Consider the following 57,671-nt stretch of genomic DNA (forward strand, 5'->3'; position numbering starts at 1 on the left):
GGGAACGAAAGAAGAACAAGGACGCATGTTCGGCTTTTTAGAAGCCGGACGTGGCGTGGTGGATGTTATCGTTGCATCTGGCGCTCTGTTTGTTTTCGTCCAGTTTGGTGAAGGTAAAGCGGGGATGCAGGCGGGCCTGTTGTTCTATACGGTAATTACGCTTGTGGCAGGTATTGTGACGTACTTTATTGTCGATGATGACAAAGTGAAAGGCGGCGAGAAAACCAGTGCCAACATGGAAGTGTTAAAGGGTATCAAACATGTTTTGTCCTGCCCTAATGTTTGGCTGGCTTCTTTAGGTATTTTCTTCGTTTATGCCGCGTACTGTGGACTGACTTACTTTATCCCGTTCTTAAAAGATATCTATATGCTGCCGGTAGCTCTCGTCGGTGCGTACGGCATCATCAACCAGTATGCGTTAAAAATGGTAGGCGGGCCGATTGGTGGAATGTTGGCAGATAAAGTTGCTAAATCACCGACAGTGTATCTGAAGTGGACGTTCCTGATCTCTGCTGTGGCGATGCTTGTGTTCATGCAGTTACCGCATCAAACAATGAACGTGTATATCGGTATGGCGGCGACATTAGGGTTCGGAGCGATTATCTTCTCACAGCGCGCCATTTTCTTCGCGCCGATGGATGAGATCGGTACCCCACGTGAGTATGCGGGCTCGGCAATGGCATTTGGTTGCATCATCGGTTATATGCCAGCGATGTTTGCGTACACGTTGTACGGCTATTTGCTGGATACCAATAGCGGCATCACTGGCTACAACTATGTCTTTAGCGTGATGATTGCGTTCAGCTTAATGGGCTTTATCTGTTCGACAATTCTGGTGAAGCGGATTAAAAAGCAAAAGCTAGCGGCTGCGGCTGCGGCAGCATAACGTGAGTGCTTCCCCGGCAATAAATGACCGGGGAAGCCTGTTAAGCGCGTTTATACAGCGGTAACCAAATCACCAGCCGTAAACCACCCAGCGGGCTGTCTTCGGCCTTCACCCAGCCACGATGCTGCTGGATCGCGGTTTCCACAATCGCCAGACCCAGACCTGTTCCGCCAGACTCGCGATCGCGCGCCTCATCGGTACGATAGAACGGACGGAAAATCTGTTCTCTGTCTTCAGGGCTAACGCCAGGGCCATCGTCGTCCACGGTGATGGTAATCCCGTCGATATCCACCGCGAAGCCAACTTCAATCTTCGTATGTGAATAGCGCAGGGCATTGCGCACAATGTTTTCCAGCGCACTTTCCAACGCATTTGGGTTACCGTACAGCGGCCACGGACCCGGCGGGAAATTCACCGTGAGTGATTTACCCATCTGCTCAGCTTCAAAGGCGGCGTTATCCAACACTTCACCCCAAAGCTGATTAGCTTTCACTGTTTCGCTGACCAGCGCGTTTTTCTGCTGATTACGTGACATCACCAGCAGGTCGTTGATCATGCTGTCCAGTCGGTGAGCTTCTGTTTCAATGCGCTCCAGCTCTTTGCTCTCACCGCTACGACGGCGCAGCAGAGCGGTGCCCAGTTGCAGACGCGTTAGCGGTGTTCTCAGCTCGTGAGAGATGTCCGACAGCAGGCGTTGCTGTGTGGTCATCATCCGTTCCAATGCCGTCACCATCTGGTTAAAGCTTGCGCCTGCCGCCAGGAACTCCTGCGGACCGGCTTCCAGCTCTGGATGCTGACGCAGGTTACCCTGAGCTACTTCATCCGCCGCGTTTTTCAACTTACGCGCCGGTTTCGCCAGACTCCAGGCAAGCCAAAGCAATAGCGGTGAGCTGACTAACATGGTGACGATCAGCAACAACAGCGGTCGGTCGAACAGCAGGTTGATAAAGTCAGATTGTGAGCTGCTGGCAGGTCGTATGAGATACAGCTGGTAGTTATCTTCACCGTCTCTGACGGAGAAAGGCCCGACCATCTCAACGCGACCGTATTTTTTCTTTTGCGGATGGTCGGCGTTATCGGCCTGACCAATAAAGTTACGAATGATCTGCATTTCGTTGCGTTCTGCGCCGATCACGCGTCCTTCCGTCGTAACAAGTAATAGCCGCTGTCCTGGCGGCGCCCACTTGTCTATCGCCCGAAACAAGCGACGCCACCACATCAAATCGTTGGGTGGATCGTTCGCCAGTTCAGCTTCAACATGTTGCTCAATCATTAACCCCTGGCGCTGCTCGCTGTCCAGTAGCTCGGTCATCTGGCGTGAGTCGAGCTTGGGTAACATCAGTACCAACATCAACACCAGTGCCAGCGTCAACCAGAAGATGGCAAAGATGCGTGCGGTTAAGCTCCCTATCATGAAGCGGAGACCATCAGGTAGCCGCGACCACGCAGGGTTTTAAACCACGGGTGTCCGTCTTTACGCTCTGGCAGCTTACGACGCAGGTTCGAGATATGCATGTCGATCGCGCGATCGAAAGGCGTCAGGCGTTTGCCCAGCACTTCCTGGCTCAGGTGCTCACGCGAAACCACCTGACCGAGATGCTGAGCCAGCAAATAGAGCAGGGTGAATTCGGTGCCGGTTAACTCCAGAATTTGCCCGTCAAAGCTGGCTTCCTGGCGACCCGGATTAAGGCTTAACGCATCTACTTCCAGCGTCGGCGAGCCGTTATCGCTGTTCTGCTGCTGTTCGCTCCAGTGTGAGCGACGTAGAATAGCGCGGATGCGCGCGACCAGTTCACGGTCGTTAAACGGTTTAGGTAAATAGTCGTCCGCGCCCAGCTCAAGGCCAAGTACGCGATCCAATTCGCTGCCGCGAGCGGTCAGCATGATTACAGGTGTCTGGTGTGTCTGACGAAGTGCTTTCAGCGTATCAATGCCGTTTTTCTTCGGCATCATGACGTCGAGCAAAAGTAAATCGATGCTGTCATCCAGAAGCTCAAGCGCCTGTTCCCCATCATAGGCAACCAGCACATCGAAACCTTCCATTTCGAGCAACTCCTTTAACAGGGAAGTCAGCTCTCGGTCATCATCAACTAACAGGATTTTATTCATTGTTTACGTACCTCCGAGGCAGAAATTACGTCATCAGGCGTCGCTAATCTATGACTTTACGTTGTTTTACACCCCCTGACGCATGTTTGCAGCCCGAATCGTAAACTGTCTCTCGTTGAATCGCGACAGAAAAGATTTTGGGAGCAAGTGATGGGCAAAGTTACCGCTGCCGTCATGGCCTCAACGCTGGCACTCAGTACATTTAGCCATGCAGCTGAAGTCGTCACAGGCGATCACTGGCACCTGGGTGAAGGCTCATCGCAACGCAGCGTTCAGAGCCACATGTTTGACGGTATCAGTTTAACCAAACATCAACGTCAACAGATGCGAGATTTAATGCAGCAGGCAAGACACGAACAGCCTCCTGTTAATGTTAGCGAAATGGAGACAATGCATCGCCTTGTCACCGCAGAGAAATTTGATGAAAGCGCAGTGCGCGCTCAGGCAGAAAGAATGGCGCAAGAACAGGTTGCCCGCCAGGTTGAAATAGCCAGGATCCGCAATCAGATGTATCGCCTGTTAACGCCAGAGCAGCAAGCGGTTTTAAATGAGAAACATGAACAACGAATGGAGCAACTGCGCGATGTAGCGCACTGGAAAAAAAGCTCATCGTTGAATTTATTGAGTAGTAGCAACTCACGTTCCCAGTAGTAACCCTGTTTTCCTTGCCATAGACACCATCCCTGTCTTCCCCCACATGATGTGGGGGTTTTTTTTGCCCAAAATTTGTCCCTCGGTTATTGCCTGACTGTTTTACTTCATCCGTTATACTAGCGGCATATCCTGGCAGGAGTGTTTATGAATCAAACCTATGGGCGGCTAGTGAGCCGGGCGGCAATCGCGGCAACCGTGATGGCATCGCTGTTACTTTTGATCAAAATTTTTGCGTGGTGGTACACCGGATCGGTCAGTATTCTGGCTGCACTGGTGGATTCTCTGGTGGACATCGCGGCGTCGTTAACCAACCTGTTGGTGGTGCGCTATTCGCTGCAGCCCGCCGATGATGAGCATACGTTCGGACACGGAAAAGCGGAATCGCTGGCGGCGCTGGCGCAAAGCATGTTTATTTCTGGTTCGGCGCTGTTTTTATTCCTGACCGGGATTCAGCATCTCATCCAACCCACACCGATGAAAGATCCGGGCGTTGGGGTGGTTGTCACCATCATTGCGTTAGTGTGTACAATCATTCTGGTCTCGTTTCAGCGCTGGGTAGTGAAGCGTACGCAAAGTCAGGCCGTTCGGGCAGATATGCTTCATTATCAGTCTGATGTTATGATGAACGGTGCGATTCTCATTGCGCTCGGGCTGGCATGGTATGGCTGGCATCGTGCAGATGCCTTGTTTGCGCTCGGGATTGGCATCTATATTTTATATAGCGCATTACGCATGGGGTATGAGGCAGTGCAATCTTTGCTGGATCGCGCTTTACCCGATGAGGAACGTCAGGAAATTATTGATATAGTGACGTCATGGCCTGGAGTCAGTGGCGCTCACGATCTTCGCACGCGGCAGTCAGGGCCGACCCGCTTTATTCAGATTCATTTGGAAATGGAAGATAATCTGCCGCTCGTTCAGGCGCATTTAGTGGCTGAACAGGTTGAGCAGGCAATTTTACGGCGTTTCCCGGGATCGGATGTCATCATTCATCAGGATCCCTGTTCAGTCGTACCCAAGGAAGGCAAGATGTTTGAGCTTTCATAATTCGTTGTAAAAAAAGTGAACCGGGCCAGCATTTTGTGTATAAATTACCACCATTTGGCCTGACCTGAATCAATTCAGCAGGAAGTGATTGTTATACTATCTGCATATTCGTTGGATCGTTTCGATATGCGGAATCGACTTCCGGCAGCAGATTTCATTTTGCATTCCAAAGTTCAGAGGTAGTCATGATTAAGAAAATCGGTGTGTTGACAAGCGGCGGTGATGCGCCGGGCATGAACGCAGCAATCCGTGGTGTTGTACGTGCAGCGTTGACGGAAGGGCTGGAAGTCATGGGGATCCATGATGGCTACCTGGGTTTGTATGAAGACCGTATGGTCCAGCTTGACCGCTACAGCGTGTCCGACATGATCAACCGTGGCGGTACTTTCCTCGGTTCTGCTCGTTTCCCGGAATTCCGTGATGAAAACGTACGTGCGGTGGCGATCGAAAACCTGAAGAAGCGTGGCATCGACGCCCTGGTTGTTATCGGGGGTGACGGTTCTTACATGGGTGCAAAACGCCTGACTGAAATGGGCTTCCCATGCATCGGTCTGCCGGGCACTATCGACAACGATATCAAGGGCACCGACTACACCATCGGCTACTTCACCGCTCTGGGCACTGTCGTTGAAGCGATTGACCGCCTGCGTGATACCTCTTCTTCTCACCAGCGTATTTCCATCGTCGAAGTGATGGGCCGCTACTGTGGTGACCTGACCCTGGCGGCTGCAATTGCCGGTGGTTGTGAGTTCGTGGTGGTTCCGGAAGTGGAATTCAGCCGTGACGATTTGGTTACTGAAATCAAAGCGGGCATCGCGAAAGGTAAAAAACACGCAATCGTAGCGATCACTGAACACATGTGTGACGTTGACGAACTGGCGCATTACATTGAGAAAGAAACGGGTCGTGAAACGCGTGCAACCGTACTGGGTCACATTCAGCGTGGTGGTTCCCCGGTTCCTTACGACCGTATCCTGGCATCCCGTATGGGCGCCTATGCCATTGAACTTCTGCTGGAAGGTCACGGCGGTCGCTGCGTAGGTATTCAGAACGAGCAGCTGGTTCACCACGACATCATCGACGCTATCGAAAACATGAAGCGTCCGTTCAAAGGTGACTGGCTGGACTGCGCGAAAAAACTGTACTAATTGCAATTGCCGGATGGCGGCTTGCGCCTTATCCGGCCTACATGATGCAAATCGTAGGCCTGATAAGCGTAGCGCCATCAGGCAAAAACTCCACGCCATATATTCCCCCAAGTTATAGCAAATCTTTTTTTATTCTTTAATGTTTGGATGCCTTTCTGGCACGCTTTGCTCATCACAACACTACCTAAGAGAGCTGGGCGATGAACAAATGGGGCGTAGGGTTAACATTATTGCTGGCATCGACCAGCGTTCTGGCAAAGGATATTCAGTTACTTAACGTATCGTACGATCCAACGCGTGAACTGTACGAGCAGTACAATAAGGCCTTCAGCGCGCACTGGAAGCAGGAAACGGGCGACAACGTTGTGATCCGCCAGTCGCACGGCGGTTCGGGTAAACAGGCGACTTCCGTCATCAACGGCATTGAAGCCGATGTTGTGACGCTGGCACTGGCTTACGACGTGGATGCCATTGCTGAACGTGGCCGTATCGATAAAAACTGGATTAAACGCCTGCCTGATAACTCCGCGCCTTACACCTCCACCATCGTGTTCCTGGTCCGCAAAGGCAATCCCAAACAAATTCATGACTGGAATGATTTTATCAAACCGGGCGTGTCGGTCATTACGCCGAACCCGAAAAGCTCCGGCGGAGCTCGCTGGAACTATCTGGCGGCATGGGGCTATGCCCTGCACCACAACAACAACGATCAGGCCAAGGCACAAGACTTTGTAAAGGCCCTGTATAAAAACGTTGAGGTACTCGATTCTGGCGCACGTGGCTCAACCAATACCTTCGTTGAACGTGGTATCGGTGATGTACTGATTGCCTGGGAAAACGAAGCGCTGTTGGCAACGAACGAGCTGGGCAAAGATAAATTCGAGATAGTGACCCCGAGTGAATCTATCCTCGCGGAGCCGACCGTGTCCGTGGTTGATAAAGTGGTGGAAAAGAAAGATACCAAAGCGGTGGCGGAAGCTTACCTGAAGTATCTCTACTCTCCGGAAGGCCAGGAAATTGCGGCGAAAAACTACTATCGTCCACGTGATGCAGAAGTCGCGAAGAAATACGAAAACGCATTTCCGAAGCTGAAGCTGTTCACTATCGACGAAGAGTTTGGCGGCTGGACGAAAGCGCAGAAAGAGCACTTCTCTAACGGCGGTACGTTCGACCAAATCAGTAAACGATAAATAAGTCTCTGATTTACCGACCCGGTGGCCTAGCGCGACCGGGTTTTTTATTTGTCATGGTTTTGCGTTACTCTTGCCCTTCAATGGGATACAGGAAACGCGTAATGAAAAAAGCAGGCTATCTTTTACTGGCGGTGATTGTGGTCGCCGCCGCTGCAGGTATCGGGTACTGGAAATTCACCGGCAACCCGGACGCATTACGACAGATCGTTCTTCAGCAATGCCTGCCGCACCAGTTGCAGCAGCAGGACCCCGCACCATGCGCTGAAGTAAAGCCGGATGCCGGATATGTGGTGTTCAAAGACCGTAACGGCCCACTGCAATATCTGTTGATGCCTACCTGGCGGATCAACGGTACGGAAAGTCCGCTGTTGTTGAAATCAGGCACACCGAACTTTTTCTGGCTGGCCTGGCAGGCACGTAGCTTTATGAGCCAAAAATACGGCCAGGAAATCCCTGACAAAGCAGTCTCTCTGACCATTAACTCTCGTAGCGGGCGTACGCAAAATCACCTGCATATTCATATCTCCTGCCTGCGAACCGATGTCAGAAAGCAGCTGGATGACAACCTGGCGAAAATCAGCACCCGCTGGCTACCATTACCGGGTGGACTGCGCGGTCATGAATATCTGGCACGTCGCGTCACGGAAAATGAACTGGCACAACGCAGCCCGTTTATAATGCTGGCGGAAGAGGTGCCGGATGCGCGTGAGCATATGGGCAGCTATGCGTTGGCGATGGTGCGCCAGAGCGACGAATCCTTTGTCCTGCTGGCTACTCAGCGCAATCTGCTGGCACTGAATCTCGCCTCCGCTGAGGAAATTCAGGATCATCAATGTGATATTCTGCGTTAACCCCACCTAATCTGGCGTTTACTCCGCATGCCTGTCCCCGTATTCTTGTTGAAAAAAACAACAGGAGACAGGCATGTCGCTCTGGCTTACACACCCTCTGTTTATCCCCTCTCTGGTGGTTGGTATCACCATTCTGCTCTGGGCTACGTCGCTGCTGCCGGAGTTTATAACGGCGCTGCTGTTCTTTGCCGTGGCGATGGTGGCCAAAATCGCGCCACCGGATGTGATTTTTGGCGGTTTTGCGTCCTCCGCGTTCTGGCTGGTGTTTAGCGGCTTTGTACTGGGTATCGCGATTCGTAAAACGGGGCTGGCGGACAGGGCGGCGAGGGCGCTGTCATCGAGGTTGACTGATTCCTGGCCGTTAATGGTGGCGAGCGTAGTGCTGCTGAGTTACGCGCTGGCATTTGTAATGCCATCCAACATGGGCCGCATTGCGCTGCTGATGCCGATCGTCGCGGCGATGGCGAAACGGGCTGGAATTAACGACGGCACGCGCGCCTGGTATGGTCTGGCACTGGCCGTCGGGTTTGGGACGTTCCAGCTTTCTGCGACGATTTTACCCGCTAACGTACCGAATCTGGTGATGAGCGGCGCGGCGGAAGGCTCTTACGGTATCCACCTCAATTATCTTCCCTATTTGCTGCTGCATACGCCGGTTCTGGGTTGGCTTAAAGGCGCGGTGCTCATTGTGCTTATCTGCTGGTTGTTCCCTGGCAAGCCGCATGCGCCGCGCGATCTCACTCCGCCGGAGCCGATGAGCCGGAATGAAAAACGTCTGGCCTGGATGTTAGCGGTGGTGCTGTTCTTGTGGGTAAGCGAAAGCTGGCACGGCATTGGCCCTGCGTGGACCGGGCTGGCTGCGGCAGTTATCACATTGCTACCACGGGTTGGCTTTATCAATGGCGACGAGTTTTCCACTGGGGTCAACATTCGTACCTGTATTTATGTGGCGGGTATTCTGGGGCTGGCGATCACCGTCACGCAAACCGGTATTGGTAGCGCTGTTGGCGAAGCGCTGTTACAGGTGATGCCGCTGGATGCGGAAAAGCCGTTTACCAGTTTCCTCGCGCTAACCGGTATTACCACAGCGCTTAATTTTATTATGACGGCGAACGGTGTTCCGGCGCTGTATACCACGTTGGCGCAAAGTTTTGCCGATGCGACGGGATTCCCGCTGCTGTCGGTGATTATGATCCAGGTGCTGGGTTATTCCACGCCACTGTTGCCGTATCAGGCTTCACCGATCGTAGTGGCGATGGCGCTCGGGAAAGTACCTGCAAGGGCGGGGATGCTGCTGTGTATCGCACTGGCGGCGGCAACGTATTTGATTCTTCTGCCGCTGGATTACGCCTGGTTTACGGTGTTAGGAAAACTGTAGATGTATCAAAATGTTAATTTTATGTTTTGTGAGTGAGTGAATTGTATTATGTGCGGCAATATCGGTTAATGCCCGAGCGCAGATTTGCGCACTGGAAATTCAAGGATTGATTCATGGACAGTTTGACCCCCATCCGCTGTTGGCCTGCCATCATCTCGCTCGTGATTACGCTGACCATCTGGTTTGTTATCCCGTGTCCTCCTGACGTAACCCCGCAAGCGTGGCACCTGCTGGCACTGTTTATTGGTACGATCTCTGCGATTATCGGTAAAGCTATGCCCATTGGCGCAATTGCGATTGTGGCGATTATGCTGGTGGCGATGACTGGCGTTACTAACCCCGGCAAACCCTCCGCGGCGTTGAACGATGCGTTGAGTGGCTTTTCTAACCAGTTAATCTGGCTGATTGGTTTATCCATTATGCTGTCGCAAAGTCTGTTAAAGACCGGCCTGGGAGCGCGTATTGGCTACGGGTTTATTGCGCTATTTGGTAAAAGAACTCTGGGTATTGCGTGGGCATTAACCCTTGCGGAAACGCTAATTGCACCCGTAACGCCAAGCAATACCGCACGTGGCGGCGGCATTATCCACCCGGTAATGCGGGCGATTGCGGAGAGCCTCGGCTCGCAGCCAGGCCATGCCGAGAATGGCTCAACGGGCCGTTATCTCGCGCTGGTGAACTACAACATTAACCCGATCAGCTCGGCAATGTTCATCACCGCGACCGCACCTAACCCGTTAATCGTCAGCTTTTTGACGAAGGGGACGGATGGCGTGCTGAACATGACCTGGGGAATGTGGGCTATTGCGGCGCTTCTTCCCGCTCTGGTATCACTGGTTGTCATGCCGATTGTAATCTGGTGGCTCTATCCGCCAGCTATCACGCGCACGCCAAATGCGCCGCAGTTCGCGCGGCAAAAACTGGATGCGCTGGGTCCACTATCACTGGCAGAAAAAATCACCCTGGCAGTGTTCATTTTGCTGCTCTGCCTGTGGGCGGGTGTTCCAGCGATGCTGATGGGCAGTGCCTGGAGCGTAAACCCCACTAGCGCCGCGTTAATTGGTTTGTCGATTCTATTGATGGCGGGTGTATTGAGCTGGGATGACATTCTTAAATGCCGCGGGGCATGGGATACGATAGTTTGGTTTGCCGCGTTGGTGATGATGGCGGATTTTCTCAGCAAACTGGGGTTGGTGGGATGGCTGGCAACCAGCGTTGGTAGCGCAATCGACCATCTTGGCGTGCACTGGAGTGTTGCAACGCTGCTGTTGATTCTGCTTTATGTCTACTCGCACTACTTTTTCGCCAGCACTACTGCGCATATTACGGCTATGTTCGCTGCGTTCTTCGCCGCAGGATTAGGCCTCGGCGCGCCGCCAGCATTGCTTGGTTTAATGCTCGGTTTCTCCTCCTCCTTGATGATGTCGCTCACGCACTATGGCACGGGTACTGCGCCGATCATCTTTGGTTCGGGCTATGTCACGCTGGCAGAGTGGTGGAAAACGGGGCTGGTGATGAGTGTGGTCAACCTGACCATTTGGGGGGTGACCGGCGCCTTCTGGTGGCACTGGTTGGGATACTGGTAGTTAATACAGCGGGAGGAGTGCTCCTCCCGCCTTAACAACTTAAGCCTGTTTAGCGGCTTCTGCTGCTTTAACGATGACGGCGAAGGCGTCTGCTTTCAGAGAAGCACCACCAACCAGCGCACCGTCGATGTCCGGCTGAGCAAACAGTTCTGCCGCGTTAGCTGCGTTTACAGAACCGCCGTACTGGATGATTACTTGCTCAGCGATTTTCGCGTCAGCTTTAGCAATGTGGTCACGAATAAATTTGTGAACAGCCTGAGCCTGAGCAGGAGTTGCAGATTTACCGGTACCGATAGCCCATACTGGTTCGTAAGCGATAACGACGCCTTCGAATGCTGCCGCGCCCTGAGTTTTCAGAACCGCGTCGATCTGACGTGCACAAACTTCTTCAGTTTTGCCCGCTTCGTTTTCTGCTTCGGTTTCACCGATGCACAGAACTGGAGTCAGACCCTGCTCTTTCAGCACGGCGAATTTTTTAGCGATCAGCTCGTCAGATTCTTTGTGGTAAGTACGACGCTCAGAGTGACCGATAATGATGTACTGTGCGCCGATGTCTTTCAGCATTTCAGCACTTGTTTCACCAGTGAATGCGCCAGACAGGTTCAGGTCAACGTTCTGCGCGCCCAGAATGATGTGGCTACCGGCAGCGGCGTGTTTCGCCAGGTCGATATACATTTCCGGCGGAGCAATCGCTACTGCACAGCCAGCAACGCCAGCCAGTTCTTTACGCAGATTAGCAACCAGTTCGTTTACCATGTGGCGGCTGCCGTTCAGTTTCCAGTTACCCATCACTAAAGGATGTCGCATTTCATTTCTCCACGCTTGTCAGCGAATTAAGGAATATGGCCGCCCGTAAGGGCAGCATGGTCTGTGAAACAGTATAGAGATTCATCCCCCGAAAGGCTTTGCTTTTTGTCATTTCCCCGTCATTCTCCACGTTGCAGGTGCGTTGGCTGTACTCTCTCACCCCAGTCACTTACTGATGTAAGCTCCTGGGGATTCGTTGCGTCGCCGCCTTCCTGAAACGTGAATAATTTAGGGGGGATTCGACCCTTCGAGGTTTTCAGATAGAGCCAGCTTAATCGGTTCAACAGCGAAGGTCAGCCCCTTTTCACCGTTATCTGCCACGACATAGCGAATTGCGCCTTCTGTTTCGGCGTAATAGTGCTTACCTTTGCCTGCGGCGAGCAGTTTTTGTAGCTTTTTCTGGCTCTGTTCCTTCGTCAGTAGCGGTGCGACGGTGCGGATGACGGCGGTCATGTATTCCAGCGCTTTCGCTTTAGCTGCCTTTTGCTCTGGTCCCTGAATTGGTAACCAGGTTATCTGCATGCTTTTGATTTTCAGGGTACCGCGCTCAAGGGCGGAAGACGCATACAGGTTTTCATTGATTTTGCTGGCCGCGCGGGTGAGATTTGCCCGATCGCGACTGCTGTCGATGGCGCGGAACTCATTCAGGATCAGCTTCGGATTCTGTGTATTAAAGTTTTCGCGAAACTGGCTAATCGACAGGTCAAAGGTCGGCGCGCCCGCCAGTAAATAGGGGGCTGTGGTTGCCGTCGATGGCGCTTCCGCCAATGCCGCAGGGCTGGCGGTTAAGGCTGAAAACAATAATAAAAACAGTGTAAATCCGTGCTTCATCAATCGTACCTTTCATTCTCACTGCTCACGATTAAAACGGTAACCGTCGAGCTTGTCAAAAGGGTAAACTGTTCTGGAAGGTAATAATAAAGGAACTTACATGACCATACAGCAGTGGTTATTCTCATTTAAAGGGCGCATCGGGCGCCGTGATTTCTGGATTTGGATTGGCCTATGGATCGTCGGCATGCTGGTTTTGTTTTCGCTGGCGAGCAAACAATTACTCGATATTCAGACCGCGGCTTTTTGTCTGGTGTGTCTGCTATGGCCAACGGCGGCAGTGACGGTAAAACGTCTGCATGACCGGGGACGTTCCGGAGCGTGGGCGCTGTTGATGATTCTGGCGTGGATGCTGCTGGCCGGAAATTGGGCGATGTTACCCGGCGTCTGGCAATGGGCGGTAGGCCGCTTTGTTCCAACGTTGATTCTGGTCGGCATGCTTATCGATCTGGGTGCGTTCATTGGCACCCAGGACGCAAATAAATATGGTAAGGATACGCAGGACGTAAAGTACAGGGCTGACTCGTAGGCCGGATAAGTGTATGCGCTATCCGGCAAAATGCCCGGGTGTTTACCGGGCATTGAAACGTTCTTACCAGTAGTGCTCTGCGGTCATATGGCCCGGTCGGCGGCGCAGGTGTTTGGTCATCTGCCGGGTGTCCTTCAGCAACTGCTGGGTATCGCGCACCATCTGCGGGTTTCCGCACAGCATCACATGACAGGTTTCTTTATCCATTGGCAGCCCGACCGCTTTTTCCAGTTCACCGCTTTCAATTAGTGCCGGTACACGCCCGGTCAGCGAATCTGCCACGGTTTCACGACTGACCACCGTCTGGATGCGTAATTTACCTTCGTAGCGCTTTTCCAGCGCCTGCATCAACGGTAGATAGCTCAAATCGGCGGCATAGCGCGCGGCGTGGACCAGCACCAGATTTTTGAAGCGATCCAGGTCTTTGCCTAATTGCAGAATCGACAAATATGGGCCGATAGCCGTGCCGGTTGCCAGCATCCACAGCGTGTCGCAATCGGGGACTTCATCCAGTACGAAGAAACCAGCAGCTTCACTCACCACCTGGACTTCATCGCCAGGCTTCAGTGCTGCCAGACGAGGGCTGAGTTTGCCGTCGGGAACCGTCACCAGATAAAACTCTAAATCGGGGTTATCAGGGGCATTGACGTAAGAATAGGCGCGCTGGACGCGTTCGCCGTCGATCTCAAGGCCAAGCTTGGTGAATTGACCTGCAGTGAAAGGAAGAACCGGAGCTCGCACGGTCAAACTAAACAGGGCATCGGTCCAGTTCTGTACCTTCGTGACTTTGCCTGTTACCCAATCTGCCATGGTTTTCTCCTGTCTGCTTTGATTGCCTTATCTTCGTTCGTTGGACGAAAGATTTCCAGCCCATATGGGCTGGAAGGCTCTATTGATCAAATCAATTACAGGATGTGCGCCTGCACATCGGGATCTTTGCGATCGAGGTAGTGAATCGACTGAATGCGACGGATCGTACGTGATTTACCGCGGATCAGCAGCGTTTCGGTGGTCGCGATATTACCTTTGCGGCTAATCCCTTCCAGCAAATCGCCTTTGGTGATGCCGGTGGCAGAGAAAATGACGTTGTCGCTACGCGCCATTTCATCGAGACGCAGCGCTTTGCCCGCTTCAATACCCATGGCGGCGCAACGAGCGAGTTCCTGTTCGCCAATGCGACGGTTCTCTTCGCTGTCGCCTTTGACGTCATGACGCGCCAGCAAACGACCCTGCATGTCGCCGTCCAGCGCGCGGATAACGGCGGCAGAAACGACACCTTCCGGTGCGCCGCCAATGCCGTACAGCACGTCAACTTCACTGTCTGGCATGCAGGTCAGAATGGAGGCCGCAACGTCACCGTCTGGAATAGCAAAGACGCGCACGCCCAGTTTTTGCATTTCGGCGATCGTTTCATCATGGCGTGGCTTGGCCAGAATGGTGACGGTCAGTTCACTCAGCGGCTTATTGAGTGCAGCGGCAACGTTATGCAGGTTGGCTTCCAGCGACAGGTTCAGGTCGATAGACCCTTTTGCGCCTGGGCCGACAATCAGCTTTTCCATGTACATGTCTGGCGCGTTCAGGAAGCAGCCTTTATCGCCAACAGCCAGTACGGCCAGCGCGTTTGCCTGACCCATTGCCGTCATACGCGTGCCTTCGATAGGATCGACGGCGATGTCGACAGCATCACCAAGACCGGTCCCGACTTTCTCACCGATAAACAGCATCGGTGCTTCATCGATCTCACCCTCGCCAATCACGATGGTGCCGTCGATATTGACCTGGTTGAGCATAATACGCATGGCGTTTACCGCCGCGCCGTCAGCGGTATTTTTGTCGCCGCGGCCCAGCCATTTATAGCCAGCCAGCGCGGCCGCTTCGGTCACGCGTGAAAATTCAATGGCAAGTTCTCGTCTCATTGCAAACTCGTAGCTGAAAGGAATGGCGCGAAGTGTAGCACAGGGGAGGGGGCGAGATTATTGATGTGTGTGCGGGGTTGCCCCCGCACGAAGATATTGCCGGATAAGGCACAGTTGCCATCCGGCTATGACGTATTACTCGTCGTGATCTTCCCACGCCATGGCGCGTTTGACCGCTTTTTTCCAGCCGCTGTAACGGAAGTTACGTTCGGTGGTTTCGATGCCTGGGCGGAATTCACGCTCGATGACCGCTTTTTCCTGCAGCTCATCCAGATTCTGCCAGAAGCCTACTGCCAGACCAGCCAGGTATGCCGCACCCAATGCGGTGACTTCGCGGACTTCCGGGCGCTCAACGCGTGTGCCGAGAATGTCGGACTGGAACTGCATCAGGAAGTTGTTGGCGACCGCACCGCCATCGACGCGCAGGGCGTGCAGGCGAATACCGGAGTCAGCCTGCATTGCTTCCAGAACATCACGAGTCTGATATGCAATAGACTCAAGCGTGGCACGGATGATGTGGTTGGAGTTTACCCCACGGGTCAGACCAAAGATGGCACCGCGAGCATACGGGTCCCAGTACGGTGCGCCCAGGCCAGTAAATGCCGGAACGACGTACACGCCGTTGGTGTCTTTCACTTTGGTGGCGAAATATTCGGAGTCGAACGCATCGCTGATGAGTTTCATTTCATCACGTAGCCACTGGATAGATGCGCCAGCCATAAATACCGCACCTTCCAGCGCGTAGTTCACTTCCCCGGTCGGTCCGCAAGCGATGGTGGTCAGCAGTCCGTTTTCGGACTTAACGGCTTTCTCGCCGGTGTTCATCAGCATGAAGCAGCCGGTACCGTAAGTGTTTTTCGCCATCCCTTCCTTCACGCACAGCTGGCCAAACAGCGCCGCCTGCTGGTCACCGGCGATACCGGAGATAGGAATACGAATACCGCCTTTACCACCGATGTTGGTCTGGCCGTACACTTCAGAAGAGCGACGAACTTCAGGCAGCATTGCACGCGGAATATCCAGCGCATCCAGCATCGTGTCATCCCAGTCCAGGGAGTGGATGTTGAACAGCATGGTACGTGAGGCGTTGGTGTAATCCGTGACGTGTACACGTCCCTGCGTCATTTTCCAGATAAGCCAGGTATCTACGGTACCGAACAGCAGTTCGCCGCGACGAGCGCGCTCACGCGAGCCTTCTACGTGGTCGAGGATCCACTTCACTTTGGTGCCGGAGAAGTACGGGTCAATGACCAGACCTGTATTATTACGGATGTACTCTTCCATACCGTCGCGTTTGAGCTTTTCGCAGATATCCGCGGTACGACGACACTGCCACACAATCGCGTTATAGATAGGTTTACCGGTTTCGCGTTCCCAGACGATGGTGGTTTCACGCTGGTTGGTAATACCGATCGCTGCAATTTCATCGGAACTGATATCGGCTTTCGCCAGAACTTCTACCAGCGTGGAGCTTTGGGTCGCCCAAATTTCCATCGGGTCATGTTCTACCCAACCTGCTTTCGGGTAGATTTGTTCGAATTCGCGCTGTGAAACGGCAACGATATTCGCATCGTGGTCCATTACGACCGCGCGGGAGCTGGTGGTGCCCTGGTCGAGCGCAACGATATATTTTTTTTCAGTCATAATTTTTTGTCCCGTAGTCACATTACTGCGAAGCTTTTTGTTGAGTGTTGGCCGCAACGTCTTTTTCTTCAATCGCGCAGACATCGCACGGTAAATGACGACCAATCAGTTTGCGATATGCCCATGCGCCCAAAATCGCGCCGGTAATCGGGCCAAACACCGGAACCAGGAAGTAAGGGATATCGCGACCACCCGTGAAGGCAATCTCACCCCATCCGGCCATCCAGGCGAAGAGTTTCGGTCCGAAGTCACGTGCCGGGTTCATCGCAAAACCTGTCAGCGGACCCATGGAAGCACCAATAACGGCAATCAACAAGCCGATCAGCAGTGGTGCCAGCGGACCACGAGGTACACCGTTACCATCGTCGGTCAGAGCCAGAATCAGCCCCATTAGAATAGCGGTAATGACCATTTCAACCGCGAAGGCCTGCACAAAATTGATATGCGGGTTCGGATAGGTGGAGAAAGTACCTGCCAGACCCAGGCTCTCGGTACTGCCGCGTACGATATGGTTAGTTTGTTCGAAATCGAGGAAAAGATTGTAATAAAGCCCGTAAACCAGTGCCGCTGCGCAAAAGGCGCCGGCAATTTGCGAAATAATAAAAGGAACAACTTTGCGTTTATCAAAACAGGCGAACAGCCAGAGTGCGATGGTTACCGCGGGATTCAGGTGTGCACCAGAAACGCCTGCGGTCAGATAGATAGCCATCGCTACCCCCAGACCCCAGATGATACTGATTTCCCACTGACCAAAAGTAGCCCCAGCCACTTTAAGTGCAGCGACACAGCCCACACCGAAGAAAATCAACAACCCGGTACCGAGGAATTCAGCAATGCACTGGCCTTTTAAGGTTGATGTTTGACTCATAATCGGATCCTGAAGAGAGTTTAATGTTTATTGTGTGCGAGAAGGTCACTGACATCCCCGGAGCCGGTAGGCACACTGTTAATTTATCGTTAACGCGCAAAAACGAGAAATATCGAAATTAAAATGTGTGTACTGCATCAACAAAATGAGCGTTTTCGCGCCATCGTGAGGTATTTGTTATACAAAAATAGTGTGAGCTGAATCATTTCACTGATCAATCTGTTAACACTTAAGAGTTATGACAGTAATGTCACCAGGAGAAAGACTAAAAGTGTTGCAAACCGCAATCTGCGCGGGATGCCGCTGGACAGGGATGACGCGGCTTCATACAATCGGTGTTAAGTAGAGTGCGCTCGTTTTTATTAAGGCGTCGCCGGTTATCGGGACGAGGATTTTTATCCATCAACGCCTTGCAATTCAGGAGAGGTATGACGATGTCATTAGAAGTGTTTGAGAAACTGGAAGCAAAAGTACAGCAGGCGATTGATACCATCACGCTGTTGCAGATGGAAATCGAAGAGCTGAAAGAAAAGAACAACTCACTGTCGCAGGAAGTTCAGACTGCACAGCAGCAGCGTGAAGAACTGGAGCGTGAGAACAACAGCCTGAAAGAACAGCAGAGCGGCTGGCAGGATCGTCTGCATGCCCTCCTCGGTCGTATGGAAGAAGTCTAATTACGCTTTATCTTTCGCGCCGTAGCTGCGTTGGCCGCGCTCAGTTACCCCAGTCACGTAGTTTACTACGCTTCTGGGGATACCTTCGTTTGCCGCCTTGCTACAACACGAAATCTTTCGCGTAACCGCCCCTGATTGTAGGCCGGATAAGGCGTAAGCCGCCATCCGGCAATCAGTGACACGCATAAAAAAGGCACCTTGCGGTGCCTTTTTCGCTTACTCGATATCGAGCGGGTCTTCGGAGAGGATTATCCCGGTGTTATCGGCGTACAGGTGGTCGCCGGAGAAGAACGTCACGCCACCGAAGTTGACGCGTACATCGCTTTCTCCAATGCCTTCACCTGAGGCACCTACCGGAATAGCGGCAATCGCCTGAATGCCGATATCCAGTTCTTCCAGATCGTCTACCTGGCGTACTGAGCCGTAGATGACCAGACCTTCCCATTCATTCTGTACGGCCAGCCGTGCCAGTTCGGCATCGACCAGCGCACGACGAACAGAACCGCCGCCATCGACCAGCAGAATGCGACCACGGCCGTTTTGTTCGAGCAGATCGTACAGCAACCCGTTGTCCTCGAAACATTTTACCGTGATGATTTGTCCGCCAAACGACGACCGTCCTCCAAAGTTAGAGAACAGCGGTTCCACGACGTTGACATCTTCCTGATAGATGTCACAAAGCTCGGATGTATCGTATTTCATAGGCTTAACGTTCAGTTGCTGCGAGAATTTTTAGTATATCGCGCTATGTGTACTGTTGGCAAAATCATCAATTGTTAATTGATATTTGTCAGTTAAAGAGACCACTGACTTAAGAAAATTCCAACGACAAACAGCAGGTTAGTTAACAATGCCGCTTTTACGGTGCGTTCCAGCATCGGACGCATTGCTGCCGGGTCCATCTCGCGCATTACATAGCGAGCCTGTTTGATCAGCAGCGGAGCGGCGAGGATAAACAGCCATCCCCACAGGCTTTGCAGTGAGAACAGGTTGAACAGTGCCAGACAGACCAGCGTGCCCATCAGCAGACAGGCGTGGTAGCGGCGGGCATTGACAGCGCCTAAACGCACGACCAGCGTGTTCTTGCCATTCTCTCTGTCGCTGTTGATATCGCGCAGGTTGTTTACGTTGAGCACGGCGGTTGCCAGCAGGCCGCAGGCGGTGGCAGGCAGAATCAGCGCTGGAATCAACGTATGCGCCTGCAGGTACCAACTTCCCATTACGCTGAGCCAGCCGAAGAATACCAGCACAGAAATATCGCCCAGGCCAATATATCCGTAAGGGCGATTACCCACGGTGTAGGTGATCGCGGCGATAATCGACAGACCGCCGAGCACCAGGAAACCGACAAAATCCGCCAGCGTGTGACAGGCTACAGCAACCAGGGCCAGCCCGGACAGACAGATCAGCACCACGGTGACGATCAGCGCGCGCTTCATCTGCTGTTGGGTGATGACCCCTTTTTGCATACCGCGCAGCGGTCCAATACGGTCGGGCTTGTCGCTGCCTTTGACGGCATCGCCATAGTCGTTAGCGAGATTGGACAGAATTTGCAGCAGTCCTGCCGTAATCAATGCCAGCAGAGCAACCAGCGGATCGAAGTATCCTTGCCACCATGCTAATGCCGTACCGACGATGATCGCCGCGAAGGCGAGCGGTAAGGTCTTAGGTCGTAAACTTTCCAGCCAGGCTTGTGAGCGGCTAATTTGTTGTTGTTCAGTCATATTTAGCGCCAATAAAAATGGGGCTTTATCAGCCCCATCAACAGTGATGAAAATGCATTGAACGCGATTATAGGATAAAACGGCTCAGATCTTCATCTGCGACCAGCGCATCCAGATGTTTGCTCACATATTCGGCATCAATTGTGATGCTTTGGCCGTTCAAATCGCTCGCATCATAGGAAATATCTTCCATCAGACGTTCCAGAACGGTATGCAGACGACGTGCACCGATGTTTTCGGTGGTTTCGTTAACCTGCCAGGCCGCTTCGGCAATGCGTTTAATACCGGATTCAGTGAAGTTGATGTCCACACCTTCAGTCGCCATCAGCGCTTTGTACTGGACGGTGATGGAGGCATTCGGTTCGGTAAGGATACGCTCAAAATCGCTGGTGGTCAGCGCCTGCAGCTCGACACGAATCGGCAGACGACCCTGCAGTTCTGGGATCAGGTCGGACGGTTTGGCTACCTGGAATGCACCAGAAGCGATAAACAGAATGTGATCTGTTTTCACCATGCCGTGCTTGGTGGAGACAGTGCAGCCTTCAACCAGCGGCAGCAGGTCGCGCTGTACGCCTTCACGGGACACGTCCGGGCCGGAGGATTCGCCGCGCTTACAGATTTTGTCGATTTCGTCGATAAACACGATCCCGTGCTGCTCAACGGCGTCGATAGCTTCTTGTTTCAGCTCTTCCGGGTTCACCAGTTTGGCCGCTTCTTCTTCAATCAGCAGCTTCATCGCGTCTTTGATTTTCAGCTTACGCGGTTTTTGCTTCTGACCGCCCAGGTTCTGGAACATGGATTGCAGCTGGCTGGTCATCTCTTCCATTCCTGGAGGCGCCATAATTTCAACGCCCATCGGTGCGGCCGCGAGATCGATTTCGATCTCTTTATCATCCAGCTGGCCTTCACGCAGTTTTTTACGGAATGCCTGACGCGCTGCAGAAGGTTCCTGCGGCTGCTCTGACTGTCCCCAGTTATTTTTAGCAGGTGGGATCAGCACGTCGAGAATGCGCTCTTCCGCCATCTCTTCAGCGCGGAAGCGGTTTTTCTCGATTGCCTGCACGCGGACCATTTTGATGGCAGCATCGGTCAGATCGCGGATGATGGAATCTACTTCTTTACCAACATAGCCGACTTCGGTGAATTTTGTTGCTTCAACTTTGATGAACGGCGCGTTGGCCAGTTTTGCCAGACGACGGGCGATTTCGGTTTTACCGACGCCGGTCGGGCCAATCATCAGAATGTTTTTCGGCGTGACTTCATGACGCAACTCTTCGTTGAGCTGCATACGACGCCAGCGGTTACGCAGGGCGATCGCCACGGAACGCTTAGCGTTATCCTGGCCGATGATGTGTTTGTTCAGTTCGCTGACAATTTCGCGTGGGGTCATTTCAGACATGGGGGATCCTTACGCTTTGGAGTTCAATTCTTCGATGGTATGGAAGTGGTTGGTATAAATGCAGATATCCCCTGCAATATCCAACGCTTTCTCAGCAATCTCGCGTGCGCCAAGCTCGGTATTTTCAAGCAGAGCGCGTGCAGCAGCCTGGGCGTAGGGACCGCCGGAGCCTATAGCAATCAGATCGTTTTCTGGCTGGATGACGTCGCCGTTACCGGTGATGATGAGCGATGCAGTTTCATCTGCGACGGCCAGCAGCGCTTCGAGTTTGCGCAGCATACGGTCGGTACGCCAGTCTTTTGCCAGTTCAACGGCAGCTTTCACCAGGTGACCCTGGTGCATTTCCAGCTTGCGTTCAAACAGTTCAAACAGCGTGAATGCATCCGCAGTACCGCCCGCAAAGCCCGCGATGACTTTATCGTTGTACAGACGGCGGACTTTCTTCACGTTGCCTTTCATTACGGTGTTACCCAGTGTGGCCTGACCATCACCGGCGATTACCACATGGCCGTTACGGCGTACGCTTACTATTGTTGTCACGAGCAGACCCCTTGGTTACAAATGCAATGTACAGGCCCCGAACAATGTACGGGGCGTAATGCAAGTATAGATGGGGGGGATTTTGGGGGTTTCAACCCCCAGTGGAGAGTCGAATGCAGTTTGTGTGACCAGCAACCTTCAGGCGGCTGATGGTGTTGTCGGCATTCTCTTTGCCTTTGACCGGACCAATGACCACACGATTCCAGCCGTTATTGGTGGTAATACGGGAGTTAAAGCCTTCAAAGGCCAGCTGCGCACGCACAGTTTCTGCCTGCTCAGCGCCTTTAAATGATCCGCACTGAACCATCCAGCGGCGTTCATCTTTTTTCTCAGCAGTCTGTTTTGGCGGCTGCGTTTCATTCGTTATCGGCGCGGCCGGCTGCGGTTTTGGCTGAGCAGCGGTGGTATGCGCTGGCGTTTGCAGCAGATCCTGATACGGCTGTTGCGCCGCCGGTTTTGGCTGCGGTTTCGGCTGCTGTACCGGCGCGGCTTGTGCTGTACGCGTTTGCTGCTGCTGATACGGCTGTTCTGTTGCCCGTGGGCGCGGCTGCTGAGCCTGCTGCTGTGCGTTATTCCACTGCTGCTGTTGCACCTGACGCTGACGCTGCAGCGTTTGCTGGCGTTGTTCAGGCGTTTGCTCGTTCCACGGTACTTCGTTGAGCTGCGTCGGCTGTTGACGCATATCAGCCTGCATTTGCGCCAATAGCTGGCGCTGCTCATTGGTTAGCTGATCGGCATTCAGCACCTCGCCGCCCGCAGACGGTTCGGTAGGCGCACGTACGCCAGGCTGACGGCTTTCCAGCTCTTTGATGTATCGCCAGCGCTCTTCCGGTTTTGGCGGAATGCCATTACCGGTGACTTTCTGGTTTTGCAGCGTTTCGGACTCTTCTTTCTTGTGATGCGTAATGAAGTACAGACCACCGATAAAGGTCACGAGTACGGCTGCAGCAATAGCAACCATTGCGGGCGATACCGCAGGCGTATTGCGTTGTTTTTTCCGTGATGTGCTCTTCTTGCGCCGCGAAGGTGCCGGTTGGCCGCGACGTACATAATCTCGTTGTGCCACTATCGTTTCGCTGTATTTATTCGTTCGTCAGCCCGCCATGTTACTTAAGCGGCGGGCCTTTGACCAGACAGGGGAGTCCGAAAGCACTTTACTTTACGTCAGTGCCCGGGTAGTACCCCGAATAATAAGCTCGCAGTCCAGTAAACGTGAGCCACTGCTGACGCTCTGCCCTTGTAATTGATCGAGCAGTAACAGCATAGCTTCACGTCCGATATCGAAACGCGGCTGTGCGACGGTTGTCAGGGGTGGATCACAAAATTCCGTGAGCGAAATGTTATCAAAGCCAATAATGGATAAATCATCAGGGACTTTCAGACCCTGACGTTTGGCGTAAGAGAGTGCACCCAGCGCCATGACGTCGCTGTGACAAAAGACAGCGGTAGGCGGCTGCGGTAGTTCAAGGAGCTGCTTCAACGCATTGGCTCCCGCTTCATAGGTAAAGTCACCGCGCGCGATGAAATGCGGATCGACCGTAATTCCGCTGCGGCGTAATGCCTGAACGTAGCCTTGCAGACGGTAATGGCACAGCGGCATATCTTCGGGGCCGGCGATACAACCAATGCGTTTATGCCCCAGTTCCAGCAGATAATTCATCGCGTTAAAGGCGGCGGTGAGGTTATCAATGTGCACGGTAGGGAGTTCCAGCTCTGGCGCGAACTCGTTCGACATGACCATCGGCGGTAAATTGCGCTGTTCTTCCACGCTGGCATCAAACGGCAGGCGCGAGCTGAGCAGTACCATGCCATCGATCTGCTTGGTGATAATGAGGTTAAGAAACGTCTTTTCCTGCTGGTTCTGGTGCGCGCAGTCGCCAATAAGCACCAGGTATCCCTGTTCTGCGGCAGTCACTTCGATGCCACGAATCACTTCGCTAAAAAACGGATCGCAGATATCCGGCACAATCACCAGAATGGTACGTGACTCATTACGCTTAACGTTACGTCCCATTGATTGGGGTAGATATCCCACTTCCAGCGCTGCCTGCTCAACCTTGTTACGGGTTGACTGCGAGACTTTGTCCGGGTTCATTAATGCGCGGGATACGGTTGCCGTTGAGACTTTCGCCTTCAGAGCAACATCTTTCATCGTAGCGGCGGCAACCTGCTTATTCGGTTTCACTCTTTCTCCTCGCCAGAGAGCTGCTGGCACAGACTCGTCCCTGGATAACCTTCATCTGAAACATTTTTATCAGATAGTGAATGGAAGCGGTTACAGAATTTTCATAAAAAGTGTGATGGATCTTTAATTTTACGATCCGCCTCGCATCGTGAGGGGTTATCCCTCGATGGGATCGACATCCAGCACCCATTTAACCTTGCGTGCATCGGGTAGCGTATTGATCAGTGCCAGCGTGCCGCTGACGATATGTTGCAGACGAATTCGTGATGGATGTTGCAACAATATTTGCCAACGATAACGACCACCGCGTTTGGGCGCCAGTGCGGGAACCGGGCCGAGCACCCAGAGTTTGTCATCGGCCAACGGGCTGGCTTGAATGAGATTCCGTAGTTGCTGCAAGAACATTGGTGCATGCTGGTTGTTATGATCTTCTGCCCGCACGATCACATGGCTGGTCCACGGTGGAAGCTGGAGCGTTTGTCGCTCGGCCAGCGCCTGTTCGGCAAACGCGTCATAGCCTTTATACAGCAAGGTTTGCAGCAGCGGATGTTCAGGATGGTGCGTTTGCAGCACCACTTCGCCTTGCTTCCCGGCGCGTCCGGCACGGCCAGAGACCTGCGTATAGAGCTGGGCGAAGCGTTCTGCTGACCGGAAATCTGCGGAGAATAGCGCGCCGTCAACGTCCAGCAGCGCCACCAGAGTGACGTCCGGGAAGTGGTGGCCTTTGGCCAGCATTTGCGTGCCTATAAGAATTCGTGCGCCGCCGCGATGCACTTCCGCCAGATGCTGCTCCAGCGACCCTTTACGGCTGGTGGTGTCACGATCGATACGTGAAATTGGCACACCGGGGAAAAAAGGTGCCAGAGCCTGCTCAAGCTGTTCGGTGCCGAGTCCTACCGGAACCATATGCGTCGAACCACAGGAAGGGCACTGACGCGGTATTGGGCGCTGGCTGTCGCAGTGGTGGCAACGCAGGTGGTGCTGCGCCTGATGTAGCGTGTAGTAATGATCGCAACGCGGACATTCGGCAATCCAACCACAGTCGTGGCACAGCAGCGCAGGCGCAAAACCACGACGGTTCAAAAACAGGATCACCTGGTTATCCGCCTGCAGGTGCTGACGCATACGGGCGATCAGCGCAGGGGCGAGTCCGGCCTGCACCTGCTGACCTTTGAGATCCAGCACGTGCTGAGTGGCTGGGCGCGCATTGCCGGCGCGGCGCGTCAGGCGCAGCATGCGGTATTTGTTCTGCCGCACGTTACACAGCGTTTCCAGTGCCGGGGTGGCTGAGCCGAGAATAATCGGGATCTGCTCGCTATGGGCGCGGTAAACCGCGAGGTCGCGCGCATGATAGCGCCAGCCTTCCTGCTGTTTATAAGAGCTGTCGTGTTCTTCGTCGATGACAATCACGCCGAGATTTTTAAACGGCGTAAATAGCGAAGAACGCGTGCCGATAACAATCGCCGCCTCGCCATTTTTTGCTTTCAGCCAGGCTGAAAGACGTTCACTGTCGTTTAAACCGGAGTGCAGGACTTCGACCGGCGCATTAAAACGTTCGCGAAAACGGGCAATAGTTTGCGGCGTCAGGCCAATCTCCGGCACCATCACCAGCGCCTGCTTGCCCTGGGCAAGGACGTTTTCCAGAACGCTGAGATAGACCTCTGTTTTGCCTGATCCCGTTACGCCCGCTAATAGCCAGGCGCTAAAACTGTCCGAGGCGCTGTGAATCGCCCCGACGGCGGTGGCCTGCTCGGTGTTCAGCCGCAGACGCTCACCAGAAACCGCGTAGTGCGTACGCCAGTCGCTAAAGCCTGGTGTTTCGCTCGCCAGATCGCACAGCCCTTTTTTCCGCAGTGCCTGTAATGCGGCATCATTAAATTCCAGTTCAGCCACCTGGTCGCGCCAGATTTTCCCCTGGCGTAGCGCAGCCAGCGCCTGTTGCTGCTTGGGAGAACGCTTCAGGCTGTTGAGGTCAATTACCTGGCCTTCTTCAGTGGCAAACCAGTACCACATGGGCGCGTTTGTCGCCGGGCGTCCCTGGCGCAGTAAAATTGGCAGAGCGTGAAACAGTACGTCACCGATGGGATGATGATAATAATCAGCCGCCCACAACAGCAGACGCCAGACAGAGGTCGAGTAGACCGGTTCGCTGTCCAGCACTTCGAGAACGGCTTTCAATTCGCTCCGCGGCAGTTCACTGTGCTCGCTGACGGAAAGGACGATACCCACGCGCTCCTGCTGCTTGCCAAAGGGCACGCGTACACGACACCCGGCTTTGGCACTCAAGCCTTCCGGCAGGAGGTAGTCAAAGGTGCGAGGTAGCGGAACAGGTAAGGCAACGTGCGCAACGGGCATTGAATCATCCTGACTTGAAATCTGGCGGGTTAGTATACACATTAGTGGAGGGTAGAATGCGGATCAGTTTGCATGAGCAGGTTAATTTCTGTATGATTCGCCGCCTTTGATGCAAATTGATTGCGTCAAACAATGACCATTACCCGAGAGTTTCAGGCTGTTGATGCAGCGTGAAAGGTGACGGGGAATAATTAACATCGCGTGGTGTCTGGCGTTAGGGCTGGAAGAGCGACGCGGCCTTAAACCGAGGTTTTCCCATGAAAAAAGATATTCACCCGAAATACGAAGAAATTACTGCAAACTGCTCTTGCGGTAACGTCATGAAAATCCGCTCTACCGTCGGTCACGATCTGAACCTGGACGTGTGCGGTCAGTGCCACCCGTTCTATACTGGCAAGCAGCGTGATGTTGCTACCGGTGGCCGTGTTGATCGCTTCAACAAGCGTTTCAGCATCCCAGGCAGCAAGTAAGTTTCAGCTGTCAGAAAAAAGCGCCTTATGGCGCTTTTTTTGTTTCTGCGCTTCAGAACTGAAATATATATTGATGTATTGAATAATCTATTTTATTCAATAAATAAAACGGTGTTTTATTTTTTCGATAAAATATTGAAACTGGTGATCTGCGTCCTTTTTATCTTCTGTCTTTTGCCACTTTTACCAGCTCCTGGCAAAATACCAAAGGTTTCTGCTTTCTTTCTAAAATACACTTTCGTGGAAATATAAAATTAATCTAAAAGCCTTTTTGTTTTCCCATTTTATGGACAAACGAGATGGATTATTTCCGTTGTTGAGTGTGAAGAGGGATTGTCATGAAATTTAAATCTGCGTTATTACTGATTCCATTATTCTCTGCGGCCGCACAGGCGGGTTATGTTGATTACCGACATGAATATTATGACGATGGACGTAATTACGATCGTGTGTATATGTCTCACCGTTTTGCCACGGGTTTTGGTGTGGCAGTAGAAGCCATTTCTCGTTCCGAAAACACGCAGTCAAATGATGCGTGGAATAATATGGAAAGTAACGGCAACGAGTATACCGCAAGCTATCAGTTCACCTGGCAGGGTCTTGTCTGGCAGCCCGGCATTGCAATCGAAACGGGCGATAATATCGCGATTTATAAGCCTTATATCCGCGTGCAGTACAACATCAACGACAACTGGTGGACCGCGTTCCGCTATCGTCAGGAGTACATGCGCAGAAACACTGACGGCAAAGATGACCGCATGGTCTATCGTCCGGAAGCCTGGCTTGGTTATAACGTCAATGACTGGATGTTTGAGCTAAATGGTATTTATAAAATTGCCGATAGCGAAGATTTATATAACAACCGGAAAGATGATTATGAATATAACTTCCGCGTGGCGTACAAATTAGGCTCCTGGGTTCCATTTGTTGAGGTTGGCAACGTTTCCTCGGGTTATAACACAACAACGACAGACGATCGTCAGACCCGTTATCGTGTCGGTCTTGGTTATAACTTTTAATCGGTAATAGTTTTCGTATCGGCTGATTACGTCGATAAGCATAGTTTGTGTGAATAATATGTCTAAGGAGTTGACATCATGTCTAATGATGGAACTATTATCGGAAATAATGAAACCACTGCCGTCAGGCCTTTCGGAATTAGAGATAAAATTGGTTATTTATGTGGTGACCTCGGAACCTGTTTTATTCTTGGCTTAGTTAATAGTTTTTTAATGATTTATTACACTAACGTCCTCGGTATTTCCGGCGTTATTGTTGGCTCACTCTATTTTGTGACCAAACTCTTTGATGCGTTCGTTGATGTTGGTGTAGGGCGCTTATGCGATACCTCTAAACTGACGGTACATGGACGTTTCAACCCGTGGGTGCGTCGCATGAAGTATCCATTTTGCATCATTGCGGTTGTCCTGTTCCTGCCGTTTGTGAATGATTTTTCTTATACGGCGAAAATCATCTACATCTGCTGCTCCTATTTCATTTACGGTTCGCTGTTATCGACCGTGAGTATTCCGTACGGTGCTATGTCTGCGGCGATTAGCTCGAATCCTGAAGATCGTGTATCGCTTTCAACCTGGCGTAGCGTTGGGTCAGCAATTGGCGGTGGGGCAACTGGCTTTTTCATTCCAATCCTGATGTACACCACCCTGGTGGATGGAAGCCAGGTGATTTCCGGGCAACACTTCTTCTGGATTTCCATTGGTTGCGCAGTGCTGGGCTTGATCTTTTTATCCTTGACCTGTCATTTAACGACGGAGCGCGTGCGCGTGGAGAGAAAAGAGAGCATGCCCGTTTCGGTGTTGCTGAAGGGACTGGCACGCAATAAGGCGCTGATTGTTTTAGTGGTTGTGGATTTGCTGATTGTAATTAATCAGGGGTTGTCCGGTACCAACATGACTTACCTGTTTAATGACTATTTCCACAATAAAGAGGCGATGTCAGTCGCGTTGCTGTTTACCTTTGGTTCCCTGGTTTTGCTGGCGCCATCGGCATCCTGGCTCACGAAGCGGTTTGGTAAAAAAGAAGCCAGCGTAGGCGCGTTGCTTTTTGCCGTGGTCATGTATGTGATTATGTACTTTGTCCACATTACGGATGCAAAGGTCTATCTGGTTTTCTTGTTCCTGGCGACGCTGGGTGCAGGGTTATTCAACCTGATGATTTGGGCGTTTATGACTGATGTTTGTGACTACCATCAGTATGTCACTGGCGATCGCGAGGATGGCACGGTTTATGGTGTGAACTTCTTTGCGCGCAAGGTTGGTCAGGCATGCGCAGGGGCGATTGGTGGCTTTATGTTGGCTATCATTGGCTATCAATCATCGTCAACAGGTGGTGCAGTGCAAACCAGCATTGTGCAGGAAAATATTTATACGATGGCGAATCTCTTGCCGGCGCTATGCCTGTTTTTGGCGGCGGTCATTCTGATTTATTTCTATCCATTGAACCGTACGGAAACGCTCAAAATGGAAGAAACATTGAATAAACTCAATGGTATTAGTAAGTAACACTGTGAGAAAAGGCGGGAGCATTCCCGCCTCTACACGCCCATTGCTGTTCTAACTATCAGTATTCCCACGTTTCCGGGTTGATACCCAGTTCACGCATGATTACCTTTGCTTCTTCCGGGATTTCATCACTGCGTTCTTTACGCAGGTCGTCATCGTTGGGTAAGGGTTGCCCAGTAAAAGCATGCAGAAACGCTTCACACAGCAGTTCGCTGTTGGTGGCGTGGCGCAGGTTGTTCACCTGACGACGCGTGCGTTCATCGGTAAGGATTTTTAACACCTTCAGAGGAATGGAAACCGTAATTTTTTTGACTTGCTCACTCTTCTTACCGTGCTCAGCGTATGGGCTGATATATTCGCCGCTCCATTCAGCCATGAGATACCTAATCCTCTTCGTCATTAATATTGAGGCCAGAACCTGAGCCCGGACCATAATTGCGCGTAGTTTATCGTAGTGGCGTGGCCCTGACACGAAGTAAGCCGACGCAGATGTACGCTAATGCATATAATTTTAACGGCTATTTCCAGTTTGCTCAATCTATACGCAAAGAAGTTTAGATGTCCAGATGTATTGACGGCTATCGTAACTATGATTACTCTGGTGTCTGACTTTTCACCGACTCAGCCAGGATCTCCTCAATATGACGCGTAAACAGGCCACCATCGCAGTGCGTAGCGGGTTAAATGACGACGAACAGTACGGTTGCGTTGTCCCGCCGATTCACCTCTCCAGCACCTATAACTTTACCGGATTTAATGAACCTCGCGCCCATGACTATTCGCGTCGCGGCAACCCAACGCGCGATGTTGTTCAGCGTGCGCTGGCGGAACTGGAAGGCGGTGCAGGTGCTGTGCTGACCAATACTGGCATGTCGGCGATTCATCTGGTGACCACGGTCTTCCTCAAGCCAGGCGATCTGCTGGTCGCACCGCATGACTGCTACGGCGGGAGCTACCGACTGTTTGACAGTCTGGCAAAACGTGGCTGTTACCGCGTCCTGTTTGTCGATCAAGGTGATGAGCAGGCATTACAAGCCGCATTGGCAGAAAAACCGAAACTGGTGCTGGTAGAAAGCCCAAGCAACCCGCTGCTGCGCGTGGTGGATATTGCGAAAATCTGCCAGCTGGCGCGTGAAGCTGGCGCGGTCAGCGTGGTCGACAACACTTTTTTAAGCCCGGCACTGCAAAATCCACTGGCATTGGGCGCCGATCTGGTGTTGCATTCATGCACGAAATATTTAAACGGTCACTCAGATGTGGTGGCTGGTGTTGTGATAGCGAAAGATCCGGAAACGGTCACTGAACTGGCATGGTGGGCGAATAATATTGGTGTGACCGGCGGCGCGTTTGATAGTTATCTGCTGTTGCGCGGCCTGCGTACTCTGTCTCCTCGAATGGAGGTGGCGCAACGTAATGCTCAGGCGATAGTCGATTATCTGCAAACTCAGCCGCTGGTGAAAAAATTGTATCACCCGTCATTGCCGGATAATCAGGGCCATGAGATTGCCGCGCGTCAGCAAAAAGGCTTTGGCGCGATGTTAAGTTTTGAACTGGATGGTGATGAGCAAACGCTGCGCCGCTTCCTTGGCGGGTTGTCATTGTTTACGCTGGCGGAATCGTTAGGGGGCGTTGAAAGTCTGATCTCCCACGCCGCAACCATGACACACGCGGGCATGGCGCCAGAAGCGCGTGCTGCTGCCGGAATTTCCGAAACGCTGCTGCGTATCTCCACCGGTATTGAAGATGGCGAAGATTTAATTGCCGACCTGGAAAATGGCTTCCGGGCTGCAAACAAGGGGTAAACATGAGTGTGATTGCGCAGGCAGGGGCGAAGGGTCGTCAACTGCACAAATTTGGTGGTAGTAGTCTGGCTGATGTGAAATGTTATCTGCGTGTCGCAGGCATTATGGCGGAGTACTCGCAGCCTGATGACATGATGGTTGTTTCAGCCGCAGGCAGTACCACTAACCAGTTGATTAGCTGGCTGAAATTAAGCCAGACCGATCGCCTTTCTGCGCATCAGGTTCAACAGGCGTTACGTCGCTATCAGAGCGAGCTTATCAGCGGTTTGTTACCGCCTGATATAGCGGATGGACTAATTGGTGCGTTTATTCACGATCTGGAGCGTCTGGCTGGATTACTCGACAGTGGCGTGAACGATGCCGTCTATGCTGAGGTTGTTGGGCATGGTGAGGTATGGTCCGCGCGTTTGATGTCTGCGGTCCTTAACCAACAGGGGCTGGAGTCAGCCTGGCTGGATGCGCGCGATTTTTTACGTGCTGAACGCGGTGCCCAGCCGCAGGTAGATGAAGGTCTTTCTTACCCGCTGCTACAGCAACTGCTGGCGCAGCATCCGGGTAAACGGCTGGTGGTTACCGGCTTTATTAGCCGCAGCAATTGCGGTGAAACGGTCCTGCTGGGGCGTAACGGCTCCGACTACTCGGCGACGCAGGTTGGCGCGCTGGCGGGCGTTTCTCGCGTAACTATCTGGAGCGATGTCGCCGGGGTTTACAGCGCGGATCCGCGTAAAGTAAAAGACGCCTGTTTGCTGCCGCTGCTGCGTCTGGATGAAGCCAGCGAGCTGGCGCGTCTGGCGGCACCGGTTCTCCATGCCCGTACCTTACAGCCGGTTTCCGGTAGCGATATCGATCTCCAACTGCGTTGTAGCTATACGCCGGAGCAGGGTTCAACGCGCATTGAACGCGTACTGGCCTCCGGTACCGGGGCGCGTATTGTGACCAGTCATGATGACGTCTGCCTGATTGAGTTTTTGGTTCCGACTGGCCAGGACTTTAAGCTGGCTTATAAAGAGATTGATCAGGTTTTAAAACGTACCCAGGTGCGTCCGCTGGCAGTGGGTGTGCATCCTGACCGCCAACTGCTGCAATTTTGCTATACCTCCGAAGTCGCTGACGGCGCACTGAAAATTCTGGATGAAGCAGGTCTGCCGGGCGAGCTGCGTTTGCGCCAGGGGCTGGCGCTGGTAGCGATGGTCGGGGCGGGCGTCACCCGTAATCCGCTGCACTGCCACCGTTTCTGGCAACAGTTGAAAGGTCAGCCGGTTGAATTCACCTGGCAATCGGAAGAGGGTATCAGCCTGGTCGCGGTACTGCGTACTGGGCCAACAGAGAGCCTGATTCAGGGCCTGCATCAGTCAATTTTCCGCGCGGAAAAACGCATTGGTCTGGTGTTGTTCGGCAAAGGCAACATTGGTTCGCGCTGGCTGGAGCTGTTCGCTCGCGAGCAGAGCACGCTCTCGGCGCGCACCGGATTAGAGTTTGTGCTGGCGGGTGTGGTTGATAGCCGTCGTAGCCTGCTGAATTACGAAGGGCTGGATGCCAGCCGCGCGTTAGCTTTCTTTGATGACGAGGCGGTAGAGCAGGATGAAGAGTCTCTATTCCTGTGGATGCGTGCTCACCCGTATGATGATTTAGTGGTGCTGGACGTTACTGCCAGCGAGCAACTTGCGGATCAGTATCTGGATTTTGCCAGCCATGGTTTCCACGTTATCAGCGCCAACAAACTGGCGGGGGCGAGCAGCAGTCATAATTATCGCCAAATTCATGACGCTTTTGAAAAAACCGGCCGCCACTGGCTGTATAACGCCACCGTGGGAGCAGGTTTGCCGATCAATCATACCGTGCGCGATCTGATTGATAGCGGAGATACCATTCTGTCGATCAGCGGGATCTTCTCCGGTACGTTGTCGTGGTTGTTCCTGCAATTTGATGGCACGGTCCCGTTCACCGATCTGGTGGATCAGGCGTGGCAACAGGGGCTGACTGAACCCGATCCGCGCGTAGATCTTTCCGGCAAAGATGTGATGCGTAAGCTGGTGATTCTGGCGCGTGAAGCAGGTTACGACATCGAACCGGACCAGGTTCGCGTGGAATCGCTGGTGCCTGCACACTGTGAAGAAGGCTCTATTGACCATTTCTTTGAGAATGGTGATGAGCTTAACGAGCAGATGGTGCAGCGTCTGGAAGCGGCGCGTGAAATGGGGCTGGTGCTACGCTATGTGGCGCGTTTTGATGCTAACGGTAAAGCGCGCGTTGGTGTTGAAGCGGTTCGTCCTGAACACCCGCTGGCGGCGCTGTTGCCGTGCGATAACGTATTCGCCATTGAAAGCCGCTGGTATCGCGATAACCCGCTGGTAATCCGTGGACCGGGCGCAGGTCGTGACGTTACCGCCGGCGCTATTCAGTCAGACATCAACCGTTTGGCGCAGCTGCTGTAGTTTGCGTTGCCTGATGACGCTTACGCTTATCCGGCCTACATATTTCATGAATCGTAGGCCCGGTAAGCGGCAGCGCCACCGGGCAAATCGTGCTGGGTGATCAGGGCGTTGTATTGATCTACCAGCGTCCTTATCGTCTGAAATACCGAATGGGCGGAGTAGCGGGGGCTTTGCTGAAATTCCGTCTGTTGCTGCAACCAGGCGAGAAAATGATGGCTTGCCGCCAGAGTTTTTGACGCGCCTTCTTCAACACGCCCCTGCGTTAACAAACACACCATTTTACGCGTATCGCCTCGTTGCCAGATTTGCCACTCATTTTGCCACCATCCCTGATAGGTTAAGTGGTTGCAACGCTATATCGATGAGCTTAAAGGCAAAGTCGATCTCACCGTGGCACTCATCCACGAAGGCACGCCAGCACGTCAGTCCAGTCTGGGGGGCACCGATGTGCGCCGTGCGCTGGATAAAGATATCCAGACTGCAGGTCAGGTGCATGGCCTGGATATCCTGATCACCGGTCATGCGCATGTGGGCACGCCGGAGCCGATTAAAGTCGGTAACACCCTGATTCTGTCTACCGACAGCGGCGGTATTGATGTGGGTAAACTGGTGCTGGATTACCAGCAAAAACCGCATCAATTTACCGTTAAGAACTTCGAACTGAAGACCATTTTTGCTGATGAGTGGCAGCCAGACCCGCAAACGAAACAGGTCATTGATGGCTGGAATAAAAAGCTCGATAAAGTGGTACAACAAACGGTAGCCAACTCTCCGGTTGAGCTGACGCGTGCTTACGGTGAATCTTCTTCCCTGGGAAATCTGGCGGCAGATGCATTGCTGGCTGCGGCGGGTAAAGATACCCAGTTAGCACTCACTAACTCGGGCGGCATCCGGAATGAAATCCCGGCAGGTGCTATCACGATGGGTGCCGTCATTAGCACCTTCCCGTTCCCGAACGAGCTGGCAACCATGGATCTCACCGGGAAGCAGTTACGTAGCCTGATGGAGCACGGCGCGGGTTTAAGCAACGGCGTATTGCAGGTGTCCAAAGGACTGGAGATGAAGTATGACAGCAGCAAACCGGTTGGCCAGCGGGTCACCGTATTGACGCTTAACGGTAAGCCAATTGAGGACGCTGTGGTTTATCACATTGCCACCAATAGCTTCCTGGCAGACGGCGGTGATGGTTTTACGGCATTCACCGAAGGTAAAGCGCGTAACACATCCGGCGGTTACTATGTCTCTAATGCTGTCGTTGATTATTTCAAAGCGGGAAATACGCTGACGGATGAGCAACTCAAAGGCATGCGTGTGGAAGATGTGAAACCGTAGTGAGGTCAGGCCAGCAGATATTCCGCTGGCCTGTTGTTTTAGCCTTTGTGGGAGGCAAACACCTCTTTTGCGGCGAACAAGCCGTTGAGTGCCGCGGGGAAGCCAGCATATACGGCCATCTGCATAATCACTTCAATGATCTCATCCTGCGTTAAACCCACGTGTAATGCCGCACCAATATGCACTTTCAACTGCGGTGTGGCGTTACCCAGCGCAGTTAATGCCGCGACGGTGGCGATTTCTCTACTGCGTAAATCCAGCCCCGGCCTTGAATAGATGTCGCCAAAAGGAAATTCAATCAGGTATTGGGCGAAGTCTGGCGCAATATCCTGCAGACTTTCGACGACCGCATCGCCCCCTTTACCATCCACTTTTTGCAACATCTCCTGACCGGTAATAAAGCGTTCTGAAGGCATCATTCCTTCCTCTTTCGTGTGGTTTGTAGTGTGAGGATAGGGCGTGCGGAATGATTGGGATAATACCGTTTCCGTGATACCTTTTCGGTATGACAACATCGTCTTTGCACTCTCTGGACATTCGCCTGCTGCGTTACTTTTCCGTAGTAGCGGAAGAGAACAATATGAGCCGGGCGGCGCAGCGCTTGTTTATGTCGCAGCCGCCGCTGAGTCGCCACATTCGCCAGCTTGAAGAACGCCTGGGAGTGACGCTTTTTGTCCGTCATACCCGTGGGCTTACGCTGACGGAGGATGGCCAACGCGTACTTGAAATCGTACGCCCGCTATTGGCGCTACAGGATAAAACCTGGGCGGCGCTGGGTCAGTTAGTGAAAACGGGGGAGCAATCTCTGCGCTTAGGGCTAAGTACGGCGTTTGAGCAGGGTGTCTTTACGGCGCTTGAGTCCCGGCTTAATATGCGCATACAGAAGCTACATATTGTCCGGCATGGTTCGCCTGAACTGGCGCGCCAGGTGCGTCGGGGCAAACTGGATGCCGCTCTGGTGGCACTACCGCTTGAAACTTCGGGGCTTAGCGTCACGCCGCTTGGCTGGCAAGAATCGATGATTGCCGCCTTACCCGCGCAGTGGGCAGAAGCGGCACTGTCGTCACTCTCATTAACCGCGCTGAGCCACCGACCGCTGTTCTGGTTCAAACGCGAACGTAACCCTGCCTTCTTTGATTACACCCGACACATTTTTCGTCGTGCGGGTTACTCGCCTGCCTGTATTGAAGAGCCGCTGGAACATGACGTGCTGCTGGCTCGGATCGCGCAGGGTGACGGCCTGAGCCTGATTCCGGCCTCCTTTTCCGCGATCCAGCGTCAGGGCGTGATATTCCTTCCTCTTACCGATACCGAGTTGCGTATTAGCATGGGGTTGCTGATGCTGCCTGAGAACGTAACAAAATTAGCGTGGCTGCAGACGGTCGTGACGCAATCCCTCATCATTTCAGGCTGATGTGAATTTTTTTCACGTTGGCTGAGTATTCCTCACCTTTAACGATGATTTTTGTGTTGACGCCAGCATGCTTTTCCGTCATTTTTACATCTAGACGTCTAAACGTATAGCAGTTCACAACACAACATATAACGACAAAAGATTGATGAGGTAAGGTATGAGCTTTTTTCACGCCAACCAGCGGGAAGCCCTGAATCAGAGCCTGGCGGAAGTACAGGGTCAGATTAACGTTTCGTTTGAGTTTTTCCCGCCGCGCACCAGTGAAATGGAGCAAACCCTGTGGAACTCCATCGATCGCCTGAGCAGCCTGAAGCCGAAGTTTGTTTCAGTCACCTATGGTGCAAACTCTGGTGAGCGCGACCGTACGCACAGCATTATTAAAGGTATTAAGGATCGCACTGGTCTTGAAGCGGCTCCGCACCTGACCTGTATTGATGCTACCCGCGATGAGCTGCGGACCATTGCTCAGGACTACTGGAATAACGGTATTCGTCATATTGTTGCTCTGCGCGGTGACTTGCCGCCGGGAAGCGGTAAACCGGATATGTATGCCTCTGACCTGGTGACTCTGCTGAAAGACGTTGCGGACTTTGATATCTCCGTTGCGGCTTATCCGGAAGTACACCCAGAAGCGAAGAGCGCTCAGGCCGATTTGCTGAACCTGAAGCGTAAGGTTGATGCCGGTGCAAACCGCGCCATTACTCAGTTCTTCTTCGATGTAGAAAGCTATCTACGCTTTCGCGATCGCTGTGTGTCTGCGGGAATCGATGTGGAAATTATTCCGGGTATCCTGCCAGTCTCTAACTTTAAACAGGCGAAAAAATTTGCCGATATGACCAATGTTCGTATCCCTTCCTGGATGTCGACCATGTTTGATGGTCTGGATGATGATGCGGAAACCCGCAAGCTGGTAGGTGCAAACATCGCTATGGACATGGTGAAAATCCTCAGTCGCGAAGGGGTGAAAGATTTTCACTTCTATACCCTTAACCGTGCCGAGATGAGCTACGCTATTTGTCACACACTGGGTGTAAGACCGAATTAAACAGATGCCCCAGCCCTCTAGGGAGGGCTTTTTATTGATCATTTTGATCTACATCTCTGTAACTTTAAATATAAAAGGAATTAGCTATCGAATCTGTGGGTTTTTTCGACTATATCTTATCTCTGGTGGTGTATATCGTAGTCAGAACACTGTAAAGGGAGCATATAGATGAGCATGTCCGACGATAGCCAAAACGCATCAACTGCCGGTAAGTGTCCTTTTCATCAGGGCGGTCACGATCAGAGTGCGGGAGCAGGAACGAACAACCGCGACTGGTGGCCCAATCAACTCCGTGTAGATCTTTTAAACCAACATTCCAACCGTTCTAACCCGCTGGGTGAGGACTTCGACTACCGAAAAGAGTTTAGCAAACTCGACTATTCTGCCCTGAAAGGGGATCTCAGAGCCCTTCTGTCCGAATCTCAACCGTGGTGGCCCGCTGACTGGGGAACCTATGCCGGATTATTTATCCGCATGGCATGGCACGGTGCAGGGACCTATCGCTCCATCGATGGACGCGGTGGCGCGGGTCGCGGACAGCAGCGTTTTGCGCCACTGAACTCCTGGCCGGACAACGTCAGCCTGGATAAAGCGCGTCGTCTGCTTTGGCCAATCAAGCAGAAATATGGCCAGAAAATTTCCTGGGCCGACCTGTTTATCCTTGCGGGTAACGTGGCGCTGGAAAACTCAGGCTTCCGTACCTTCGGCTTCGGTGCCGGTCGTGAAGACGTCTGGGAACCGGATCTCGACGTAAACTGGGGTGATGAAAAAGCCTGGCTGACCCACCGTCATCCGGAAGAACTGGCAAAAGCGCCGCTGGGCGCAACCGAAATGGGCCTTATCTATGTGAACCCGGAAGGGCCGGACCATAGCGGCGAACCGCTCTCTGCGGCAGCGGCTATTCGCGCGACCTTCGGTAACATGGGCATGAACGACGAAGAAACCGTAGCGCTGATTGGCGGCGGTCATACGTTGGGCAAAACTCACGGTGCTGCACCGGCTTCGCACGTAGGCGCCGATCCAGAATCCGCACCAATTGAAGCGCAGGGCCTGGGCTGGGCCAGCAGCTACGGCAGCGGCGCGGGTGCAGACGCAATTACTTCCGGTCTGGAAGTGGTCTGGACGCAGACGCCGACCCAATGGAGCAACTATTTCTTCGAGAACCTGTTCAAATATGAATGGGTACAAACCCGCAGTCCGGCAGGTGCGATTCAATTTGAAGCGGTTGACGCACCGGAAATTATCCCCGATCCGTTCGATCCGTCGAAAAAACGTAAGCCAACAATGTTGGTTACCGACCTGACGCTGCGTTTCGATCCGGAGTTCGAGAAGATCTCCCGTCGTTTCCTGAACGATCCGCAGGCCTTCAACGAAGCATTTGCCCGCGCATGGTTTAAGCTGACGCACCGTGATATGGGGCCAAAAGCACGTTACATCGGACCGGAAGTGCCAAAAGAAGATCTGATTTGGCAAGACCCGCTGCCGCATGCGTTCTTTAACCCAAGCGAAGAAGATATCCTGAAACTGAAGGCGACCATTGCCGCTTCCGGGTTGTCCGTGGGCGAACTGGTATCGGTAGCGTGGGCTTCGGCATCAACGTTCCGCGGTGGGGATAAACGTGGCGGCGCTAACGGTGCGCGTCTGGCGCTGGACCCACAGCGTGGCTGGGATGTGAATGCTACCGCGGCACGCGTACTGCCTGTGCTGGAAGGCATTTATAAGTCAGCCCATACCGCTTCGTTAGCCGATATTATCGTGCTGGCCGGTGTTGTCGGTATAGAGCAGGCGGCTAGCGCTGCGGGTGTCAGCATTAAAGTACCTTTTGCGCCGGGCCGCGTGGATGCGCGTCAGGACCAAACGGATATTGAGATGTTTGAACTGCTTGAGCCGATTGCCGATGGTTTCCGTAACTACCGCGCTCGTCCTGACGTATCGACCACCGAGTCGCTGCTGATTGATAAAGCACAGCAGCTGACGCTGACCGCACCGGAAATGACCGTGCTGGTGGGCGGTATGCGCGTACTGGGCACCAACTTCGACGGCAGCCAGCATGGCGTCTTTACCGATCGTCCTGGCGTGCTCAGCACTGACTTCTTCGTCAATCTGCTGGATATGCGCCATGAGTGGAAGGCGGTTGATGAGTCAAAAGAGCTGTTTGAAGGTCGTGACCGTCTGAGCGGCGAAGTAAAATACACGGCAACCCGCGCCGATCTGGTGTTCGGTTCTAACTCCGTACTGCGCGCAGTGGCTGAAGTTTATGCCTGCAGCGATGCTCACGAGAAGTTCGTGAGAGATTTCGTTGCCGCATGGGTGAAAGTGATGAACCTGGATCGTTTCGATCTGCTGTAACAGATAATGCCGGATGTCGCTTGTGCGTATCCGGCATAGTATGAATAAAAAAATCCCCGCGAGTGCGGGGATTTTCTATTGGCAGGTTATTCCCACTCTTGCAGGTAACGTTGACCGTACTGGTCAGCCACCAGCAGGGCGGCATACACCTGGTCCGGCGTTGCGCCGCCAGGCATGTTGTGGATGGTTTCGCCTTCGGCACAGGCGGCCTCAGCCACAATGCGCATTTTCGCCTGAATATCCTGTTTGATGTCCAGTTGCGCCAGGGTAATCGGCAGGCCAACGGAATGGCACAGCGCGGCAACGGTTTCAATTTCATCGACCGGTGCGTTTTCCAGCACCAGCTGCGTCAGCGTACCAAACGCCACTTTCTCGCCGTGATAGTAGTGATGCGCATCCGGGATTGCGGTCAGACCATTATGAATGGCGTGAGCCGCTGCCAGACCACCGCTTTCAAAACCGACGCCACTCAGATAGGTGTTGGCTTCAATAACACGTTCCAGTGCTGGTGTCACCACGTGCTGCTCGGCTGCCAGCATCGCTTTTTCACCTTCTTCGATCAGCGTATTAAAGCACAGCTCTGCCAGCGCCAGCGCCGCCTGAGTACACTGACCGCCCGCCATGGTGGTTGCGCCGCTGCGTGAACAAGCACGTGCTTCGAACCAGGTTGCCAGCGCATCGCCAATACCCGCAGCTAACAGACGCGCCGGTGCGCCCGCGACAATTTTGGTATCCACAATGACCCTGTCCGGGTTGTTGGGCAGCAGCAGATAGCGATCGAATTCACCGGCATCGGTGTAAATGACGGACAGCGCGCTGCACGGCGCATCGGTAGAGGCGATGGTTGGGGCAATGGCGACAGGCACGCCCATAAAGTGCGCCAGCGCTTTGGCGGTATCCAGCGTTTTACCGCCGCCAATACCAAGTACTGCGCCACACTGCGCTTTTTCCGCTACGCCGCGCAGACGGTCGATTTCGTTTTGTGAACATTCGCCGCCAAACGGTGCAATTTCCAGCGCCAGTCCGGCATCCTGGAAGCTTTTTTCCAGTGCGCCCTGGGCAAAGCCTAAGACAAACTTGTCCCCAACGACCAGCCAGCGTTCTGCCAGTGGTTTGAGGTAGCTGCCAAGACGGGTAATAACATCGGCACCCTGGATGTACTTACCAGGTGATTGAATAATGCGATCCATACTTTATTTCCCTCACAGGTTGATGTGACCAAATGCGTTGTTCCAGTCCTGCTCAAACTTCTCTATTGCTGACTCTACCGCAGGGGTATTGAGCATTTGTTGCGCTACGTCTAATGGCAGGGTGATAGCTTCACATCCTGCCAGTAAGCAATCCAGCGCCTGACGCGGGGTTTTAAAGCTGGCTGCCAGTACCATGCTGTTTGGCGCATGCAGCTCCAGTAACGTTTGCAGTTCTTGTACTGTGCGAATCCCATCGCCGCCCTGTGCGTCGATACGGTTAACGTAAGGCGCGATATATTTAGCTCCTGCCAGCGCAGCCAGTAGCCCCTGAGAAGCACTGTAAACGGCGGTTCCCAGCGTGGTGATACCCTCTTTTTTCAGCATCTTAATCGCGGCCAGACCTTCGGATGTCACCGGGATTTTCACTACCAGACCGGGCACTGCATTGCTCAGGCGTTTGGCTTCTTCCACCATGCCCTGCGCCTCGCGGCTCATGGTTTGGGCAAACAAAATACCCTCTTCGCCGATGGCGTTTTGCAGGCGCGGCAGTACATCCCAGATAGATTCTTTGCTTGCCGCCACAATGCTTGGGTTGGTGGTAACACCCGCGATAGGGAAGATGCGTGCCAGACGTTCAACTTCCGCGACGTTGGCGGTATCAAGGTAAAGTTCCATACAAAAACATCCTCTTTAAAGTTCAAGTTCATGTTGCAACAGGCTGGCGATAGCGTCGGCTGAGGCGGCGCTAACCAGCGCGTTACGGAATTCTTCATGCATAATGCGGCGCGCCAGACGCGAGAAAATACGCATATGCTGATCGCCAGCGGCATGTTTGTTGAGCGTCAGCATAATAATGAACTGTGCATCATCATCACCCCAACGTACCGGCGCTTGCAGGCGCGCTACGCTGATGGTGGACTGCTCAATATGTTCGGATTTGCTGTGTGGAATGGCGAAGCTAAAACCTAATCCGGTAGAGAAGACGGCTTCGCGTGCCCACAGGTCTGCTTCCAGTTTACGTGGATAGCGACAACGGCCTGCCAGCAGGAGGTTGTCGGTCATCCCTTTGATGACCTCTTCTTTACTGCGCCAGTCGCTGTCCAGTGTGATGCATTCGGCGGTAACCAGAGGCGTATCCTGTTGGGTCATGCGGAACTGGGCCAGCAGATGTTCGACCTCCAGCGAGGTTCGACAAGCCATCGCTTGATTCAGCAATTGACGGCAGGCACGGCTGTCGAGTTGCGCCATCCGCGCTTTGGCGGCGGGAATGGAGGGAGCGCTCATACTGATTTCGTCCAGACCCAGTCCCACCAGCAATGGCAGCACCGAACCTTTGGCACCAAGTTCGCCGCACAGGCCAATCCATTTCCCCTGCCGATGTACTGCCTGCACGGCGTAATCCAGCGCGCGCAGGAAGGCCGGATTCAGGCTGTTGTAGTGGCGGGTAACTTTGGCGTTGTCACGGTCGACCGCCAGCAGGTATTGCGTCAGGTCATTGCTGCCAATACTAAAGAAATCAATCTCTTCACAGCATTGGTCAATGATGAACATCACAGACGGAACCTCCAGCATAATACCGAGCTGGATCTTCTCATCAAACGGAATGTGTTCACTTCGCAGTTGCTGCTTGGCTTCAGCCAGTTTCTCTTTGACCCACAGGATCTCTTCCATCGAGGAGATCATTGGGATCATGATTTTCAGGCTACCGTGCGCTGAGGCGCGCAGGATCGATCGCAGTTGCGTAGTAAACAACGTGGCATATTCTTCATAAATACGCACCGCGCGATAACCGAGAAATGGGTTGGTCTCAGCAGGAATATTCAGATAATCAACGGGTTTATCACCGCCGATATCCATGGTGCGTACAATAATGCTGCGTCCCTTTGCGGGTTCCAGCGCCTGGCAGAAAATGTTGTATAGCTCGTTCTCATCCGGGGCGCAGGTACGGTCCATATACAGCATTTCCGTACGGAACAGGCCAACCGCTTCCGCACCGTTACTAAAGGCTGCTTGTGCTTCCACGGAGTGGGCGATGTTGGCGGCGACTTCCATACGGATGCCATCAGCTGTGCGTGCCTCCTGGGTCAGCCAGATACGTTGCTGTTCCCGAATGGCATCCTGGATACGGGCTTCTTGCTGATAATAACGTACGATGGATTCATCAGGGGCAATGACGACTGCTCCTGCGTTACCATCGATATAAACCGTTTGCTGTAGCCATGGCATCAAAGATTCAATATCTACGCCAACCAGCGTAGGGATGTTGAATGACCGGGCGAGAATCACCGTGTGTGACGTAGTACCACCGCTTTTTAACAGCAAGCCTTTCAGCAATTTTTTGTCCAGTTCGAGGAACTGGCTCGGTGTTAGCTCATCCGCCATGCAAACCGTAGGCTGGGTCAGTTTTCCCGGTGCAGGGAAGCGCTGTTCCCCATAAATTTGCTGCAGAAGCTGGAAGCAAACATCGCGTACATCCAGTGCACGCTCCTGTAAATAACTGCTGCTTGAACGGGCGAATTCATCACAAAAATGTCCGGCACTTTCGACAACCGCCTGGGCGCAGCTTAACCCGCGTGATACGCCGGCGAGCAGGTGCTGACGGAGTGAGAGGTCGCTTGCCAGCGAGCGGTGTGCTTCCAGAATCGCACTGGTAGCGCCGTCGCTGTCGAGTAATCGAAACTCAATATTTTTCATCAACAGCGTTAAACCGTTATCCAGTGCCGCTTGCTCGGTTTCAATATCTTGAGCGGATGGAAGGTTACTGAGCGCGTTAAGATCCAGCGAAGAAAGCAGACTCAGAACGCCTCCTGCGCTGCCGCTGCAGACGGTGCGAGCGCGGAAAAGCTGTGGATTTAAATGGGTGAGCGATGCTGGAAGTGGCTCCAGCTCGTTGTTTTTGGATTCCGCTAGCGGTGCATCGCAGTGCGGAAATTCATTTCGTAACCATTGGCTCATATGCTGGTGGGCTGCCTGTTCATCTGTACCGGAAATCAGCAACTGGCAGCTATCACCCGCCAGAGTATCGGTGCCAATCAACGATAGTGCGCTCTTAGCGTTGCCCTTACGTTCGGTACGCAGGTTGTGCCACTCAATGTGTGAGGTAAAGGTGTTGCACTGCGTTTCTATGTGGCTTGCCGGGCGTGCATGTACGCCATTGGGTAGCTCACAGGTAAATTCCACAATCAGGGCCATAGCCTCATCTCCCATAACGATTTCTCGCTACAGGATAAAAGGGCAACGCCTGAGCCTGCCATGTGACAAATCTGCCAAAAACTGGATAAATGTAATGTAACTATCAAAGTGAGACATCCCTCACAAGTCAGCGTATCCACTATAAATTCCGAGAAACTGCAAGTTATGAGGCGGATCGCATTTTTGTACTGATATTACAAAAGTCCAGCAAATGGCCTTTTTATCCACTGTTTGCGTCGCGTCAGATTGCCTATTGTTTTCCGCAACAAGTTTATGGATATGGGCTTTAGGCAGCCCGGGAGCGACTTATGAAAGAGTTGGTACAAATCCTGAAAAATACTCGTCAGCACCTGATGACCGGTGTTTCGCATATGATCCCCTTCGTCGTAGCGGGCGGTATTTTGCTGGCTGTCTCCGTCATGCTGTATGGCAAAGGCGCGGTACCGGATGCTGCGACCGATCCTAATCTTAAAAAGCTGTTTGATATTGGCGTCGCCGGGTTGACTTTGATGGTGCCATTTCTTGCTGCTTATATCGGCTATTCCATCGCTGAACGTTCTGCTCTGGCCCCTTGTGCGATTGGCGCATGGGTGGGAAACAGCTTCGGTGCAGGTTTCTTTGGCGCATTAATTGCTGGGATTATTGGCGGTATCGTTGTCCATTATCTGAAGAAGATCCCCGTACATAAGGTGTTGCGTTCGGTAATGCCTATCTTCGTTATTCCCATCGTCGGCACTTTTATCACCGCAGGTATCATGATGTGGGGGCTGGGGGAGCCTGTTGGCGCGTTAACTACTAGCCTGACCGAGTGGCTGCAGGGTATGCAGCAGGGCAGCATTGTGCTGCTGGCGGTAATTATGGGACTGATGTTGGCCTTCGATATGGGAGGGCCAATTAACAAAGTTGCCTACGCCTTCATGCTGATTTGCGTGGCGCAGGGGGTTTATGCCGTCGTGGCAATCGCCGCAGTAGGGATCTGCGTACCGCCGCTGGGTTTAGGTTTAGCGACGCTGATTGGTCGTAAGAATTTCTCTTCTGAAGAACGCGAAGCCGGTAAAGCTGCGCTGGTAATGGGCTGCGTTGGCGTAACGGAAGGCGCGATTCCGTTTGCTGCAGCCGATCCGCTGCGTGTCATTCCATCGATTATGGTGGGTTCCGCCTGTGGCACGGTAACCGCCGCCCTGTTTGGTGCGCAGTGTTATGCCGGCTGGGGCGGGCTGATTGTTCTGCCTGTAGTGGAAGGAAAACTGGGTTATATCGCGGCGGTTGCCGTTGGTGCTGTAGTGACCGCCGTGTGCGTTAACGTACTGAAAAGTCTGGCGCGGAAAAAAGTGTCTCAGGTCGATCAGAAAGAAGATGACCTGGATTTAGATTTTGAAATGAATTAAGTGAGGAATGAGTCATGACCAAGATTATCGCAGTAACCGCATGTCCTTCTGGCGTTGCCCACACCTATATGGCAGCCGAAGCGCTGGAAAGCGCCGCTAAAGCTAAAGGTTGGCAAGTAAAGGTTGAGACTCAGGGGTCGATCGGTCTGGAAAACGAACTGACCGTGGCGGATGTGGCGGAAGCCGACATGGTCATTCTGACCAAGGATATTGGTATCAAGTTTGAAGAGCGCTTTGCGGGCAAAACTATCGTTCGCGTCAACATCAGCGATGCGGTGAAACGTGCCGACGCCATCATGAACAAGATTGGCGCGCACCTTGCGCAAACCGCTTAACCGTTTGTTTGCCGGATGGCGGCTTCGCCTTATCCGGCCTACAGATGCGTAGGCCTGATAAGCGTAGCGCCATCAGGCAACTATTCCCGCAGGAGTTCCTCATGACTAACCGCATCCAACGTTTAAAAACCGCTCTGTTTCAGAACAACCGTGAAATTTCGCTTGAACGTGCACTGTTATATACCGCCAGCCACCAGCAGACGGAGGGAGAGCCGGTTATTCTGCGTCGGGCGAAAGCCACCGCATATATTCTTGAGCACGTTGAGATTTCGATTCGTGATGAGGAACTGATTGCCGGAAACCGTACTGTTAAACCGCGTGCGGGCATTATGTCACCGGAAATGGATCCTTACTGGCTGCTTAAAGAGTTGGAGCAGTTTCCAACCCGTCCGCAGGACCGTTTTGACATCAGCGAAGAGGATAAACATCTCTATCGCGATGTGCTGTATCCGTACTGGGAAAAGCGGTCGATGAAAGATTTCATCAACGGTCAGATGACCGATGAGGTTAAAGCTGCCGTCAGTACCCAGATTTTTAGCATTAACCAGACTGACAAAGGTCAGGGACATATCATTATTGATTATCCACGCCTGTTGAATCATGGGCTTGGCGAACTGGTAGCGCAGATGCGAGCGCATTGTCTGCAGCAGCCGGAGAATCACTTTTATCAGGCTGCGCTGCTGCTGCTTGAGGCTTCGCAAAACCATATTCTGCGTTACGCTATGCTGGCAGAGAAGATGGCGGAAAGCTGCCCGGATGCGCAGCGACGCCAGGAATTACTGACGATTGCTGAAAACTCTCGGCATAACGCTCAAAGCAAGCCGCAAACTTTCTGGCAGGCATGTCAGCTGTTCTGGTACATGAACATTATTTTGCAATATGAATCCAACGCCAGTTCTCTTTCACTCGGACGCTTCGACCAGTATATGCTGCCGTTTTATCAGGCCTCGCTGACGCAGGGGGAAGACCCGGCATTCTTACAAGAGATCCTCGAATCCCTGTGGGTGAAATGTAATGACATCGTACTGCTGCGATCCACCAGCAGCGCGCGCTATTTCGCTGGCTTCCCAACAGGCTACACCGCGCTACTGGGGGGATTGACGGAGAATGGTCGTAGTGCGGTAAATGTATTGTCTTTCCTCTGTCTTGATGCGTATCAGAACGTACAGCTACCACAACCAAACCTCGGTGTGCGCACGAATGCGTTGATCGATACACCGTTCCTGATGAAAACAGCACAGACCATTCGTCTTGGTACCGGCATCCCGCAAATCTTTAACGATGAAGTGGTGGTGCCCGCGTTTCTTAATCGCGGTGTTTCGCTGGAAGATGCGCGGGATTACGCGGTAGTAGGCTGTGTCGAGCTGTCTATTCCAGGCAGAACATACGGTTTGCACGATATCGCTATGTTTAATCTGCTGAAAGTGATGGAAATTTGTCTGCATGAGAACGAAGGCAACCGCACTCTGACGTACGACGATCTCCTGGCGCATATTCGTGCCAAAATCAGCCACTACATCACGTTGATGGTGGAGGGCAGTAATATCTGCGATATCGGTCACCGCGACTGGGCGCCGGTGCCGCTGCTCTCCTCGTTTATTAGCGACTGTCTGGATAAAGGGTGCGATATTACCGACGGCGGTGCGCGTTATAACTTCTCCGGCGTACAGGGGATCGGTATTGCAAACCTGAGCGATTCGCTGCATGCGCTCAATGGGCTGGTATTCGAACAACAGCGCTTATCTTTTGATGAACTTTTGTCGGTGCTAAAAGATAACTTTGCTACCCCGGAAGGCGAGAAAGTTCGCGCCAGGCTGATCAATCGCTTCGAAAAATACGGCAACGATATCGATGATGTAGATAACATTAGCGCCGAACTGCTACGTCATTACTGCAAAGAGGTAGAGAAATACCAGAATCCGCGCGGCGGGCAATTTACGCCGGGTTCGTATACCGTCTCTGCACACGTGCCGCTGGGTTCGGTCGTTGGGGCAACACCGGATGGCCGCTTAGCCGGGGAGCAACTGGCAGATGGGGGGCTGTCGCCGATGCTGGGACAGGATATGCAAGGACCGACGGCGGTGTTGAAGTCGGTCAGCAAGCTGGATAACACACTGCTTTCCAATGGGACGTTGCTGAACGTGAAGTTTACGCCAGCCACACTGGAAGGTGAGGCCGGTTTACGCAAGCTGGCGGATTTTCTGCGGGCATTTACCCAGCTCAAACTCCAGCATATCCAGTTTAACGTGGTGAATGCCGACACATTGCGCGAAGCGCAGCAGCGCCCGCAGGATTTCACCGGGCTGGTGGTGCGTGTGGCGGGTTACAGCGCCTTCTTTGTCGAGTTGTCGAAGGAGATCCAGGATGACATCATTCGCCGCACCGCGCATCAACTGTGAGGTAATTGACCCACGAGGCGAGGAAGTCGCGCGTATATTCAACATTCAGCGTTACTCACTGAATGATGGGCAGGGTATTCGTACGGTCGTCTTTTTTAAAGGCTGTCCGCATACCTGCCCTTGGTGTGCTAACCCGGAATCACTCTCACCACGTATTGAAACGGTACGGCGGGAGAGTAAATGTCTGCACTGTACACCCTGTCTGCGTGATGCCGACGAGTGTCCCTCTGGGGCGTTTGAACGTATTGGTCGTGATATCACGCTGGACGATCTGGAACGTGAAGTGATGAAAGATGATATTTTCTTTCGCTCTTCTGGTGGGGGGGTAACGCTTTCTGGCGGTGAAGTGCTGATGCAAGCGCCCTTTGCCACACGGTTCCTGCAACGTCTGCGGCGCTGGGATGTGCGCTGTGCAATTGAAACGGCTGGCGATGCGCCGGCCGGTCGCTTGTTATCGCTGGCAAAAGAGTGTGATGAGGTGTTGTTCGATCTCAAAATAATGGATGGAGATCTGGCTCGTGAGGTCATCAACATGAACCTACCGCGTGTACTGGCGAATTTACGGCTATTGGTGGAGGAAGGGGTTAATGTCATACCTCGCCTGCCGCTGATCCCGGGCTTTACGATGAATTCAGATAACACGCAGCATGTGTTGACGATGTTGTCATCGCTAGGCATAAAACAGGTACACCTGCTACCGTTTCATCAATATGGCGAGCCCAAATACAGCCTGCTCGGTTTGCCCTGGTTGATGAAAGAAGTGCCCGTACCGACTGCGCAAGAGGTGGATATTATACGTAAGATGGCAGAATGCGCCGGATTTCAGGTAACAGTAGGAGGATAGTATGACCATCGCACCTGTACGATATCTGGTTGCTGTCACCGCGTGCGTAAGCGGCGTAGCCCATACCTATATGGCAGCTGAGCGGCTGGAGAAACTCTGCCAGCAGGAAAAATGGAGTATCAAGATCGAAACTCAAGGGGCATTGGGGACTGAAAATCGCCTGACGGAAGAGGATATTAACCGCGCTGATGTGGTGTTGCTCATTACTGATATTGAACTGGCAGGAGCAGAGCGTTTTACGCAGAGCCGATACGTTCAGTCGGGCATTAGCGCATTTCTGCGTGAGCCGCAGCGGGTGATGAGCGCCGTGCGAAAGCTGCTTTCAGCACCACAGCACACACATCTTACTCTGGATTAGCTTCTTTCTCCGTCAATTGGCTGTGGTACTGCCGACGGTATTCTGATGGTGAACGTTCGGTATTTTTGCGAAACAGGCGGCAGAAGTAGTTGCTGTCAACAAACCCACAAATGTGCGCCACCTCTTTAATCTTCAATTCGTAACCCTTCAACAGCGTTTTTGCGTGTTCTAGTCGCGTGTGGTTCAGGTATTCGTTAAAACCGATAGCGCCCGTTTTTTGAAAAAGGTGGGAAAGATAATTGGGTGAGATGTAAAACGCCTGCGCGACGGATTCTCGGGTGAGCGGTGAAGCGTAGCGTTCGTCAATATAGTTGCGAATGGCTTCGAAAAGCGCCTGGCTGCGTGATGCGGTTTGGATCTGGCTGCCGAGCAGATCGCGGCAGTGGCTCAGTAAGCTTGCAACGATTAGCCTGGCGGTTTGCTGCTCCTGCGGCTGCATCTGCATTTCATTGAGCGTTTGCAGCAGGAATGAGCCAATACGCGGTCCACGCCGCGCGACGTGCTGGCGGGTAAGGTTTTGATATTGCTTACCGTCCCACTGAACGATGCTAAAACCCAGTTGCTGTTTGCCAAATAAGATACTGAGTGTGGTCACCGGTGTGAGCCACTGTGGAAAGTTCCAGCCACCAGCCGGAACGAACAAGGCATCGCAAGGCTGTAACGTCGCGGATGCACCAGCAACACCGTTATCGGTGAATTCACCTTCCAGCACAATCTCCAGTCGGGGAAAATCGACCTGATACGCCAGTTCCGGCGTTGAGCTACTGGTGCTGGCAAAGTAAATCTGCCGCAGCGGTGTGGGGCCGTTGATCAGGCGAGAGAGCAGGTGGCTGATGTCGTGATACATGTTAATCCCTTGCAGGCAGCAGACAGGGAAACAGTAACGTTGAAAACAATCGCCCTCAAGTGATTATTGCCGGATGGCGGCTAATGCCTTATCCGGCCTACAAGTCTTTGCGAGCTGTAGGCCGGATAAGCGTAGCGCATCCGGCAGACTGTTACTGATTACCGATTTGATCGCCGTAAGGCAGGGTATCGTAATCAATCAGGGCATTCTTTTTGTACGGGTTGCCAATCCAGCGGGTCGTCTCTTTGAACTGTGGGCTGGTAATGGCACGAGTTGGATCGAAACCATCATAGGTGAAGCCCGCTAAATCAGACCAGGTGTGGATAAGCTCTGAGCTGCTGTATTTACGATTCACATCCTGTGAGAAGTCACGCGGGTGTGCAGCCTGCCATTTTTCCGAGGTCCACAGCAGGAACGGCACCGTATACATATGACGCGTTGGATTGTCTTCATTACGACCCTGCGTTTTATGCGGCGGCGTATCGTATACCTCTTCCCCATGATCGGAGAAGTACAGCAGGAAGCCGTTCGGATCGGTCGCTTTATAGTCTTTGATCAGACTGGCAATGATATGGTCATTGTAGACATTCGCGCTGTCGTAATCGTTGTAAGCTTCCAGCTCATCGTTACTCAGGCCAGCGGGCACATTGTCGATATTATTGTCGAACTTACCCTGACCATCCGGGTAACGGAATTTGTACTTAATATGCGTACCCAGCAGGTGAACGATGATGAACTTTTTCGGTGCAGGGTCAGCCAGTACTTCTTTAAACGGTGCCAGCACGTTGCTGTCATATTCGCGCGCACTTTGGGTACGCTGCTGGTTCATATAGAACTGTTTATCCGTCTGCTTAGAGAACACCGTCAGCATGGTGTTGCGGGCGGTCATCGTCTGCTGATTGGTGATCCAGAAGGTTTTATAACCTGCCTGTTTCATCATGTTCATCAGGGACGGCTGAGTCAGATACAGATCTGGGTTCTTCTCGTTGGCAAAGGTCAGCGCCTGCTGCAGGATTTCAATGGTGTACGGACGGGAGGTCACGACATTATTGAACACGGTGAAGTTAGGATCGGATTTATGCAGCGCATCCAGTTCAGGCGTTGTTTCGCGTGGGTAACCGTACAGGCTCATGCGGCCACGTTGCGTTGACTCGCCAATCACCAGTACCAGCGTACGCGGCGCATCACCGGAGTTGTCTTTAAAGTTGGCCAGCGGCGGCAGGGCATTGTTCTCATTCAGCAGGCTATTCAGTGCGGTCAACTGCTGACGATACTGATAATACCCGGAGATGAACTGCCACGGTGCGGCAGGCTCCATGCGTGAGGCGAGACCATCCAACGTTTTTTCAAACGGCTTATGTTTGATAAACGTGTTCACTGTCATCGGATGCAGAATCAATCCGTATAACAGTGCAAACGACACCAGATAGCGCCAGGGTGATGGAATATGCACAGGACGCAGACGTGTCCATAGCAGAATTGCCACAGCTGTATAGGCCAGCGCAATTAAGACAATCTTCAGGCTGAAATATTGGCTCAGATATTCGCTGGCTTCGTTCGCATTGGTTTCAAACATTACGTACAGAACGCTTTGCGAGAACTCTTGCCCGTAGATGACGTAATAGCTCAGAGCAGCCAGCGAGGCCGCCCATAACACCACGCCTATCACGGCAGCAATAATGCGGATACGGTTTGGAAATAAGAATACCGGAATCAACCACAGCGAACTAAACAACAAGGAGTCGCGTAAACCGGTAGATCCGCTGTAGCCGCTAAAATAGATAACGGCCTGCAGTAACGAAGAAAAGAACCAAAAATAGAGGAGCGCCCAACCCAGGGCTTTCCAGCTAAATACGGGTTTAGACTGGAGTTGTAAGGATTGCATAGTATGAGCCTGTCTTTAATTGTAGCGCCAAGATTAGCACCTAAACATTAAGAGGAACTGAAGCATCACGATCTTAGGATCGTGTTTTGCCGTTGTTATATTCACGTGGTGAATATGTTCGAGGGGAAATATATTGAAAATGAAGTGGTTGTAACAGTGGTTTTTGCTGTCGCCTTCGTACAATAGCACGAAGGCGACGGGGGAGGGACGTTAGCCAGTATTACGCATACCAGCGGCGACACCAGCGATTGTGACCATCAATGCTTGTTCCACGCGTGGGTCTGGTGCATTGCCCTGTTCTTCTGCCTGGCGTGAGCGGTGTAACAGCTCTGCCTGTAATACGTTCAGTGGGTCAGTATAAACATTCCTTAACTGAATGGACTCGGCAATCCACGGCAGGTCGGCCATCAAATGCGAGTCGTTGGCAATCGCCAGTACGACATCGATATCTGCTGCCAGGCGTTGGCGTAGCTCTGCACCCAGCGGCCACAGATCTTTTTTGACCAGGCGCTGATCGTAATACTCTGCCAGCCACAGGTCTGCTTTCGCGAAAACCATTTCCAGCATGCCAAGGCGTGTGGAGAAGAATGGCCAGTCGCGGCACATGGCTTCCAGTTCGCTTTGCTTGCCGTCTTCAACCACTTTTTGCAGCGCGGTACCTGCACCCAACCAGGCCGGGAGCATCAGGCGGTTCTGCGTCCAGGCGAAGATCCACGGAATGGCGCGCAGAGACTCTACCCCGCCGGTCGGACGGCGTTTTGCCGGACGTGAACCGAGCGGGAGTTTACCCAGTTCCTGCTCCGGTGTCGCTGAGCGGAAATAAGGGACGAAGTCTTTGTTTTCACGCACATATCCACGATAGAGCTCGCAGGAAATATCGGAAAGCTCATCCATGATATGACGCCAGCTATCTTTCGGTTCTGGCGGTGGTAACAGGTTGGCCTCCAGAATTGCTCCGGTATACAGCGACAGGCTGCTGATGGTCACTTCCGGCAGGCCGTACTTAAAGCGGATCATCTCCCCTTGTTCTGTCACGCGCAGACCGCCTTTCAGGCTGCCCGGCGGTTGAGAGAGTAGCGCCGCATGTGCAGGCGCGCCGCCGCGACCAATGGAACCACCGCGACCGTGGAAAAGCGTCAGTTCGATACCGGCTTTTTCGCAGGTTTTGATTAGCGCGTCCTGAGCCTGGTATTGCGCCCAGGAGGCCGCCATCACGCCCGCGTCTTTTGCGGAATCAGAATAGCCAATCATGACCATCTGTTTGCCCTGAATAAAGCCGCGGTACCAGTCGATATTTAAAAGTTGAGACATGACGTCATCGGCATTGTTGAGGTCGTCCAGCGTTTCAAATAGCGGAGCGACCGGCATAGCAAAACCAATTCCGGCTTCTTTCAGCAGCAGATGCACGGCCAGCACATCCGACGGAGTTTTCGCCATCGAGATAACATAGGCGGCAATGGAGCCATATGGGGCTTCGGCAATGACCCGACAGGTGTCGAGCACTTCACGGGTGTCGTTGCTCGGTTCCCAGTTACGCGGCAGGAGCGGACGCTTGGAATTCAGTTCGCGGATCAGGAAAGCCTGTTTATCCGCTTCCGACCAGTTTTCGTAGTCGCCAATACCCAGATAACGGGTCAGTTCGCCCAGGGCTTCAGTATGACGGGTGCTTTCCTGACGAATATCAATACGCACCAGCGGTACACCGAAACACTTCACGCGCCTAAGGGTGTCGAGCAATTCGCCATTGGCGATAATACCCATGCCACAGGCCTGCAGAGACTGGTAGCACGCGTAAAGCGGGTCCCAAAGCTGTTCGTTTTGGGTGAGAAGTCCCGCTGGTTTCGGCAATTTCTCGCCTTTCAGACGGGCTTCAAGCCAGGCCTGGGTTGCCATCAGACGAGAACGCAGGGTTTTCATCAGATAGCGATAAGGTTCAGCTGCACCTTCTTCGCCTACCAGCGCCATCAGCTCCGGCGTGGCATCCACCATCGACAGCTCAGAAATCAGAAACTGGATGTCTTTCAGGAACAGGTCTGTCGCTTTCCAGCGGCTGAGCAGCAGCACGTGACGGGTGATATCTGCCGTTACGTTCGGGTTACCATCACGGTCACCGCCCATCCAGGAAGTAAATCGAACCGGGACAAAATCAACCGGCAGCTTATAACCCAGATGCTCTTCCAGTTGTTCATTCAGCTCGCGCAGGTAGTTCGGTACACCTTCCCACAGGCTGTTTTCAACTACCGCGAAACCCCATTTGGCTTCATCAACCGGGCTTGGGCGCAGCTTGCGGATCTCATCCGTATGCCAGGACTGGGCAATGAGCTGACGCAGACGGCGCATCAGTTGGTTGCGTTCATAATCGACGAGGTCTTTGTTATCAAGCTGCTTGAGGCAGGCGTTCACTTCACCCATTTTATGGATCAGCGTACGACGAGTGATCTCGGTCGGGTGGGCGGTGAGTACCAACTCCAGAGAGAGTGATTCTACGGCTTTCTTGATGGTGGCGTCATTGAGGTTGGGCTGCTCTTTCAGTTTACGCAGAGTGCGAGCAATCACTTCCGGGTTGCTGGCTGCTTCGCCTTTTGGCGAAATGCTGTGGTATTGCTCGGCGGTGTTGGCCAGGTTCAGGAACTGGCTAAATGCGCGGGCAACCGGCAGCAGCTCGTCGTTAGACAGATTTTGCAGTGTGGTGAGCAATTCCTGGCGATTAACTTCATTGCCAGCGCGAGATGATTTGGACAGCTTACGAATTGTTTCTACGCGATCAAGAATGTTCTCTCCCAGCGCATCCTTGATGGTCTCTCCCAGCACTTTGCCGAGCATACTGACATTACTACGCAACGCGGAATATTGTTCGTTCATATTAACCCAGACACCCCATCTATTTTGAATATGTCCTGTATCTTTCGCGCCTGACTATCACGCGAAATCTTGCGGACTTAACTTTTTAGCCGTCTTTTATAAAGCCACGTAAAACACGTGACGTCAATTGCTGCGAAATCGGTTCAGCAAACGAATAAATGCCGTGAATTTACGTTATTTAATTCACATCCAATCAAATAAGCGTTGCTTATGGAAATGTTAAAAAATCACCCCGCTTACCACTAAAGGATTAGCGGGGTGACAAGCAGTTAATGCCAGCAGAAATGATGTACAACCTGGGTGATTAATTCGCGAGTTGGCTTAATAAAGCGTGTTTCCAGATATTCATCCGGCTGATGCGCCTGATTAATAGAACCTGGACCCAATACCAGCGTCGGGCAAAGCGTCTGGATAAATGGCGCTTCGGTGCAGTAGTTCACCACTTCAGTCTGTGCGCCCAGCAGTTTCTCAACCACCTCTACCAGTTGATGGTCAGGCGGACACTCATAGCCTGGAATCGGTGGATGCAGTTCCGATACGGTCAGGCGGCCCGGCCAGCGTTCGCTGACAGGGGCCAGCGCTTCGTTAAGTAACCCATTGAGATCGTTTAGCGTCATACCTGGTAGCGGGCGAATATCCATATGCAGTTCGCAGCAGGCGCAGATTCGGTTGGCGGCGTCGCCGCCGTGGATGTGGCCCAAATTTAACGTTGGATACGGAACGGTAAAGGCATCATGGTGATAGCGCGCTTTCAGGTCATCGCGCAGATGCATGATATGGCCGATGGCATCATGCATCAGTTCAATCGCATTAACGCCACGCGCCGGATCGCTTGAATGACCCGACTGCCCCAGAATGCGTATCGCATTAGAGATATGACCTTTGTGCGCGCGAACCGGTTGCAGTGAAGTGGGTTCGCCAATAATCGCGCAGTCCGGGCGCAGAGCGGTGGTTTCAGAGAAATAGCGTGCTCCCGCCATGCTGGTCTCTTCGTCGGCAGTGGCCAGAATGTAGAGGGGCTTTTTCAGCTTCGTGACGTCGACATCACGCAACGCGTCGAGGATAAAGGCGAAGAAGCCTTTCATGTCCGCCGTACCCAAACCATAGAGCTTATTGTCATGCTCGGTCAGGGTGAACGGATCGCGCGTCCAGCGTCCGTCGTCAAAGGGTACGGTATCGGTATGGCCCGCCAACAACAGACCACCAGCGCCCTGTCCAATGCTCGCCAGCATATTGAATTTATTTCGCGTATCGGGAACCGGCTGGACCTCCACATTGAAGCCTAAATCTTTAAACCAGCCCGCCAACAGAGTGATTAAACCTGCATTGCTTTGATCGAGCGCTTCTTCGGTAGCGCTAATCGATGGCGTGGCAATCAGAGCGCGGTAAATCTCGATAAATGGCGGTAAATTGTTTTTCATTGTTGACACACCTCGGGTCATGATAGTATCAATATTCATGCAGTATTTGTGAATAAAAATACATTAACGTTGAGCGTAATAAAACCCACCAAGTGTAAGGTGAGGTGATAAAGGCTTATACCTGGCAACAGAATCTAAGAAGGTGAGCAGCCCCGATGTTGAATACGCTGATTGTGGGCGCCAGTGGCTATGCCGGCGCAGAGCTTGTGACCTATGTAAATCGCCATCCTGATATGACCATAACCGCTTTGACCGTCTCAGCGCAAAGCAATGATGCAGGAAAATTAATCTCCGATTTACATCCGCAGTTGAAAGGCATTGTCGATTTACCGTTGCAGCCAATGTCAGATATCAGCGAGTTTAGCGCAGGGGTGGATGTTGTGTTCCTCGCAACGGCTCATGAGGTAAGTCATGACCTGGCTCCGCAGTTTTTGCAGGCCGGTTGCGTGGTGTTTGACCTCTCTGGCGCGTTTCGCGTAAATGACGGCGCGTTCTATGAAAAATATTATGGTTTTACCCATCAGCATCCCGATCTGCTGGAGCAGGCAGTTTACGGGCTGGCGGAATGGAACGAAGACCAACTGAAAGAAGCGAATCTGATTGCTGTGCCGGGTTGTTACCCGACGGCGGCGCAGCTTTCGCTGAAACCACTGATTGATGCCGGGCTGTTGGATCTCAGCCAGTGGCCGGTAATTAATGCGACCAGCGGCGTGAGCGGCGCGGGCCGTAAAGCGGCTATCTCTAACAGTTTTTGCGAAGTAAGCCTGCAACCGTATGGCGTCTTTACCCATCGTCATCAGCCGGAAATCGCTACTCATCTGGGGGCTGAAGTGATTTTCACCCCGCATCTGGGCAACTTCCCGCGCGGAATTCTGGAAACTATCACTTGCCGCCTTAAAGCGGGTGTAACTCATGCTCAGGTAGCGCAGACGCTGCAACAGGCGTATGGCGATAAACCGTTGGTGCGTCTGTATGACAAAGGGGTTCCAGCGCTGAAGAATGTGGTTGGATTACCATTCTGTGATATCGGGTTTGCTGTGCAGGGTGAGCATTTGATCGTTGTGGCGACGGAAGACAACTTATTGAAAGGCGCGGCGTCACAGGCGATGCAGTGCGCAAATATTCGTTTTGGCTTTGCCCAAACGCAGTCTCTTATTTAAGGGTGCAACAATGAATCCATTAATTATCAAGCTGGGCGGCGTTTTACTGGATAGCGAAGAGGCGCTGGAGCGTCTGTTTACCGCACTGGTGAATTAT

Annotated in this window: 50 protein-coding genes and 1 pseudogene (2 of these 51 only partly in view); 26 read left to right on the top strand and 25 right to left on the bottom strand. The window is 52.8% G+C overall.

What is annotated here, in order from left to right; translation table 11 throughout:
• A protein-coding gene (locus tag OGY67_RS14305) for an MFS transporter (RefSeq protein ID WP_095533158.1) crosses the window boundary here: on the top strand, window positions 1-886 show its 3' portion. Its footprint begins 365 nt before the window's first position; the window shows 886 of its 1,251 coding nt (coding positions 366-1,251); its start codon lies beyond the left edge, outside the window; its stop codon occupies window positions 884-886.
• Between the two features lie 40 nt (window positions 887-926).
• Here the strand turns inward: OGY67_RS14305 and cpxA are convergent, their stop codons facing one another.
• Window positions 927-2,300, bottom strand: a complete 1,374-nt coding sequence (gene cpxA / locus OGY67_RS14310; protein WP_003028758.1) for an envelope stress sensor histidine kinase CpxA — start codon at window positions 2,298-2,300, stop codon at window positions 927-929.
• Window positions 2,297-2,995: an envelope stress response regulator transcription factor CpxR gene (cpxR, locus tag OGY67_RS14315; protein WP_003028763.1), complete on the bottom strand. Its 699-nt coding sequence runs from the start codon at window positions 2,993-2,995 to the stop codon at window positions 2,297-2,299. The genes cpxA and cpxR overlap by 4 nt, the downstream gene beginning before the upstream one ends.
• Window positions 2,996-3,145: 150 nt before the next feature.
• On the opposite strand from cpxR, the gene cpxP reads away from it, so the two are divergent.
• The 7 genes from cpxP (at window position 3,146) to OGY67_RS14350 (ending at window position 10,852) form a co-directional block, all read left to right on the top strand.
• Window positions 3,146-3,646: a cell-envelope stress modulator CpxP gene (cpxP, locus tag OGY67_RS14320; RefSeq protein WP_286574079.1), complete on the top strand. Its 501-nt coding sequence runs from the start codon at window positions 3,146-3,148 to the stop codon at window positions 3,644-3,646.
• Between the two features lie 147 nt (window positions 3,647-3,793).
• A complete protein-coding gene (gene fieF / locus OGY67_RS14325; RefSeq protein WP_003825216.1) occupies window positions 3,794-4,696 on the top strand; it encodes a CDF family cation-efflux transporter FieF in 903 nt (300 codons plus the stop codon).
• 185 nt (window positions 4,697-4,881) lie between these two features.
• On the top strand, window positions 4,882-5,844 hold the full coding sequence (gene pfkA / locus OGY67_RS14330; protein WP_003825214.1) for a 6-phosphofructokinase: 963 nt from the start codon (window positions 4,882-4,884) through the stop codon (window positions 5,842-5,844).
• Window positions 5,845-6,044: 200 nt separating this feature from the next.
• Window positions 6,045-7,034 carry a sulfate/thiosulfate ABC transporter substrate-binding protein Sbp gene (gene sbp / locus OGY67_RS14335; RefSeq protein WP_286574080.1) on the top strand — a complete coding sequence of 330 codons (990 nt, stop codon included), beginning with the start codon at window positions 6,045-6,047 and terminating at the stop codon, window positions 7,032-7,034.
• Between the two features lie 104 nt (window positions 7,035-7,138).
• Window positions 7,139-7,888: a CDP-diacylglycerol diphosphatase gene (locus OGY67_RS14340; RefSeq protein WP_174770855.1), complete on the top strand. Its 750-nt coding sequence runs from the start codon at window positions 7,139-7,141 to the stop codon at window positions 7,886-7,888.
• Between the two features lie 73 nt (window positions 7,889-7,961).
• Window positions 7,962-9,266, top strand: coding sequence for an SLC13 family permease (locus OGY67_RS14345; RefSeq protein ID WP_234096752.1), 1,305 nt, complete (start codon window positions 7,962-7,964; stop codon window positions 9,264-9,266).
• A 113-nt stretch (window positions 9,267-9,379) separates the two neighbouring features.
• The gene (locus OGY67_RS14350; protein ID WP_128612235.1) at window positions 9,380-10,852 is read left to right on the top strand and encodes a DASS family sodium-coupled anion symporter; all 1,473 of its coding nucleotides are present in this window, start codon (window positions 9,380-9,382) and stop codon (window positions 10,850-10,852) included.
• A 39-nt stretch (window positions 10,853-10,891) separates the two neighbouring features.
• Here OGY67_RS14350 and tpiA read toward each other — a convergent pair whose 3' ends face one another.
• Both tpiA and OGY67_RS14360 read right to left on the bottom strand, forming a co-directional pair.
• On the bottom strand, window positions 10,892-11,659 hold the full coding sequence (tpiA, locus tag OGY67_RS14355) for a triose-phosphate isomerase (RefSeq protein ID WP_003028783.1): 768 nt from the start codon (window positions 11,657-11,659) through the stop codon (window positions 10,892-10,894).
• 228 nt (window positions 11,660-11,887) lie between these two features.
• Entirely contained in the window at window positions 11,888-12,490 is a 603-nt protein-coding gene (locus OGY67_RS14360) for a YiiQ family protein (protein WP_057066674.1), read from the bottom strand.
• A 100-nt stretch (window positions 12,491-12,590) separates the two neighbouring features.
• Between OGY67_RS14360 and OGY67_RS14365 the strand changes: the two genes are divergently transcribed.
• Window positions 12,591-13,019: a DUF805 domain-containing protein gene (locus OGY67_RS14365; protein ID WP_008787028.1), complete on the top strand. Its 429-nt coding sequence runs from the start codon at window positions 12,591-12,593 to the stop codon at window positions 13,017-13,019.
• A gap of 63 nt (window positions 13,020-13,082) precedes the next feature.
• Here the strand turns inward: OGY67_RS14365 and fpr are convergent, their stop codons facing one another.
• From fpr to OGY67_RS14385, 4 genes are all read right to left on the bottom strand, one after another.
• Window positions 13,083-13,829: a ferredoxin--NADP(+) reductase gene (gene fpr, locus OGY67_RS14370; protein WP_008787029.1), complete on the bottom strand. Its 747-nt coding sequence runs from the start codon at window positions 13,827-13,829 to the stop codon at window positions 13,083-13,085.
• A 95-nt stretch (window positions 13,830-13,924) separates the two neighbouring features.
• Entirely contained in the window at window positions 13,925-14,935 is a 1,011-nt protein-coding gene (gene glpX / locus OGY67_RS14375; RefSeq protein WP_003840506.1) for a class II fructose-bisphosphatase, read from the bottom strand.
• Between the two features lie 135 nt (window positions 14,936-15,070).
• Window positions 15,071-16,579 carry a glycerol kinase GlpK gene (gene glpK, locus OGY67_RS14380; protein WP_003028792.1) on the bottom strand — a complete coding sequence of 503 codons (1,509 nt, stop codon included), beginning with the start codon at window positions 16,577-16,579 and terminating at the stop codon, window positions 15,071-15,073.
• 22 nt (window positions 16,580-16,601) lie between these two features.
• Window positions 16,602-17,447, bottom strand: coding sequence for an MIP/aquaporin family protein (locus OGY67_RS14385; protein WP_003825195.1), 846 nt, complete (start codon window positions 17,445-17,447; stop codon window positions 16,602-16,604).
• 428 nt (window positions 17,448-17,875) lie between these two features.
• On the opposite strand from OGY67_RS14385, the gene zapB reads away from it, so the two are divergent.
• Window positions 17,876-18,121, top strand: coding sequence for a septal ring assembly protein ZapB (zapB, locus tag OGY67_RS14390; RefSeq protein ID WP_095533156.1), 246 nt, complete (start codon window positions 17,876-17,878; stop codon window positions 18,119-18,121).
• Window positions 18,122-18,337: 216 nt separating this feature from the next.
• On the opposite strand, the gene rraA is transcribed toward zapB, so the two are convergent.
• The 7 genes from rraA to priA form a co-directional block, all read right to left on the bottom strand.
• On the bottom strand, window positions 18,338-18,823 hold the full coding sequence (gene rraA / locus OGY67_RS14395; protein ID WP_008787034.1) for a ribonuclease E activity regulator RraA: 486 nt from the start codon (window positions 18,821-18,823) through the stop codon (window positions 18,338-18,340).
• Window positions 18,824-18,915: 92 nt separating this feature from the next.
• Entirely contained in the window at window positions 18,916-19,845 is a 930-nt protein-coding gene (menA, locus tag OGY67_RS14400; RefSeq protein WP_003825185.1) for a 1,4-dihydroxy-2-naphthoate polyprenyltransferase, read from the bottom strand.
• A gap of 67 nt (window positions 19,846-19,912) precedes the next feature.
• On the bottom strand, window positions 19,913-21,244 hold the full coding sequence (gene hslU, locus OGY67_RS14405) for an ATP-dependent protease ATPase subunit HslU (RefSeq protein WP_003028803.1): 1,332 nt from the start codon (window positions 21,242-21,244) through the stop codon (window positions 19,913-19,915).
• A gap of 9 nt (window positions 21,245-21,253) precedes the next feature.
• Window positions 21,254-21,784, bottom strand: coding sequence for an ATP-dependent protease subunit HslV (hslV, locus tag OGY67_RS14410; RefSeq protein ID WP_003028805.1), 531 nt, complete (start codon window positions 21,782-21,784; stop codon window positions 21,254-21,256).
• Window positions 21,785-21,875: 91 nt separating this feature from the next.
• On the bottom strand, window positions 21,876-22,850 hold the full coding sequence (gene ftsN, locus OGY67_RS14415; protein WP_100271678.1) for a cell division protein FtsN: 975 nt from the start codon (window positions 22,848-22,850) through the stop codon (window positions 21,876-21,878).
• 93 nt (window positions 22,851-22,943) lie between these two features.
• The gene (gene cytR, locus OGY67_RS14420) at window positions 22,944-23,969 is read right to left on the bottom strand and encodes a DNA-binding transcriptional regulator CytR (RefSeq protein WP_003825179.1); all 1,026 of its coding nucleotides are present in this window, start codon (window positions 23,967-23,969) and stop codon (window positions 22,944-22,946) included.
• Window positions 23,970-24,125: 156 nt separating this feature from the next.
• Window positions 24,126-26,324 carry a primosomal protein N' gene (gene priA, locus OGY67_RS14425; protein ID WP_048215183.1) on the bottom strand — a complete coding sequence of 733 codons (2,199 nt, stop codon included), beginning with the start codon at window positions 26,322-26,324 and terminating at the stop codon, window positions 24,126-24,128.
• A gap of 257 nt (window positions 26,325-26,581) precedes the next feature.
• On the opposite strand from priA, the gene rpmE reads away from it, so the two are divergent.
• The 3 genes from rpmE to OGY67_RS14440 all read left to right on the top strand — a co-directional run bounded on the left by rpmE (window position 26,582) and on the right by OGY67_RS14440 (window position 29,316).
• On the top strand, window positions 26,582-26,794 hold the full coding sequence (rpmE, locus tag OGY67_RS14430; RefSeq protein WP_008787040.1) for a 50S ribosomal protein L31: 213 nt from the start codon (window positions 26,582-26,584) through the stop codon (window positions 26,792-26,794).
• A 338-nt stretch (window positions 26,795-27,132) separates the two neighbouring features.
• Window positions 27,133-27,813, top strand: a complete 681-nt coding sequence (locus OGY67_RS14435; protein ID WP_003825173.1) for an oligogalacturonate-specific porin KdgM family protein — start codon at window positions 27,133-27,135, stop codon at window positions 27,811-27,813.
• Between the two features lie 78 nt (window positions 27,814-27,891).
• Window positions 27,892-29,316: an MFS transporter gene (locus tag OGY67_RS14440; protein ID WP_032945626.1), complete on the top strand. Its 1,425-nt coding sequence runs from the start codon at window positions 27,892-27,894 to the stop codon at window positions 29,314-29,316.
• Between the two features lie 58 nt (window positions 29,317-29,374).
• Here the strand turns inward: OGY67_RS14440 and metJ are convergent, their stop codons facing one another.
• Window positions 29,375-29,692, bottom strand: coding sequence for a met regulon transcriptional regulator MetJ (gene metJ, locus OGY67_RS14445; RefSeq protein WP_003825168.1), 318 nt, complete (start codon window positions 29,690-29,692; stop codon window positions 29,375-29,377).
• 265 nt (window positions 29,693-29,957) lie between these two features.
• Here metJ and metB point away from each other — a divergent pair, with 265 nt between their 5' ends.
• Both metB and OGY67_RS14455 read left to right on the top strand, forming a co-directional pair.
• Entirely contained in the window at window positions 29,958-31,118 is a 1,161-nt protein-coding gene (gene metB / locus OGY67_RS14450; RefSeq protein WP_003028818.1) for a cystathionine gamma-synthase, read from the top strand.
• 2 nt (window positions 31,119-31,120) lie between these two features.
• Entirely contained in the window at window positions 31,121-33,553 is a 2,433-nt protein-coding gene (locus tag OGY67_RS14455; RefSeq protein ID WP_032945630.1) for a bifunctional aspartate kinase/homoserine dehydrogenase II, read from the top strand.
• 44 nt (window positions 33,554-33,597) lie between these two features.
• Here the strand turns inward: OGY67_RS14455 and OGY67_RS14460 are convergent, their stop codons facing one another.
• On the bottom strand, window positions 33,598-33,831 hold the full coding sequence (locus tag OGY67_RS14460; protein WP_060683059.1) for a hypothetical protein: 234 nt from the start codon (window positions 33,829-33,831) through the stop codon (window positions 33,598-33,600).
• A 58-nt stretch (window positions 33,832-33,889) separates the two neighbouring features.
• Here OGY67_RS14460 and OGY67_RS14465 point away from each other — a divergent pair.
• A pseudogene (locus OGY67_RS14465) lies at window positions 33,890-34,885 on the top strand (bifunctional metallophosphatase/5'-nucleotidase); the annotation flags it as partial.
• 38 nt (window positions 34,886-34,923) lie between these two features.
• On the opposite strand, the gene OGY67_RS14470 reads toward OGY67_RS14465, so the two are convergent.
• Window positions 34,924-35,301, bottom strand: a complete 378-nt coding sequence (locus tag OGY67_RS14470) for a carboxymuconolactone decarboxylase family protein (protein ID WP_286574112.1) — start codon at window positions 35,299-35,301, stop codon at window positions 34,924-34,926.
• Between the two features lie 89 nt (window positions 35,302-35,390).
• On the opposite strand from OGY67_RS14470, the gene OGY67_RS14475 reads away from it, so the two are divergent.
• The 3 genes from OGY67_RS14475 (at window position 35,391) to katG (ending at window position 39,693) form a co-directional block, all read left to right on the top strand.
• Window positions 35,391-36,299, top strand: coding sequence for a LysR family transcriptional regulator (locus OGY67_RS14475; protein ID WP_060683061.1), 909 nt, complete (start codon window positions 35,391-35,393; stop codon window positions 36,297-36,299).
• 157 nt (window positions 36,300-36,456) lie between these two features.
• Window positions 36,457-37,344, top strand: a complete 888-nt coding sequence (gene metF / locus OGY67_RS14480; protein ID WP_003825161.1) for a methylenetetrahydrofolate reductase — start codon at window positions 36,457-36,459, stop codon at window positions 37,342-37,344.
• Between the two features lie 168 nt (window positions 37,345-37,512).
• The gene (gene katG, locus OGY67_RS14485) at window positions 37,513-39,693 is read left to right on the top strand and encodes a catalase/peroxidase HPI (RefSeq protein WP_048215178.1); all 2,181 of its coding nucleotides are present in this window, start codon (window positions 37,513-37,515) and stop codon (window positions 39,691-39,693) included.
• A gap of 86 nt (window positions 39,694-39,779) precedes the next feature.
• On the opposite strand, the gene gldA is transcribed toward katG, so the two are convergent.
• Genes gldA through ptsP form a run of 3 tightly spaced genes read right to left on the bottom strand, consistent with a single transcriptional unit; the run spans window position 39,780 to window position 44,075 of the window.
• Window positions 39,780-40,883, bottom strand: coding sequence for a bifunctional L-1,2-propanediol dehydrogenase/glycerol dehydrogenase (gene gldA / locus OGY67_RS14490; RefSeq protein ID WP_060683063.1), 1,104 nt, complete (start codon window positions 40,881-40,883; stop codon window positions 39,780-39,782).
• Between the two features lie 12 nt (window positions 40,884-40,895).
• Entirely contained in the window at window positions 40,896-41,558 is a 663-nt protein-coding gene (gene fsa / locus OGY67_RS14495) for a fructose-6-phosphate aldolase (protein ID WP_020996106.1), read from the bottom strand.
• A 15-nt stretch (window positions 41,559-41,573) separates the two neighbouring features.
• Entirely contained in the window at window positions 41,574-44,075 is a 2,502-nt protein-coding gene (gene ptsP, locus OGY67_RS14500) for a phosphoenolpyruvate--protein phosphotransferase (protein WP_286574113.1), read from the bottom strand.
• A gap of 308 nt (window positions 44,076-44,383) precedes the next feature.
• Here ptsP and OGY67_RS14505 point away from each other — a divergent pair, with 308 nt between their 5' ends.
• The 5 genes from OGY67_RS14505 to OGY67_RS14525 all read left to right on the top strand — a co-directional run bounded on the left by OGY67_RS14505 (window position 44,384) and on the right by OGY67_RS14525 (window position 49,399).
• Window positions 44,384-45,463 carry a PTS fructose transporter subunit EIIC gene (locus OGY67_RS14505; RefSeq protein WP_174770835.1) on the top strand — a complete coding sequence of 360 codons (1,080 nt, stop codon included), beginning with the start codon at window positions 44,384-44,386 and terminating at the stop codon, window positions 45,461-45,463.
• Between the two features lie 14 nt (window positions 45,464-45,477).
• A complete protein-coding gene (locus tag OGY67_RS14510) occupies window positions 45,478-45,798 on the top strand; it encodes a PTS fructose-like transporter subunit IIB (protein WP_128612229.1) in 321 nt (106 codons plus the stop codon).
• A gap of 101 nt (window positions 45,799-45,899) precedes the next feature.
• Entirely contained in the window at window positions 45,900-48,197 is a 2,298-nt protein-coding gene (locus OGY67_RS14515; protein ID WP_032945638.1) for a formate C-acetyltransferase, read from the top strand.
• Window positions 48,163-49,041 carry a [formate-C-acetyltransferase]-activating enzyme gene (locus tag OGY67_RS14520; protein WP_208744817.1) on the top strand — a complete coding sequence of 293 codons (879 nt, stop codon included), beginning with the start codon at window positions 48,163-48,165 and terminating at the stop codon, window positions 49,039-49,041. The genes OGY67_RS14515 and OGY67_RS14520 overlap by 35 nt, the downstream gene beginning before the upstream one ends.
• Window position 49,042: 1 nt before the next feature.
• Window positions 49,043-49,399 (top strand): PTS fructose-like transporter subunit IIB, encoded by a 357-nt coding sequence (locus OGY67_RS14525; RefSeq protein WP_008787052.1) that lies wholly within the window; start codon window positions 49,043-49,045, stop codon window positions 49,397-49,399.
• Here OGY67_RS14525 and OGY67_RS14530 read toward each other — a convergent pair.
• From OGY67_RS14530 to argE, 4 genes are all read right to left on the bottom strand, one after another.
• On the bottom strand, window positions 49,386-50,246 hold the full coding sequence (locus tag OGY67_RS14530; protein ID WP_008787053.1) for a helix-turn-helix transcriptional regulator: 861 nt from the start codon (window positions 50,244-50,246) through the stop codon (window positions 49,386-49,388). The two genes, OGY67_RS14525 and OGY67_RS14530, sit on opposite strands and share 14 nt — an antisense overlap.
• Window positions 50,247-50,397: 151 nt before the next feature.
• On the bottom strand, window positions 50,398-52,131 hold the full coding sequence (locus OGY67_RS14535; RefSeq protein WP_111466268.1) for a phosphoethanolamine transferase CptA: 1,734 nt from the start codon (window positions 52,129-52,131) through the stop codon (window positions 50,398-50,400).
• Window positions 52,132-52,341: 210 nt separating this feature from the next.
• Entirely contained in the window at window positions 52,342-54,993 is a 2,652-nt protein-coding gene (gene ppc / locus OGY67_RS14540; protein ID WP_048237072.1) for a phosphoenolpyruvate carboxylase, read from the bottom strand.
• A gap of 269 nt (window positions 54,994-55,262) precedes the next feature.
• Entirely contained in the window at window positions 55,263-56,414 is a 1,152-nt protein-coding gene (gene argE, locus OGY67_RS14545; protein WP_003028848.1) for an acetylornithine deacetylase, read from the bottom strand.
• A 155-nt stretch (window positions 56,415-56,569) separates the two neighbouring features.
• On the opposite strand from argE, the gene argC reads away from it, so the two are divergent.
• Window positions 56,570-57,574, top strand: coding sequence for an N-acetyl-gamma-glutamyl-phosphate reductase (gene argC / locus OGY67_RS14550; protein WP_008787057.1), 1,005 nt, complete (start codon window positions 56,570-56,572; stop codon window positions 57,572-57,574).
• 10 nt (window positions 57,575-57,584) lie between these two features.
• On the top strand, window positions 57,585-57,671 hold the start of the coding sequence (gene argB, locus OGY67_RS14555) for an acetylglutamate kinase (RefSeq protein ID WP_003028854.1). The gene runs 687 nt beyond the window's last position; the window shows 87 of its 774 coding nt (coding positions 1-87); the start codon lies at window positions 57,585-57,587; its stop codon lies off the right edge, out of view.

Source organism: Citrobacter sp. Cpo015, assembly GCF_030333035.1.
Taxonomy (GTDB): Bacteria; Pseudomonadota; Gammaproteobacteria; order Enterobacterales; family Enterobacteriaceae; genus Citrobacter; species Citrobacter portucalensis.

Excerpts from the sequence above, each read along its gene's own strand:
- OGY67_RS14525 (WP_008787052.1), top strand. The coding sequence starts at position 49,043 with ATGACCATCGCACCTGTACGATATCTGGTTGCTGTCACCGCGTGCGTA.
- rpmE (WP_008787040.1), top strand. The coding sequence starts at position 26,582 with ATGAAAAAAGATATTCACCCGAAATACGAAGAAATTACTGCAAACTGC.
- OGY67_RS14470 (WP_286574112.1), bottom strand. The coding sequence starts at position 35,301 with ATGCCTTCAGAACGCTTTATTACCGGTCAGGAGATGTTGCAAAAAGTG.
- OGY67_RS14435 (WP_003825173.1), top strand. The coding sequence starts at position 27,133 with ATGAAATTTAAATCTGCGTTATTACTGATTCCATTATTCTCTGCGGCC.
- fsa (WP_020996106.1), bottom strand. The coding sequence starts at position 41,558 with ATGGAACTTTACCTTGATACCGCCAACGTCGCGGAAGTTGAACGTCTG.
- priA (WP_048215183.1), bottom strand. The coding sequence starts at position 26,324 with ATGCCCGTTGCGCACGTTGCCTTACCTGTTCCGCTACCTCGCACCTTT.
- OGY67_RS14345 (WP_234096752.1), top strand. The coding sequence starts at position 7,962 with ATGTCGCTCTGGCTTACACACCCTCTGTTTATCCCCTCTCTGGTGGTT.
- sbp (WP_286574080.1), top strand. The coding sequence starts at position 6,045 with ATGAACAAATGGGGCGTAGGGTTAACATTATTGCTGGCATCGACCAGC.
- metF (WP_003825161.1), top strand. The coding sequence starts at position 36,457 with ATGAGCTTTTTTCACGCCAACCAGCGGGAAGCCCTGAATCAGAGCCTG.
- OGY67_RS14340 (WP_174770855.1), top strand. The coding sequence starts at position 7,139 with ATGAAAAAAGCAGGCTATCTTTTACTGGCGGTGATTGTGGTCGCCGCC.
- OGY67_RS14350 (WP_128612235.1), top strand. The coding sequence starts at position 9,380 with ATGGACAGTTTGACCCCCATCCGCTGTTGGCCTGCCATCATCTCGCTC.
- OGY67_RS14505 (WP_174770835.1), top strand. The coding sequence starts at position 44,384 with ATGAAAGAGTTGGTACAAATCCTGAAAAATACTCGTCAGCACCTGATG.
- tpiA (WP_003028783.1), bottom strand. The coding sequence starts at position 11,659 with ATGCGACATCCTTTAGTGATGGGTAACTGGAAACTGAACGGCAGCCGC.
- hslU (WP_003028803.1), bottom strand. The coding sequence starts at position 21,244 with ATGTCTGAAATGACCCCACGCGAAATTGTCAGCGAACTGAACAAACAC.
- katG (WP_048215178.1), top strand. The coding sequence starts at position 37,513 with ATGAGCATGTCCGACGATAGCCAAAACGCATCAACTGCCGGTAAGTGT.
- OGY67_RS14460 (WP_060683059.1), bottom strand. The coding sequence starts at position 33,831 with ATGGTGTGTTTGTTAACGCAGGGGCGTGTTGAAGAAGGCGCGTCAAAA.
- cpxP (WP_286574079.1), top strand. The coding sequence starts at position 3,146 with ATGGGCAAAGTTACCGCTGCCGTCATGGCCTCAACGCTGGCACTCAGT.
- glpK (WP_003028792.1), bottom strand. The coding sequence starts at position 16,579 with ATGACTGAAAAAAAATATATCGTTGCGCTCGACCAGGGCACCACCAGC.
- metJ (WP_003825168.1), bottom strand. The coding sequence starts at position 29,692 with ATGGCTGAATGGAGCGGCGAATATATCAGCCCATACGCTGAGCACGGT.
- OGY67_RS14530 (WP_008787053.1), bottom strand. The coding sequence starts at position 50,246 with ATGTATCACGACATCAGCCACCTGCTCTCTCGCCTGATCAACGGCCCC.
- ptsP (WP_286574113.1), bottom strand. The coding sequence starts at position 44,075 with ATGGCCCTGATTGTGGAATTTACCTGTGAGCTACCCAATGGCGTACAT.
- OGY67_RS14360 (WP_057066674.1), bottom strand. The coding sequence starts at position 12,490 with ATGAAGCACGGATTTACACTGTTTTTATTATTGTTTTCAGCCTTAACC.
- OGY67_RS14520 (WP_208744817.1), top strand. The coding sequence starts at position 48,163 with ATGACATCATTCGCCGCACCGCGCATCAACTGTGAGGTAATTGACCCA.
- OGY67_RS14535 (WP_111466268.1), bottom strand. The coding sequence starts at position 52,131 with ATGCAATCCTTACAACTCCAGTCTAAACCCGTATTTAGCTGGAAAGCC.
- OGY67_RS14365 (WP_008787028.1), top strand. The coding sequence starts at position 12,591 with ATGACCATACAGCAGTGGTTATTCTCATTTAAAGGGCGCATCGGGCGC.
- menA (WP_003825185.1), bottom strand. The coding sequence starts at position 19,845 with ATGACTGAACAACAACAAATTAGCCGCTCACAAGCCTGGCTGGAAAGT.
- glpX (WP_003840506.1), bottom strand. The coding sequence starts at position 14,935 with ATGAGACGAGAACTTGCCATTGAATTTTCACGCGTGACCGAAGCGGCC.
- argE (WP_003028848.1), bottom strand. The coding sequence starts at position 56,414 with ATGAAAAACAATTTACCGCCATTTATCGAGATTTACCGCGCTCTGATT.
- zapB (WP_095533156.1), top strand. The coding sequence starts at position 17,876 with ATGACGATGTCATTAGAAGTGTTTGAGAAACTGGAAGCAAAAGTACAG.
- OGY67_RS14515 (WP_032945638.1), top strand. The coding sequence starts at position 45,900 with ATGACTAACCGCATCCAACGTTTAAAAACCGCTCTGTTTCAGAACAAC.
- cpxA (WP_003028758.1), bottom strand. The coding sequence starts at position 2,300 with ATGATAGGGAGCTTAACCGCACGCATCTTTGCCATCTTCTGGTTGACG.
- pfkA (WP_003825214.1), top strand. The coding sequence starts at position 4,882 with ATGATTAAGAAAATCGGTGTGTTGACAAGCGGCGGTGATGCGCCGGGC.
- fieF (WP_003825216.1), top strand. The coding sequence starts at position 3,794 with ATGAATCAAACCTATGGGCGGCTAGTGAGCCGGGCGGCAATCGCGGCA.
- rraA (WP_008787034.1), bottom strand. The coding sequence starts at position 18,823 with ATGAAATACGATACATCCGAGCTTTGTGACATCTATCAGGAAGATGTC.
- OGY67_RS14385 (WP_003825195.1), bottom strand. The coding sequence starts at position 17,447 with ATGAGTCAAACATCAACCTTAAAAGGCCAGTGCATTGCTGAATTCCTC.
- OGY67_RS14440 (WP_032945626.1), top strand. The coding sequence starts at position 27,892 with ATGTCTAATGATGGAACTATTATCGGAAATAATGAAACCACTGCCGTC.
- metB (WP_003028818.1), top strand. The coding sequence starts at position 29,958 with ATGACGCGTAAACAGGCCACCATCGCAGTGCGTAGCGGGTTAAATGAC.
- argC (WP_008787057.1), top strand. The coding sequence starts at position 56,570 with ATGTTGAATACGCTGATTGTGGGCGCCAGTGGCTATGCCGGCGCAGAG.
- gldA (WP_060683063.1), bottom strand. The coding sequence starts at position 40,883 with ATGGATCGCATTATTCAATCACCTGGTAAGTACATCCAGGGTGCCGAT.
- fpr (WP_008787029.1), bottom strand. The coding sequence starts at position 13,829 with ATGGCAGATTGGGTAACAGGCAAAGTCACGAAGGTACAGAACTGGACC.
- OGY67_RS14455 (WP_032945630.1), top strand. The coding sequence starts at position 31,121 with ATGAGTGTGATTGCGCAGGCAGGGGCGAAGGGTCGTCAACTGCACAAA.
- cpxR (WP_003028763.1), bottom strand. The coding sequence starts at position 2,995 with ATGAATAAAATCCTGTTAGTTGATGATGACCGAGAGCTGACTTCCCTG.
- OGY67_RS14510 (WP_128612229.1), top strand. The coding sequence starts at position 45,478 with ATGACCAAGATTATCGCAGTAACCGCATGTCCTTCTGGCGTTGCCCAC.
- OGY67_RS14475 (WP_060683061.1), top strand. The coding sequence starts at position 35,391 with ATGACAACATCGTCTTTGCACTCTCTGGACATTCGCCTGCTGCGTTAC.
- ppc (WP_048237072.1), bottom strand. The coding sequence starts at position 54,993 with ATGAACGAACAATATTCCGCGTTGCGTAGTAATGTCAGTATGCTCGGC.